Annotated in this window: 65 protein-coding genes (2 of these 65 only partly in view); 23 read left to right on the forward strand and 42 right to left on the reverse strand. The window is 46.3% G+C overall.

Going from position 1 to position 56,963, the window contains the following annotated elements; genetic code table 11:
- The 5 genes from fumC to L7D49_RS02795 form a co-directional block, all read right to left on the reverse strand.
- Window positions 1-1,083, reverse strand: partial view of a class II fumarate hydratase gene (gene fumC, locus L7D49_RS02775; protein WP_238079289.1) — the 5' portion only. 300 nt of this gene lie to the left of the window's left edge; the window shows 1,083 of its 1,383 coding nt (coding positions 1-1,083); its start codon is at window positions 1,081-1,083; its stop codon lies beyond the left edge, outside the window.
- A 103-nt stretch (window positions 1,084-1,186) separates the two neighbouring features.
- On the reverse strand, window positions 1,187-1,645 hold the full coding sequence (locus L7D49_RS02780; protein ID WP_238079290.1) for an NUDIX hydrolase: 459 nt from the start codon (window positions 1,643-1,645) through the stop codon (window positions 1,187-1,189).
- Window positions 1,615-2,571: an HD-GYP domain-containing protein gene (locus L7D49_RS02785; RefSeq protein WP_238079291.1), complete on the reverse strand. Its 957-nt coding sequence runs from the start codon at window positions 2,569-2,571 to the stop codon at window positions 1,615-1,617. The genes L7D49_RS02780 and L7D49_RS02785 overlap by 31 nt, the downstream gene beginning before the upstream one ends.
- Window positions 2,572-2,678: 107 nt before the next feature.
- Window positions 2,679-3,944 carry an ABC transporter permease gene (locus L7D49_RS02790; RefSeq protein ID WP_238079292.1) on the reverse strand — a complete coding sequence of 422 codons (1,266 nt, stop codon included), beginning with the start codon at window positions 3,942-3,944 and terminating at the stop codon, window positions 2,679-2,681.
- Complete coding sequence (locus L7D49_RS02795) at window positions 3,934-4,632, reverse strand: ABC transporter ATP-binding protein (protein ID WP_238079293.1); 699 nt, start codon at window positions 4,630-4,632, stop codon at window positions 3,934-3,936. Before L7D49_RS02795 ends, L7D49_RS02790 begins: the two co-directional genes overlap by 11 nt.
- 72 nt (window positions 4,633-4,704) lie before the next feature.
- Between L7D49_RS02795 and L7D49_RS02800 the strand changes: the two genes are divergently transcribed.
- From L7D49_RS02800 to L7D49_RS02810, 4 genes are all read left to right on the forward strand, one after another.
- The gene (locus tag L7D49_RS02800) at window positions 4,705-5,154 is read left to right on the forward strand and encodes a hypothetical protein (protein WP_238079294.1); all 450 of its coding nucleotides are present in this window, start codon (window positions 4,705-4,707) and stop codon (window positions 5,152-5,154) included.
- Window positions 5,155-5,347: 193 nt separating this feature from the next.
- A complete protein-coding gene (locus tag L7D49_RS20400) occupies window positions 5,348-5,623 on the forward strand; it encodes a class I SAM-dependent methyltransferase (protein WP_418895844.1) in 276 nt (91 codons plus the stop codon).
- 75 nt (window positions 5,624-5,698) lie between these two features.
- Window positions 5,699-6,133: a septal ring lytic transglycosylase RlpA family protein gene (locus L7D49_RS02805; protein ID WP_238079295.1), complete on the forward strand. Its 435-nt coding sequence runs from the start codon at window positions 5,699-5,701 to the stop codon at window positions 6,131-6,133.
- Window positions 6,134-6,206: 73 nt separating this feature from the next.
- A complete protein-coding gene (locus L7D49_RS02810; protein WP_238079296.1) occupies window positions 6,207-7,238 on the forward strand; it encodes a hypothetical protein in 1,032 nt (343 codons plus the stop codon).
- Between the two features lie 180 nt (window positions 7,239-7,418).
- Here the strand turns inward: L7D49_RS02810 and L7D49_RS02815 are convergent, their stop codons facing one another.
- Both L7D49_RS02815 and L7D49_RS02820 read right to left on the reverse strand, forming a co-directional pair.
- Window positions 7,419-8,972 (reverse strand): flotillin family protein, encoded by a 1,554-nt coding sequence (locus L7D49_RS02815; protein ID WP_269135829.1) that lies wholly within the window; start codon window positions 8,970-8,972, stop codon window positions 7,419-7,421.
- 36 nt (window positions 8,973-9,008) lie between these two features.
- Window positions 9,009-9,542 carry an NfeD family membrane protein gene (locus tag L7D49_RS02820; protein WP_472908861.1) on the reverse strand — a complete coding sequence of 178 codons (534 nt, stop codon included), beginning with the start codon at window positions 9,540-9,542 and terminating at the stop codon, window positions 9,009-9,011.
- A gap of 234 nt (window positions 9,543-9,776) precedes the next feature.
- On the opposite strand from L7D49_RS02820, the gene L7D49_RS02825 reads away from it, so the two are divergent.
- The 4 genes from L7D49_RS02825 to L7D49_RS02840 all read left to right on the forward strand — a co-directional run bounded on the left by L7D49_RS02825 (window position 9,777) and on the right by L7D49_RS02840 (window position 14,002).
- The gene (locus L7D49_RS02825) at window positions 9,777-10,397 is read left to right on the forward strand and encodes a DUF47 domain-containing protein (protein ID WP_238079297.1); all 621 of its coding nucleotides are present in this window, start codon (window positions 9,777-9,779) and stop codon (window positions 10,395-10,397) included.
- Between the two features lie 11 nt (window positions 10,398-10,408).
- Window positions 10,409-11,410, forward strand: a complete 1,002-nt coding sequence (locus L7D49_RS02830) for an inorganic phosphate transporter (RefSeq protein WP_238079298.1) — start codon at window positions 10,409-10,411, stop codon at window positions 11,408-11,410.
- Between the two features lie 141 nt (window positions 11,411-11,551).
- A complete protein-coding gene (locus L7D49_RS02835) occupies window positions 11,552-11,752 on the forward strand; it encodes a cold-shock protein (protein ID WP_009766462.1) in 201 nt (66 codons plus the stop codon).
- A gap of 117 nt (window positions 11,753-11,869) precedes the next feature.
- On the forward strand, window positions 11,870-14,002 hold the full coding sequence (locus tag L7D49_RS02840; protein WP_238079299.1) for an MMPL family transporter: 2,133 nt from the start codon (window positions 11,870-11,872) through the stop codon (window positions 14,000-14,002).
- 91 nt (window positions 14,003-14,093) lie between these two features.
- On the opposite strand, the gene L7D49_RS02845 is transcribed toward L7D49_RS02840, so the two are convergent.
- From L7D49_RS02845 to L7D49_RS02855, 3 genes are read right to left on the reverse strand one after another with little or no spacing between them, the layout of a single operon-like run.
- A complete protein-coding gene (locus tag L7D49_RS02845; protein WP_238079300.1) occupies window positions 14,094-14,252 on the reverse strand; it encodes a hypothetical protein in 159 nt (52 codons plus the stop codon).
- Window positions 14,249-14,725, reverse strand: a complete 477-nt coding sequence (locus L7D49_RS02850; protein ID WP_238079301.1) for a hypothetical protein — start codon at window positions 14,723-14,725, stop codon at window positions 14,249-14,251. The genes L7D49_RS02845 and L7D49_RS02850 overlap by 4 nt, the downstream gene beginning before the upstream one ends.
- Before the next feature lie 45 nt (window positions 14,726-14,770).
- A complete protein-coding gene (locus L7D49_RS02855; RefSeq protein ID WP_238079302.1) occupies window positions 14,771-15,418 on the reverse strand; it encodes a pentapeptide repeat-containing protein in 648 nt (215 codons plus the stop codon).
- Between the two features lie 257 nt (window positions 15,419-15,675).
- Between L7D49_RS02855 and L7D49_RS02860 the strand changes: the two genes are divergently transcribed.
- Both L7D49_RS02860 and L7D49_RS02865 read left to right on the forward strand, forming a co-directional pair.
- A complete protein-coding gene (locus L7D49_RS02860; protein ID WP_238079303.1) occupies window positions 15,676-16,806 on the forward strand; it encodes a CAP domain-containing protein in 1,131 nt (376 codons plus the stop codon).
- An 81-nt stretch (window positions 16,807-16,887) separates the two neighbouring features.
- Window positions 16,888-18,027, forward strand: a complete 1,140-nt coding sequence (locus tag L7D49_RS02865) for a zinc-dependent alcohol dehydrogenase (RefSeq protein WP_238079304.1) — start codon at window positions 16,888-16,890, stop codon at window positions 18,025-18,027.
- Between the two features lie 49 nt (window positions 18,028-18,076).
- On the opposite strand, the gene L7D49_RS02870 is transcribed toward L7D49_RS02865, so the two are convergent.
- Together L7D49_RS02870 and L7D49_RS02875 are read right to left on the reverse strand one after the other, a co-directional pair.
- Window positions 18,077-18,634, reverse strand: a complete 558-nt coding sequence (locus L7D49_RS02870; protein WP_336246363.1) for a superoxide dismutase family protein — start codon at window positions 18,632-18,634, stop codon at window positions 18,077-18,079.
- Window positions 18,635-18,756: 122 nt separating this feature from the next.
- Window positions 18,757-19,437 carry a phosphoribosylaminoimidazolesuccinocarboxamide synthase gene (locus L7D49_RS02875; RefSeq protein ID WP_238079305.1) on the reverse strand — a complete coding sequence of 227 codons (681 nt, stop codon included), beginning with the start codon at window positions 19,435-19,437 and terminating at the stop codon, window positions 18,757-18,759.
- Window positions 19,438-19,689: 252 nt separating this feature from the next.
- On the opposite strand from L7D49_RS02875, the gene L7D49_RS02880 reads away from it, so the two are divergent.
- A complete protein-coding gene (locus L7D49_RS02880; RefSeq protein ID WP_238079306.1) occupies window positions 19,690-20,409 on the forward strand; it encodes a YebC/PmpR family DNA-binding transcriptional regulator in 720 nt (239 codons plus the stop codon).
- A gap of 42 nt (window positions 20,410-20,451) precedes the next feature.
- Here the strand turns inward: L7D49_RS02880 and L7D49_RS02885 are convergent, their stop codons facing one another.
- From L7D49_RS02885 to L7D49_RS02910, 6 genes are all read right to left on the reverse strand, one after another.
- Window positions 20,452-20,829, reverse strand: coding sequence for a VOC family protein (locus L7D49_RS02885; protein ID WP_238079307.1), 378 nt, complete (start codon window positions 20,827-20,829; stop codon window positions 20,452-20,454).
- 78 nt (window positions 20,830-20,907) lie between these two features.
- Window positions 20,908-22,095 (reverse strand): NRAMP family divalent metal transporter, encoded by a 1,188-nt coding sequence (locus L7D49_RS02890; protein ID WP_238079371.1) that lies wholly within the window; start codon window positions 22,093-22,095, stop codon window positions 20,908-20,910.
- 38 nt (window positions 22,096-22,133) lie between these two features.
- Window positions 22,134-22,904: a LamB/YcsF family protein gene (locus L7D49_RS02895; protein WP_336246364.1), complete on the reverse strand. Its 771-nt coding sequence runs from the start codon at window positions 22,902-22,904 to the stop codon at window positions 22,134-22,136.
- Window positions 22,905-22,915: 11 nt separating this feature from the next.
- Window positions 22,916-23,911, reverse strand: a complete 996-nt coding sequence (locus L7D49_RS02900) for a 5-oxoprolinase subunit C family protein (RefSeq protein WP_238079308.1) — start codon at window positions 23,909-23,911, stop codon at window positions 22,916-22,918.
- On the reverse strand, window positions 23,908-24,606 hold the full coding sequence (pxpB, locus tag L7D49_RS02905) for a 5-oxoprolinase subunit PxpB (protein ID WP_238079309.1): 699 nt from the start codon (window positions 24,604-24,606) through the stop codon (window positions 23,908-23,910). Before pxpB ends, L7D49_RS02900 begins: the two co-directional genes overlap by 4 nt.
- Before the next feature lie 190 nt (window positions 24,607-24,796).
- Complete coding sequence (locus L7D49_RS02910; RefSeq protein ID WP_238079310.1) at window positions 24,797-26,452, reverse strand: DUF2207 domain-containing protein; 1,656 nt, start codon at window positions 26,450-26,452, stop codon at window positions 24,797-24,799.
- 221 nt (window positions 26,453-26,673) lie between these two features.
- On the opposite strand from L7D49_RS02910, the gene dacB reads away from it, so the two are divergent.
- The 3 genes from dacB (at window position 26,674) to L7D49_RS02925 (ending at window position 29,882) form a co-directional block, all read left to right on the forward strand.
- Complete coding sequence (dacB, locus tag L7D49_RS02915; RefSeq protein ID WP_269135839.1) at window positions 26,674-28,149, forward strand: D-alanyl-D-alanine carboxypeptidase/D-alanyl-D-alanine endopeptidase; 1,476 nt, start codon at window positions 26,674-26,676, stop codon at window positions 28,147-28,149.
- 113 nt (window positions 28,150-28,262) lie between these two features.
- Complete coding sequence (locus tag L7D49_RS02920) at window positions 28,263-29,162, forward strand: hypothetical protein (protein WP_238079312.1); 900 nt, start codon at window positions 28,263-28,265, stop codon at window positions 29,160-29,162.
- Between the two features lie 444 nt (window positions 29,163-29,606).
- Window positions 29,607-29,882, forward strand: a complete 276-nt coding sequence (locus L7D49_RS02925) for a hypothetical protein (RefSeq protein WP_238079313.1) — start codon at window positions 29,607-29,609, stop codon at window positions 29,880-29,882.
- A 90-nt stretch (window positions 29,883-29,972) separates the two neighbouring features.
- Here the strand turns inward: L7D49_RS02925 and L7D49_RS02930 are convergent, their stop codons facing one another.
- The 10 genes from L7D49_RS02930 to L7D49_RS02980 all read right to left on the reverse strand — a co-directional run bounded on the left by L7D49_RS02930 (window position 29,973) and on the right by L7D49_RS02980 (window position 36,785).
- The gene (locus L7D49_RS02930) at window positions 29,973-30,356 is read right to left on the reverse strand and encodes a hypothetical protein (protein ID WP_238079314.1); all 384 of its coding nucleotides are present in this window, start codon (window positions 30,354-30,356) and stop codon (window positions 29,973-29,975) included.
- A 103-nt stretch (window positions 30,357-30,459) separates the two neighbouring features.
- Entirely contained in the window at window positions 30,460-30,915 is a 456-nt protein-coding gene (locus L7D49_RS02935) for a GNAT family N-acetyltransferase (protein WP_238079373.1), read from the reverse strand.
- Window positions 30,905-31,426, reverse strand: coding sequence for an NUDIX hydrolase (locus L7D49_RS02940; protein ID WP_238079315.1), 522 nt, complete (start codon window positions 31,424-31,426; stop codon window positions 30,905-30,907). The genes L7D49_RS02935 and L7D49_RS02940 overlap by 11 nt, the downstream gene beginning before the upstream one ends.
- 39 nt (window positions 31,427-31,465) lie before the next feature.
- Entirely contained in the window at window positions 31,466-32,170 is a 705-nt protein-coding gene (locus L7D49_RS02945) for a nucleotidyltransferase domain-containing protein (protein WP_238079316.1), read from the reverse strand.
- On the reverse strand, window positions 32,158-33,105 hold the full coding sequence (locus L7D49_RS20300) for a GNAT family N-acetyltransferase (RefSeq protein WP_336246365.1): 948 nt from the start codon (window positions 33,103-33,105) through the stop codon (window positions 32,158-32,160). Before L7D49_RS20300 ends, L7D49_RS02945 begins: the two co-directional genes overlap by 13 nt.
- A 110-nt stretch (window positions 33,106-33,215) precedes the next feature.
- Window positions 33,216-33,740 carry a GrpB family protein gene (locus tag L7D49_RS02960; protein WP_238079317.1) on the reverse strand — a complete coding sequence of 175 codons (525 nt, stop codon included), beginning with the start codon at window positions 33,738-33,740 and terminating at the stop codon, window positions 33,216-33,218.
- Window positions 33,724-34,287, reverse strand: a complete 564-nt coding sequence (locus L7D49_RS02965; protein WP_238079318.1) for an AAA family ATPase — start codon at window positions 34,285-34,287, stop codon at window positions 33,724-33,726. Before L7D49_RS02965 ends, L7D49_RS02960 begins: the two co-directional genes overlap by 17 nt.
- A 3-nt stretch (window positions 34,288-34,290) precedes the next feature.
- Entirely contained in the window at window positions 34,291-35,106 is an 816-nt protein-coding gene (locus L7D49_RS02970) for a VanW family protein (protein WP_238079319.1), read from the reverse strand.
- Window positions 35,107-35,209: 103 nt separating this feature from the next.
- Window positions 35,210-36,277 (reverse strand): hypothetical protein, encoded by a 1,068-nt coding sequence (locus tag L7D49_RS02975; RefSeq protein WP_238079320.1) that lies wholly within the window; start codon window positions 36,275-36,277, stop codon window positions 35,210-35,212.
- Entirely contained in the window at window positions 36,270-36,785 is a 516-nt protein-coding gene (locus tag L7D49_RS02980) for an RNA polymerase sigma factor (RefSeq protein ID WP_238079321.1), read from the reverse strand. Before L7D49_RS02980 ends, L7D49_RS02975 begins: the two co-directional genes overlap by 8 nt.
- A 203-nt stretch (window positions 36,786-36,988) precedes the next feature.
- Between L7D49_RS02980 and L7D49_RS02985 the strand changes: the two genes are divergently transcribed.
- The 9 genes from L7D49_RS02985 (at window position 36,989) to L7D49_RS03025 (ending at window position 42,908) form a co-directional block, all read left to right on the forward strand.
- The gene (locus tag L7D49_RS02985; RefSeq protein ID WP_238079322.1) at window positions 36,989-37,708 is read left to right on the forward strand and encodes an ABC transporter ATP-binding protein; all 720 of its coding nucleotides are present in this window, start codon (window positions 36,989-36,991) and stop codon (window positions 37,706-37,708) included.
- Window positions 37,709-37,720: 12 nt separating this feature from the next.
- Window positions 37,721-38,470, forward strand: coding sequence for an ABC transporter permease (locus L7D49_RS02990; RefSeq protein WP_238079323.1), 750 nt, complete (start codon window positions 37,721-37,723; stop codon window positions 38,468-38,470).
- Between the two features lie 44 nt (window positions 38,471-38,514).
- Window positions 38,515-38,973 (forward strand): LytTR family DNA-binding domain-containing protein, encoded by a 459-nt coding sequence (locus L7D49_RS02995; RefSeq protein ID WP_238079324.1) that lies wholly within the window; start codon window positions 38,515-38,517, stop codon window positions 38,971-38,973.
- Window positions 38,970-39,380, forward strand: coding sequence for a DUF3021 domain-containing protein (locus L7D49_RS03000; protein WP_238079325.1), 411 nt, complete (start codon window positions 38,970-38,972; stop codon window positions 39,378-39,380). The genes L7D49_RS02995 and L7D49_RS03000 overlap by 4 nt, the downstream gene beginning before the upstream one ends.
- Before the next feature lie 125 nt (window positions 39,381-39,505).
- A complete protein-coding gene (locus L7D49_RS03005) occupies window positions 39,506-40,345 on the forward strand; it encodes a metallophosphoesterase family protein (RefSeq protein WP_238079326.1) in 840 nt (279 codons plus the stop codon).
- 134 nt (window positions 40,346-40,479) lie between these two features.
- Complete coding sequence (locus tag L7D49_RS03010) at window positions 40,480-40,992, forward strand: RNA polymerase sigma factor (protein ID WP_238079327.1); 513 nt, start codon at window positions 40,480-40,482, stop codon at window positions 40,990-40,992.
- Window positions 40,973-42,130, forward strand: coding sequence for a signal peptidase I (lepB, locus tag L7D49_RS03015; protein ID WP_238079328.1), 1,158 nt, complete (start codon window positions 40,973-40,975; stop codon window positions 42,128-42,130). The genes L7D49_RS03010 and lepB overlap by 20 nt, the downstream gene beginning before the upstream one ends.
- Before the next feature lie 77 nt (window positions 42,131-42,207).
- Complete coding sequence (locus L7D49_RS03020) at window positions 42,208-42,537, forward strand: DUF3139 domain-containing protein (protein ID WP_238079329.1); 330 nt, start codon at window positions 42,208-42,210, stop codon at window positions 42,535-42,537.
- A 38-nt stretch (window positions 42,538-42,575) separates the two neighbouring features.
- A complete protein-coding gene (locus L7D49_RS03025; RefSeq protein WP_238079330.1) occupies window positions 42,576-42,908 on the forward strand; it encodes a DUF4288 domain-containing protein in 333 nt (110 codons plus the stop codon).
- A 45-nt stretch (window positions 42,909-42,953) separates the two neighbouring features.
- Here L7D49_RS03025 and L7D49_RS03030 read toward each other — a convergent pair whose 3' ends face one another.
- From L7D49_RS03030 to L7D49_RS03095, 14 genes are all read right to left on the reverse strand, one after another.
- Complete coding sequence (locus L7D49_RS03030; protein WP_238079331.1) at window positions 42,954-45,569, reverse strand: YfhO family protein; 2,616 nt, start codon at window positions 45,567-45,569, stop codon at window positions 42,954-42,956.
- Entirely contained in the window at window positions 45,566-45,952 is a 387-nt protein-coding gene (locus L7D49_RS03035; RefSeq protein ID WP_238079332.1) for a GtrA family protein, read from the reverse strand. Before L7D49_RS03035 ends, L7D49_RS03030 begins: the two co-directional genes overlap by 4 nt.
- Window positions 45,924-46,895 (reverse strand): glycosyltransferase family 2 protein, encoded by a 972-nt coding sequence (locus L7D49_RS03040; RefSeq protein ID WP_238079333.1) that lies wholly within the window; start codon window positions 46,893-46,895, stop codon window positions 45,924-45,926. Before L7D49_RS03040 ends, L7D49_RS03035 begins: the two co-directional genes overlap by 29 nt.
- On the reverse strand, window positions 46,896-47,630 hold the full coding sequence (locus L7D49_RS03045; RefSeq protein WP_238079334.1) for a glycerophosphodiester phosphodiesterase: 735 nt from the start codon (window positions 47,628-47,630) through the stop codon (window positions 46,896-46,898).
- Between the two features lie 272 nt (window positions 47,631-47,902).
- On the reverse strand, window positions 47,903-48,727 hold the full coding sequence (locus tag L7D49_RS03050; protein WP_238079335.1) for a carbohydrate ABC transporter permease: 825 nt from the start codon (window positions 48,725-48,727) through the stop codon (window positions 47,903-47,905).
- Between the two features lie 15 nt (window positions 48,728-48,742).
- Window positions 48,743-49,612: a carbohydrate ABC transporter permease gene (locus tag L7D49_RS03055; protein ID WP_238079336.1), complete on the reverse strand. Its 870-nt coding sequence runs from the start codon at window positions 49,610-49,612 to the stop codon at window positions 48,743-48,745.
- Window position 49,613: 1 nt separating this feature from the next.
- Window positions 49,614-50,696 (reverse strand): ABC transporter ATP-binding protein, encoded by a 1,083-nt coding sequence (locus L7D49_RS03060; protein ID WP_238079337.1) that lies wholly within the window; start codon window positions 50,694-50,696, stop codon window positions 49,614-49,616.
- Between the two features lie 23 nt (window positions 50,697-50,719).
- The gene (locus L7D49_RS03065; protein WP_238079338.1) at window positions 50,720-51,541 is read right to left on the reverse strand and encodes an HAD family hydrolase; all 822 of its coding nucleotides are present in this window, start codon (window positions 51,539-51,541) and stop codon (window positions 50,720-50,722) included.
- A 51-nt stretch (window positions 51,542-51,592) separates the two neighbouring features.
- Window positions 51,593-52,888, reverse strand: coding sequence for an ABC transporter substrate-binding protein (locus L7D49_RS03070; RefSeq protein ID WP_238079339.1), 1,296 nt, complete (start codon window positions 52,886-52,888; stop codon window positions 51,593-51,595).
- Between the two features lie 280 nt (window positions 52,889-53,168).
- A complete protein-coding gene (locus tag L7D49_RS03075) occupies window positions 53,169-54,365 on the reverse strand; it encodes a class I SAM-dependent rRNA methyltransferase (protein ID WP_238079340.1) in 1,197 nt (398 codons plus the stop codon).
- Between the two features lie 97 nt (window positions 54,366-54,462).
- Window positions 54,463-55,056 (reverse strand): hypothetical protein, encoded by a 594-nt coding sequence (locus L7D49_RS03080; RefSeq protein ID WP_238079341.1) that lies wholly within the window; start codon window positions 55,054-55,056, stop codon window positions 54,463-54,465.
- Between the two features lie 227 nt (window positions 55,057-55,283).
- The gene (locus tag L7D49_RS03085; protein WP_238079342.1) at window positions 55,284-55,532 is read right to left on the reverse strand and encodes a hypothetical protein; all 249 of its coding nucleotides are present in this window, start codon (window positions 55,530-55,532) and stop codon (window positions 55,284-55,286) included.
- A gap of 117 nt (window positions 55,533-55,649) precedes the next feature.
- Window positions 55,650-56,375, reverse strand: a complete 726-nt coding sequence (locus L7D49_RS03090; protein ID WP_238079343.1) for a MerR family transcriptional regulator — start codon at window positions 56,373-56,375, stop codon at window positions 55,650-55,652.
- A gap of 64 nt (window positions 56,376-56,439) precedes the next feature.
- Window positions 56,440-56,963, reverse strand: the 3' portion of a protein-coding gene (locus tag L7D49_RS03095) for a GNAT family N-acetyltransferase (RefSeq protein WP_238079344.1). Its footprint extends 31 nt past the window's final position; only the last 524 of its 555 coding nucleotides appear in the window; its start codon lies beyond the right edge, outside the window; it ends in the stop codon at window positions 56,440-56,442.

Genomic DNA, 56,963 nt, shown 5'->3' on the forward strand with positions numbered 1-56,963 from the left:
CGGCTTGAATACATTCAATTCAAAATTCCCTTGGCTTGCCGCAAAGCCAATTGTCGCGTCATTCCCCATAACTTGTGCAACGACCATTGTCAGCGCTTCACTTTGTGTCGGGTTCACTTTCCCCGGCATGATGGAGCTGCCCGGTTCATTTTCAGGAATGGTGATTTCCCCGATGCCCGAACGCGGTCCGCTTGCCAGCCAGCGCACATCATTCGCGATTTTCATTAAATCTGCCGCGAGTGCTTTGAGCGCGCCATGTGTGTAGACGACTTCATCATAGCTGGTAAGGGCATGGAATTTATTCGACGCGGACGTGAACTCGATGCCGACCGATTTCGAGATTTCCTCGGCTACTTTGTCTCCGAAGCCTTTCGGTGCGTTCAATCCTGTACCGACCGCAGTGCCGCCAATGGCAAGCTCCTTCATCGATTGAACGCTATCCTTCAGCATGCGCTCGGTCTTTTCCAGCATCCGGTGCCACCCGCTTATTTCCTGTCCAAGCGTGAGAGGCGTCGCATCTTGCAAATGCGTACGGCCGATTTTAATAACATCCATGAATGCCTCGGATTTTTTTCCGAGTGTTTCTTTTAACACGGCAATCGCCGGTAATACGTCACGTTCTACTGCGATGACACCCGCCACATGCAGGGCTGTCGGGAATGTATCATTGGAACTTTGGGATTTATTCACATCATCATTCGGATGGAGGCGTTCTTCCTCTCCCCATTCCTCAAGCAGCTGGTTACCTCTGTTTGCTAACACTTCATTCATATTCATATTCGATTGCGTACCGCTACCGGTCTGCCAGACGACGAGCGGGAAATGGTCGTCCCATTTACCTTCCAGCACTTCTTCCGCTGCCGCGACAATCGCCTTCATTTTCGCTTCGGACAAATTTCCGAACGAATGGCTTGCGATGGCAGCCGATTTCTTCAGATGTGCAAACGCACGAATGACTCCGAGTGGAATCCGCTCGCCGCCGATTTTGAAGTTTTGTTTACTCCGCTGGGTTTGTGCACCCCATAGCTTATCTGCCGGAACTTTAATTTCTCCAAACGTGTCATGCTCGATACGATATTCCATACTTCCTCCGCCTTTCGAAAATAGAATGAAACTCCTTCTTCTATCATGCACTTTTTCGTCTGGGAAATAAAATGAAAAGACCCGGTCTCCCAGGTCTCAGTCGTCATTCTATGAAATTTTTCCCTGCCGCCCATTCTTCGATGAATTGGCGTTGGCGCGGGTTTAGATTCAAAGGCAGCTCCTCTTTTCCGAAGTAATGATGGGCTTTGCTTTCCACTCCGCTCTGCTGGAGGCTGCCGCTGAAATCTGATGTGATGAAGATCACCTGGACGCTATACGTTTCATCTCCATTCGGATAGGTGACAAAACAGGCATCGCCTGAATAGAGGCCGAACAATTGCAATTGATTCACATGAAGACCCGTCTCTTCCAATGTCTCCCGCCTAGCTGTTTCCTCAAACGTTTCCCCGATTTCCATCACACCACCCGGGATACACCAATTATCCTCATCTGCGCGGTGCTGAAGCAAAATACGATCATCTTTCGTCAAAATGACGCCACAACCCACCGTCAATAGAGGACGCTGGCCAATCAGCTTTCGCATTGCTCGAACATAGTCCATCCAATCTCGCCCTTCTTCTCTTCTATGACTTCCACAAAAGCGTCCACCACCGCCGGGTTGAATTGCTTCCCTTTTTCATTCAATAATTCTTCCAAAGCAGTATCTACGGGCATAGCTTTCTTGTAGACGCGATCCGTCGTCATCGCGTCAAAGGCATCCACAACAGAGACAATGGCCGCTTCCAAGGAGATTTCCTCTTCTTTTAAACCGAAAGGATACCCTTTGCCATCATACCGTTCATGATGCTGCTCTACGATATAGGCCGCCTCTCTCAGCCATTCCACCGGATGATTCCGAAGCATGTCCGCCCCTCTCTGCGAATGGGATTTCATAATGTCCCATTCCGCCGGGGTAAGTTTTCCTGGTTTATTCAATATGTCGGGCGGAATTGCCAATTTCCCGAGGTCATGGAAGTAAGCTCCCCACCTCATCAGCTTTAAGCTGGCGGCAGGCCGATCAAACTTCTTCCATACTTCAATGGCGTATTGCCTGATGCGATCACAGTGCTGATACGTATAGCCATCGACCTGGGCCACTGCATCCATTTCACGCTGAAGCAATTGCATCTCAGAGAAATTTTTCTCGTAAAATGGCGCATCCATATGGATCACCACTTCTGCGTCCGATAACGCGTAGAATGTAATTACTTTGGCATGTTGGGAGGCATCGACTGTCTCTCCAATTTTCATTCTCCGCCTGCTGCCTGCATGTTCATAATCCATCCTACCGCTAACTAACGTATACTGCTCCACCGTGGCATGATCTGGATTATATTGCGCGCAAAACGAGCCGCCCGGCGGCAAAGCAAAAACCGCTTCCGCGATATTTTGACGCCTCTCCATCAGCGTAACCGTTCCAGAAGACAGATATAGCACGGGGCGACCGCTCTTCTCCTTCTGCCAGACCTTCCTCATTTTCCCCTTCATCGGCACCCTCCGCCCGTCATAATTCGACTGTATATCCCATTTTTCTTCATTATACAGGAGGAGGGCAGAGCTGGCTATCATGTTTTTAGAATTAATAGATTATTTTATTATAATTCTTGACGTAAAGCTTGGATTACATCGATTTTAGTTGCCTTTCTCGCTGGACGCCATCCTGAAACCATCGCAACTGTAATACTGATGGCGGAGGCGATAAGTACGAGCTGCCATGGAATAATGGAAAATGTCACATTCATCCCACCGAGATCCTCTTCGCTTAGCGCAGCCGAAACAATCATCGGCAAGACCAAATTCGCTATATAACTGATGCCATACGATAGGATGACAGCAATCACCGTCCCTAAAATGCCGATCCATGCACTCTCCATTAAGAAAAGCCGCTGAATTAATTTAGGACTCGCGCCGATCGCTTTCATGACGCCGATTTCACGGGTCCGTTCTGTCACAGCCATCGTCATTGTGTTAAAAATACCAATTGAAGCAATCAAGATGGCGATGGTTCCGACAAACACCAGGCCTGCTTTGAACGCAAGGAAAAACACATCAATCTGTTCTAACTGGTCAGCAATGGAGTAAACAGAATATCCTTCTTCCTTCAATGCGTTGCTCACAGTCTTCACATTTTCCAACTTGTCTGCGTACATTTTTACGTTGCCATAAAACAATTGGCCATCCGGTTCTTCGACATTGGCCTGGTATATTTGATTCAAGGAAGGGATAATGCTTTCATCCGCATAGATATTAGCATCCTGAATCCAATCTTTCGCAGGTTCTTTTGCAATACCGACAATCGTAAATGCCGTCTCCTCCGGGAATAAATCTTGTTCTTCATATAACCCCATCTGATACGTAAACTGTGTTCCAATCAGCTCACCATCGTACGTCACAGGCAACTCCGGATCCTCACCCGGCTCTATCAGATTCTGGGCAAAATGACTGCCGACCACAACCTCATTTGCGGATTTCGGTAGACGCCCTTCCTTCAGGGCAAAGCCTACTTTCCCCTCCTCTTTAAAATCAGTGATGATGAGCTGCTGATTTCCTTCGAAGCCATCTAGGTTTGTCGAAGACTGCAGGTTCATGGATTGCCGATACACAACCGCTTTGACATGGTCACGTTTCTTCAGTTTCTCGACTGTCGACTCATCCATTTGTTCCGAATACACTTCAATTTCATTTACCACGCGATTATCCAAAATCTCTTTGCGCATCGTATCATGGATTCCGAAACCGACCGATGCCAGAACGATTAGAAAGGCCGTTCCCATAGTCGCAGCCAGAATGGTCATGAACACGCGCAACTTATTCTTCTTAATATGCTGCCGGACAAAATCCAGTTGATCCTTAAACTGCATGGGTTACGCCTCCTTCCTTCAATTCGCCATCGTGCATGCGATACATCCGGTCTGCCGTCTCCGCTACCGTGTCGTCATGCGTAATGATAATGAACGTAATCCCGCGGGTTTTATTCAACGACTGAATCAACAGCAGAATATCCTGCTCCGTCTCCGAATCCAAACTCCCCGTCGGCTCGTCCGCGAAAATAATCGGCGGATCTGTGATTAGCGCACGCGCGATACTCACCCTCTGCTGCTGCCCGCCGGACAACTCATTCGGATAATGATGCTGCACGTCCGTCAATCCTACCAGCTTCAGCAGTTCATTCACCTTCTCCTTCCGGATGGCCCGGTCCACCCCGCTCAACGTAAGCGGCAACTCCACATTCTCAAACGCCGTCAACCCCGGCATCAGCTGGAAGTTCTGAAAAATAAACCCATACGTCGAAAGCCGAAACGCCGCCCGCTCCGCCTCCGAGTAAGAGGTCGTCATCGTGCCACCCACCCGAATCGTCCCCCGATCCGGCGTCAAAAACCCCGCCAATATATGCAGCAACGTCGACTTCCCCGACCCGCTCCGTCCCACAATGGAAACAATCTCGCCCTTCTGAATCGAAAAATTCAACCCTTTCAGCACAGGGACTTCCTTCTCCTTGCCCTTCTTGCCAATCTTAAACGAATGATACAACTCCCGAACCTCAATCATCCTGCAACCTCCATTTGTTTCATTTGTAGTTCCAGTATAGGCGGCGAATCTTAAGAGGGAGTGAGGGGGAAAATGAAGAATTTCTTAAGAATGGGGTGGGGTTCTAGCGGGGAACAGTGGAAGCGGTGTGATTTCTGGCGTTCAACTGGAGATTCTGGCATTCGGACAGCGATTCTGGCGTTCAGCTCAACTTTCTGGCGCTCGGACGGCAGTTCTGGCGTTCAGCTCGAGATTCTGGCGTTCGGGCGGCAGTTCTGGCGTTCAACTCAGCTTTCTGGCGCTCGGACGGCAATTCTGGCGTTCAGCTCGAGATTCTGGCGTTCGGGCGGCAGTTCTGGCGTTCAACTCAACTTTCTGGCGTTCGGGCGGCAGTTCTGGCGTTCAACCCAGCTTTCTGGCGTTCGGACGTCGGGTCTGGCGTTCATTCATTTTTTCTGGCGTTCGGGCGGCAGTTCTGACGTTCAACTCAACTCTCTGGCGTTCAGCTGGTGGCAATCCTATGAAGGTTTCTCAAGGCGTTAGACAATCCCGGACGCTTCTTTACGCCGTCAAAGCGCCGGACCGCCTAATTAACTCTTCTATTGAACATTATGTTCGAATTACACATTAGATTTTATTCAACTATTTCAAAAAAGGCCTAATAATTGGGACTACCTACTCTGGGCCGCTTGCGCCTAGAGAAGAAGATTTGAATTAACTTGGTGGCGTGGCTGAGATGAAGGTGCTATATATCGGTTGTGGGAGTATTAATTATCAGAAATATATGAATAACCTAAGGATATCAGAGCTTTGGGGAATTGATCTTTCAAAGACACAGATTGATACGGCGAAGGAGTTTCTGAAGGAGAGCAAAGCGCCTGTCCATTTAGTTGAATCGCCGATGGAGGAAAATCCCGGGCTGCCTCATGCATACTTTGATATTGCTATTGAATCTTTGCGTTGGGTTAGACGACCGATTTGCATGATGAGCTTAAATTATTTTTTGTCATAAGAAATCATTTATAGCATAAAAGTAAAGGGTATAAAAGTTTTACAATCTAGCATTTAAACAGGAGGAGAAAATGGCTTGAAGAAAAGATTTTGTTTTATTTTCATCGTTTTGTTGTTACTAACGGTACTACCGACATTTGGAAACTCAATTGTTAAAGCTGAAGCAGTTGTAAAACACGGTAAAATCAGTTTTTATAACCCAGTTAATAAAGGGTCTGATGGGAAATTAATGACAGAAAATGATTGTGCAGTCGATCGTTCTCACAGTTATTTGCCCAAAGGGACTAAAATTTCAGCAACAAATCTGGATACTAATAAGTCAAAGTGGCTTGAAAAGTGGGATATAGGTGATTTCAGTAAATACGGGGTTGTTCTTGATGTTCTACCAGAGACATTTGTTTACCTTGGTGGAATTAAAAAAGATGGATATATCGAAAGAGCCCGAATCGAATGGTATGATTTACGCGGATCAGTCGAGAATCCCGAAGCAACCGATATGGATCCTCAGTAATTTCTAACAAAAATCTGGATAAAACACATTTATCCAGATTTTTTTATGATGTACAACCGGGAGGAAGATAGCTATGAAGAGAAAAATTACTTTTTTTATTATAATTGTTGTTATACTTTTTTTATTTAGAAATGAATTAATTAATGATAAGGAAGACCTTTCGGATAAGTCTGTAACTTTAACTAATTTATATATAAATCTATTTGACCCAAAGAGTCTTGTAAACATATTTTATCAATATAATCAAACGTCTCAAGAAAACAAGGTACTTTTAAAGAAGGATATAGTAGACTACACGGCCTTCGCTTTCTCTGAGCACTCTAATAGCCTGTATTTTGCTGATAAAGCAAAAGACAATACAATGCAATTATTTGTAAAGAACTTGAAAACTAATCAAACAAAACAATTAACAAGTGAAGTAAATAATGTGGATTTTATCCAAATCGACAAAACAGAGACAACAATCTTTATGAGAGTTTTGTTGAAGAATGAAAATCGTAATTTTCATATTGCTACCTACGATATAGAGACAAAGGAGTTGAAAATTTGGGACGAGACTAATACAGATAAAAGTATTTTAAACTTTGACTACAACAAAAATAACAATAAATTAGTTATAGCATCCTATTCACAAGCCGAGGACACAAAGAAACTTGAAGAAGCTAATGAAAATCAAACCATATTACTTCCTCCTAAATACAGTATTGACATTTATGATATCAGTGGAAATATGGAAAAACGTATTACTACTATGGAAGTATTTATTAGTGGGGTCTCATTTTCACCTGATCAAGAAGCATTGTTGTTAAGTTATGATGAAGACTTAATTAGCCCTTTATCTTATGTTGTAGAAATAGATGTCAACACAAAAAAAATAAAACCATTGTTTAATACCCAATCGAAGTATTCAAAAATTAGGGCTGTTAAATATGATGAAAAAAATGAAGGCTTTTTCTTTTTATCCAGCTTTAAAAAAAATAAAAATCATTACAATGCTTTGGAAATCCCCGAGAAAAGTGTGCTTTCTTACTATGACCTTAAAAAAAATAAAATTAAAGACATTTGGCAAACCAATAAAGGAGTAATTGTTAATTATTCATATTAGCCAAAACGGTCACAATCATTGCATTCCATGTATCTAGAAATACAATCTAATGATTTAACATTCTCGTGGTCTTCACTACAACTACGTACAAGTAAGGGGGTAGCAAACATTTCAGTCGACCCCCACCCCCTAAACCAAAAAACCCCCGATCCGCCAGGCGGGTCGGGGGCACTCTATCAATTATTCTTCTGTCGACGAATTTTCTTCTTTTGCAGCAACACCAGCACCCGATTTAGTAGCAGATAGTTCTTCGGTCAGTCGGTCGATGCTAGGGCGTAGCGTGTTTTTGCCTACGTAGCTTTCCATCATTTCTTTGACGTCGATGCCGGAAGAAGCCTTTAGGGATTCTTGCAGCGTGGACATGAGATTCGTTGCGTAGGAGGTTACTTTGTTGGCGCCGCCACCTTCGCCGCCGCCCGTGTCCACAACCGTGATCTTGTCGATGTTGGATAGTGGGCTTGCGACTTGTTTCGCATATTCAGGAATCATGCGGACAATCATATCAAGGACAGCTGCCTGGCCATACTGTTCGAAGGCTTCCGCAATTTTGCGCTTGGCTTCGGCTTCGGCGAGACCTTTAAGACGAATGACATCGGCTTCGGATTCCCCTTGTGCCCGTTGCGAGTCGGCTTTTGCCAAACCATCAAGCCGAATTTTTTCCGCTTCGGCAGCGGCTCTAGCCTCGATGCGGTATTTTTCAGCATCGGCTTCTGCCAACTGACGGGATTTTTCAGCCGCTGCGTTTTGCTCAATCGCATAACGGTCGGCGTCTGCCTTTTTCTTAACTTCGGAGTCGTACTGTCTTTCCCGACGCAAGATCTCTTTCTCTTCCAATTCGATTTGCTTTTGACGCTCAATGATGCGGACTTGCATCTCTTGCTCGGTTACTTCTTGTTTAGCCCGTGCGGATTCCAGTTCATATGCTTGGTCCGCCCGCGCTTTCGCCACGTCTTGCTCTCGGCGGTACTCGGCCACTTTCAACTGGTTTTCTTTTTCTGCTTCAGCAATTTCAGTAGCACGCTCAATTTCAGCCTTTTGTGCTTCCTTCGATGCTTCAGCATTTTTGATGCGCGTTTCTTTTTCCGCTTCTGCAGTTGCAATATCAGCGTCGCGTTTTACTTGTGCGATCCTCGGCTTCCCTAATGAATCAAGATATCCGTTCTTATCGCGCACATCTTTAATAGTAAAGGAGACAATGACAAGCCCCATTTTCGCAAGGTCTTGCGAAGCAACCCGCTGTACTTCTTGTGAGAACTTATCACGGTTCTTATAGATCTCCTCGACCGTCATCGAGCCTAAGATGGAGCGCAAATGGCCTTCTAGAACTTCTTTCGCTTCATTTTCACGGTCATCCTTTGATTTTCCTAAAAATTGTTCGGCCGCCGTTGCGATTTCCGAGATGGAACCGCCAATCTTGATGATGGCTGTGCCGTCGGCCATCACTGGAACACCTTGTTCCGTGTATACTTCTGGTGTTGTTACTTCCAATTTGCTTGAAAGTAAGCTGAGCGGTTCCGATTGCTGGAATACCGGGAAGACGAACGTACCGCCACCACGAATGATTTTGATCCGGTTTCCGGAATCATCCGTATGTACATTTTTGGAGCCGAGATAGCTTCCTGTCACGATTAGCGCTTCATCCGGTCCGACCGTCTTGTACTTCGAGACGTAGACAAGGATGATGGCTAGCAGAATAAATGCCACAATCCCAATGATAATAAAAATACTTGGCATCGCAATTCCCCCTTATAATAATTTATTAGTTTGATCTTACGAAAAACGGAACGGTTCATACTCCTTGACGATGAATGTGCCTTCCTTCACTTCAATAACAAGCACTTCCTTGCCGTACTCGATCGGTTCGTTCTCATAGCCCGCCGCTCGCTTGTTAATGATGCCGTTCACTGTTTCAATGATGATTTCGCCGAAGCCGTCCACCGGAATCGGCACAATGACTTTGCCGACCTGGCCGGTTAACGATTCATCGGTGTACGTCATCGAAACCTCCGCAGATTTCAATGGTAGGAGTACGAAAAAATAGAGGAGTACGTCCAGCAGGATAGCACCGACAAGCGACACAACCAAGATAAGGCTATGATTCCATCCTGTCACTAATTCCAGGATATACCCGATTGCCGCGGTGAATGTAATAAATGCCAAAATGACAGCTGGATCTAGAAATGGACTGCCTTCACCGATCCCCTCCGCGATATCACTGAAGAAGATGTATAATATTGTAGCTAGACCAGCAATAATAAGGACAGTCAGATAAACTTGCACAATCGGCATGCCAAACAGTTCCAAAGCCAACACCTCCGCTTCCTTCTTTCCTACTCGGTTATATATACGGCCCATCCTCCTATAAGTTTCAATTATCGAAAACTTTTTCAAAAAAACCGGCAGCCGAATATTTCATCATTCATTCACATTTAAAGTAAATTCTTTTAAAGTCCGCAAATAAAATTTGTATGGTTTTTTGTCGAAATTTGCTATGATAGGAATACTGAAATTGATTCCGGAAACGGATGGAGGCTTGACATGTTTAGTCCACGTAAAACCGATCCATTTTTCTCAGCATTGCTCACGATTGCAGAACATGTGAAAGAAGCGATGCACTATGCCAATGACTTTAAAGTGACATCAGTCGCTGACTTGAAAGAAGTAAGTGTTCAATTGAAGAAGTACGAGACCGAGGGTGATGATCTGATCCATGATTTGATCTCGAAATTGAATACATCTTTCATGACACCGATTGAACGGGAAGATATATTGCAGCTGGCTATCAAAATGGATGATATCCTTGATGGCATCGAGCATTTTGTAGCGAATTTGGAAATGTTCTCCCTTACAGAAATTGATGAATATATTCAAAAATTCATGGAGAACATCGTTAAAAGTTCAGACGAAATTGTGAAGGCCATGGAATTGCTAGCGCGCAAGAAACTTGTCGCGATGCGAGATCATGCTGTACAGATTAAAGAATATGAACGGATTTGCGACGAAGTGCTGCGCACCTCGATCAAACAGCTTTTCCTTCGGGAGAAAGATCCGATCCGCATCATCCAGTTCAAGGACATGTACGAGCTGTTGGAAGATATTGCTGACCACTGCCAAGACGTAGCGAACACAATCGAAACGATCATCATGCGTAATGCGTAAGGGGTAAGCAGATGGATACATTTGTAATACTCACCGTTCTCATTGTAATTTTTGCTTTGGCATTTGATTTTATCAATGGATTCCACGACACCGCGAATGCCATTGCTACTTCTGTATCAACTCGGGCTCTGAAACCGCGCACGGCCATTTATATGGCCGCTATCATGAATTTTATAGGCGCTTTGACTTTTACCGGTGTTGCTAAAACCATTTCGAAGGATATCGTAGACCCATTTGTGCTGGAAAACGGTTCTCTCGTCATTTTAGCTGCCCTCATTTCAGCGATTATCTGGAATTTGGTCACTTGGTATTTTGGAATTCCTTCAAGTTCGTCCCATGCATTGATCGGTTCCATTGCAGGGGCCGCCATCTCTGCTGCTGGTTTTGCCGTCTTGAACTATAGCGGCTTCATAAAAATCTTGGAAGCGCTGATCATTTCGCCATTTATTGCGATAGCGGTCGGTTTTCTCGTGATGTCGATCTTCAAAGTCGTCTTAAAGAACCGCAATTTGTTTAAGGAAAATAAACGAATCCGTTACTTGCAAATTGGAACAGCGGCCTTACAATCATTCACTCACGGGACAAATGATGCCCAGAAAGCAATGGGGATCATTACCATGGCGTTGATTGCAGCCAATATGCAAACCGGCGACGATATCCAATTATGGGTTCGAATTGCCGCTGCAACAGCAATGGGACTCGGAACATCTATTGGCGGCTATAAAATTATAAAAACAGTCGGCGGCAAAATCATGAAGATCCGTCCGGTGAACGGCGCTGCAGCCGATCTCAGTTCGGCGGCGATCATTTTCGGCGCCACGCTGATCCATTTGCCGGTCAGTACGACGCATGTCATCTCTTCTGCCATTATGGGCGTTGGCTCTGCACAACGTGTCAAGGGTGTTAAATGGGGAGTGGCCAAAAAGATCGTCATCACATGGGTAATTACCATGCCGATTTCTGCTACGATTGCCGCAATTCTTTATCAATTGCTAAACTTATTTTCTAAATAAATTCTTTTCACTTGCATTGTCAAAATAGCTCTGTTATGATAAAGGAGAATTATTTTTGTTCGGCGTGACGGTTTGACCGCTTCAAGACTTGAGCAAGGATAGTAACACAATGTGTGCATAGCACACGAGGAGGAAACAAACATGGAACAAGGTAAAGTAAAATGGTTTAACGCAGAAAAAGGTTATGGCTTCATCGAACGTGAAGATGGCGACGATGTATTCGTACACTTCTCCGCTATCCAAGGCGACGGCTTCAAAACTCTTGAAGAAGGCCAAGACGTTAGTTTCGAAATCGAACAAGGTCAACGTGGACTTCAAGCTACAAACGTTACAAAAAACTAATTTGACTTTCCAAAACCACTCTCTTCGGAGAGTGGTTTTTTTATTTCAAAAGAGACATTGGTGGCAGAATCCGGTAAGATAGGAACATCAACTATACATACAAAGGAGGACGGTAGTATGCGGCTGCTTTCCCGTTTAGTTACCTCCGCACATAAGTACATCGTGGCGCTTTGGATTCTTTTCGTCATCATCATGGCAATTTTCGCCATCCGGCTCCCCGGCTTACTTGCTGGTGATGGATTCCGGATGGACGCGGAACATGAGCAAGTGATGAAAATGGCTTCCGAAACATTCGAATTACCCGCCGAAACGATGTTTGTCGTATTCGATCACGTGCCGGACGATGCAATCGAATCGACTTTGTCCCGAATCAATAAATTGAATGTCGTTTCGGAAATAGATTCGCCACTAGATCATGAAAAGCAATATTCCAAGGAAGTATCCTATGCACTGCTTCATTTCAACGAACCTGAAAAGGACCGGGCGGACGTCGTTACGTTGATCCGGGAGGCGATTGGGGATAAAAAAGGCGTCACTTTAACTGGTCAATCTGCCATTACAAAAGACATCAATACAGCCAGCCAGCGAGATCTGATGAAAGCGGAGGCGATTGGCCTACCGATCGCAATTATCGTGCTGTTATTCGCTTTCGGTTCTGTCGCTGCCTCGCTTGTACCGCTATTTGTCGGCATTGCGACGGTCGTTTCAGCATTCGGTGTTCTGTCGCTACTCGGCGGTCAGATGGACTTATCCATTTTCGTCTTAAATATTGTTCCCATGCTAGGACTTGCGCTAAGCATCGATTTCTCCCTTCTTTTCATCAGCCGGTACCGGGAGGAGCGAAAAAAGAGTGAAATCATGGAAGCTGTGGCAACAACCATCCGCACTGCCGGACGCTCTGTCATCTTTTCGGCATTTTGCGTTTTCATCGGGCTAGGTGCATTGTTGCTCATTCGAGTTGAAATCTTCCAGAACATCGCGCTCGGCGGAATGATTATCGTCGGCATGGCTGTTCTCAGCTCGATCACGTTACTGCCCTCGATCCTCATCCTGCTTGGTGATCGGATTAATAAAGGGCAGATACTGAAAGTGAAAGAGAACGGGGCAAATCGTTGGCGGCAATTTGCCAAAGGGGTAATCAAGCGTCCGATCCTCATTACGATTATTGCGCTTGTGTTGCTCGGCACAGCCCTAATTCCGGCGAAGAATATGGAATTAACGATTCCGCAGATTGATTCTCTGCCAACCTCCTATGATACGAGATCTTCCTATGAACTGATGGATGAGACGTTCGGTTTAGGTGATCAATCTTCTGTTTATGTCATAGCGGAACGGAAAAACGGTTGGTCGGATATGAACGGACTTGAGTCGATGAAACAGTTGCAAGATGAATTAACGTCCGACCCTTTGGTTGATTCGGCAACGACGATCTATTCAGCGAGCGGCATTGCTTCACCTGCCGAATGGGAGCAGGCACTCCAAGTTCCTGAAATGAAAGCGCAGCTTGCCCCATTGCTTGACTCGTTTGTCCAAGGAAAGCAATTACTCATCCCAGTCACCTTGAGCGCTGGCGGTACTTCGGATGAGGCACAAGATTGGGTTCGGGATTGGTCGACTCGCAAAACTGAATGGAATTTGCTAATCGGTGGTCAACCGAAGTTCAATCAGGAAATCTTTGATGAGATCTTCGATAATCTTTTATCCGTCCTATTGCTGATCGTCATTTCTACCATGATTATCTTAATGATCGCGTTCCGCTCGATTTTAATACCGATCAAAGCTATTCTTATGAATATTATCGGCTTGTCCGCGACTTTCGGAATTTTGGTTTACATTTTCCAATACGGCCACTTTGGGTTACATCCCGGCACGATTGCCTTGATTATCCCGGTTATCATCTTCAGCCTTGTCTTCGGCTTAAGCATGGACTATGAAGTGTTCCTCATTTCACGGATGCAGGAAGAGTACGCCAATACATTGGACAATGATCACTCCACCGTAGAAGGGCTTGCGGCCACGAGCAAAATTATTACGTCCGCTGCCCTGATCATGATTGTCCTGACCGGCGCATTCGCTTTTACAGATGTCATGCCCGTCAAACAGATTGGCGTCGGCATTGCGATCGCCGTTGCCATCGATGCGACCATTATCCGCCTGTTGCTCGTTCCAAGTCTGATGAAACTGTTCGGCAAATGGAACTGGTGGCTGCCATTCCGAAAAGGTCCATACAAAGCCGGCAATTGGCATTGATTGATTCCATCTGCACGTACTGCGTGCAGATGGTTTTTTATTGAAAGCAAAAAGAAACACACCCGGATTTCCATCCAAGTGTGCGTTCCTCTCAATATATCCCGTTCTCCGTTATCATATGCAACTCAGAGTCGATTGGCTCCCATGCATTCTCATCTTTCTTGAACTGGGCCATCATAGCGAAATAGATAACAGCTACAACGATGATAACAAAAAGAATCAACCCGATAACGAGCGTCTTGCCTTTCATTTTCTATCTCCCCCGCTGCGTTTGAATCTCTCTTCTTTTAAGTAATCGACCGCTTCTCCGTAATCCCCGAAGCTTTCTTCCAAGTTATAGCCATGGTAGATATTGAAAAAGCCTTCCTCCTCGAGCAACGTCAGCTTCTGGCCTTGGTCATTCACCCAAGCTTCCTCGATCGATTCCTCTTCGTCCCATTGCTCTTCTGTCGATAAACCACGTATTGCATCTTCAATTGTCCGGCGCAATTCTTCTTCCGACGCCTCGCGGATATTGACGAGCCCCCGGTCATCCGGTGTGTAGCCCGAAATCCCCTCGACATACACATAGCCATTCCCGTTCGGATGCAAATGCTGCACGACAATTGTTTTCTCATACAAGCTGTCTTCATAATGATAATTCAGGCGTTTTAAGGAAACCTCTTTCCGCGTCAATTCAGGAAAGGATTCAATGATTTTTTGCTTCTGTTCAAATGTCAACATTGTTTTGCCACTCTTTCTATCCTCAGGTTGTGTTTCAGTATACCATTATTCCTCTTTTACTGTTAAGCCCAGCATGCGTGCAAACCCCATTGCCTGCTCTCGGGATACAATGCATCCCCCTACTTTGGTCAGCGTCACTTCAATCCGGTCATAGCTGCTTGTCGATAGATCGACTCCATCCAAATCGGTTTCCGCCAAATTGATGTTATCGATTTGGCATTTATCAAAACGAAAGCCTGTCCCAACGCTCTCATAAAGATCTGCATCGGGCAGATGACATTCCACGAAATCTACTTCCTTCAGCTCGGCAAAGCTGAAATTGACATACCGCCCATCGCAAGACTGGAATAATGTATGAGACAACTTTGAATTCGCAAAGTTCGCTCCAGTCAGCTTGGAGCCTTTTATTTCGCAGCGATGGAACACAGCATGCTCCAATTGGACGTTAGAGAAATCACATGTTTCAAAAATGACATCGACAAACTCCACATCGTGGAAAGTCGCATTGGCAAAGGATACATCCTTTAAGAGACAGCCGTCAAAAACAATGCGCGCTTCTTCCCCACCCAGTATTCCATCAACAATCCGGACGTTTTCAATAAAACCATCCCGGCGCCAGCAATCCTCCGCACGAATTTCCTCTAATTCAGAAGACACTTTCGGCTTCTGCCTTTTTGTTTTTCCGCCTGCCATCTCCTGTCACCTCGTTTTCCATTCGATAAAAATCACTAATAAGATGACGACCGCAAACGCCAGCATATAAAACCAACTCGGTATGGAACTCAACCCACTAAACATGACAACGCCTCCCCCACATTTCCGGGTCCTTCATTATTCTTTAAGTATACAAGGTTTCTGCGCTTTCACAAACGGAAATCAAATCTAAAGAGCTCTTGCTGTATTCCAGCTCGAAAAAACGGATACAATAAATAGGAAGGAGGCGATCTCTAGTGAAGCGGCTGTTACTCTTCATTATATTCATAGTTGCCTTGTACTTGGCGAAGCCATTATGGGAAGAGCCGGTGTCCAAGCATATCGACCTTTCATTTTTACAACCTGTCGATGAGAGGGTCGAGACATTTTTCAATAACGAAAGCGTGTCCTCCACCATAGATACAATCCGGGATAAATGGGATCATTTCCTCTACTTCATCTCTGCCAAAACAGCGGATTGGGATGCGGTTGTACCAAAAGAAGTGCCCAAACCCGCTTTGGAAAAACCCGTACTTTCACCGATTTCCATTCACAATATTGAAATCGGATCGTCCGAGGAAGACGTGAAGAGGGAGCTCGGCGAACCAAAGAGCCATTCGAGAAACGAATACGGCACCGATTGGCTTACCTACCATGAAGACTATCAAAACTTTGTTATGATCGCGTTTGGGAAAAATAAAAAAGTCGCGGCCATTTACACAAACGACGATCTTGTCTCGTCTACAAACGGCATTGCCTACGGCACCCCGAAAGCCGAGGTACGCAAAGCGCTCGGCGAACCGGTGACGGAAATTCGCAAAGGCTTAAACATTTACGTACTGCAAGAGGATGAAGGCATGGATGTTTTCAAGCAGGGAGATATCTACACATATGTCTTCTACGATCTCCATCAAGGCACAACCGTCACGGCGGTGCAGCTGGTTACAACGGAATTGGAGCGGAAGAAGCCCGATTTGTACGCTATGGCGGATCCGGCTCTACGGCTCGGTTTTGAACAACAACTGTACGATTTGACGAATGCAGCCCGAGTCCGTCACGGGCGGTCCATCCTTTCATGGGATGAGCGTGTTTCCGAAACAGCAAGGAATCACAGTTTAGATATGGCCGACAATGACTATTTCAGCCATGACAATTTACAAGGCAAATCACCATTCGACCGGATGAAGGACGATCACATCCAATTCATCAGAGCCGGAGAAAATTTGGCATACGGTCAATCGAGCAGTATTTTTGCCCACGAAGGCTTGATGAATTCCAAGGGGCATCGTGACAATATATTAATAAAAGACTATAGCCACCTTGGCATCGGCGTTGCTTTTAATGAAAACTCACAGCCATATTATACAGAAAACTTCATTTTAAAATAAAATTTTCAGGAATTCCCTATCTCACGGTTAGTCGACTTCTTTCAGGGGAACATAAGAAGATACGATACGAGGAGGGATTCAATGAAAGCGGTCACGTTTCAAGGAGTAAAGGACATTCAGGTCAAGAAAGTTGAGGCGCCGAAGATTGAGAACCCCGATGATATTATTGTGCGCATCACTTCGACCGCCATATGTGGTTCCGACTTGCATATTTATGCCGGAGCTTTGCCTGCACATAAGGATTACGTTATCGGCCATGAGCCCATGGGAATTGTGGAAGAAGTCGGCCCCGGCGTGACAAAGGTGAAAAAGGGTGATCGTGTTGTGATCCCTTTTAATATTTCCTGCGGTGAATGTTTTTATTGCCAGCATGAAATGGAAAGCCAATGTGACAACTCCAATCCGAACCCACATATGGACACTGGCGGTTATTTCGGATTTACCGAACGGTATGGCAACTACCCTGGAGGGCAAGCAGAATACTTACGCGTTCCATACGGCAATGCCACACCTTTTGTCATCCCGGAATCTTGTGAACTGCCAGATGAAGCACTTTTGTTCATGTCCGACGTCTTGCCTACCGCTTATTGGAGTGTAGAACATGCCGGTGTTTCTCCTGGGGATACGGTTGCCGTCCTAGGATGCGGTCCAGTCGGTCTTATGGCGCAAAAGTTCGCTTGGATGAAAGGGGCAAAACGCGTTATCGCAATCGATCATGTTCCTTACCGGTTGAACCATGCTGTGAAAATGAACAACGTGGAAGCTTTCAATTTCGAGGACTATGACAATATGGGAGCGCATATTAAAGAATTGACGAAAGGCGGCGTCGATATCGTCATCGACTGTGTCGGTATGGATGGAAAGAAGAATATGCTGGAGAAGATTGGCCAGAAGATGAAAGTTCAAGGCGGGACATTAAGCGCATTGGAAATCGGCCATCAAGCTGTCCGGAAATTCGGGACCATCCAATTGACCGGCGTCTATGGCATGTTCTATAACATGTTCCCGCTAGGTAATCTATTTGAACGAAACATTACGCTGAAAATGGGACAAGCCCCGGTCATCCATTACATGCCTATGCTGTTCGAGAAAATCAAAAATGGCGAGTTTAATCCGACGGAAATCATTACGCACGTCGTACCGCTGGAAGAAGCATCTGCCGCTTATCATCATTTCTTCGAACATGAAGATGATTGCATTAAAGTTATTTTGAAACCATAGAAAAACGGAAAACCGGTAGCAGGCCATTAGCGCTTGCTACCGGTTTTTGTCACTTCTTATTAATTTCCGCACATGCAATCCGTGCGCCCGAATTGCCTGCCGGATCGGTCTTATAATCATCTTGCCCTTCATGGATGACGAGGGCACTGCCATCTTTGTCGAGCAGTGACATTTCAGCTCCTGGCTTCAATGTGAGGTCCGCCGTCGTCACTTGCGCCTCCACTTTCCCGTCTTCTCCCACTTCAACATTCGGCAAATCGCCTAAATGGAAGCCTTTCGGGTTGTCGAAACCATGCTCTTTTTTCGTCGGATTGAAATGACCTCCCGCTGATTCGAATGTTGGAGGTGTGCAAACGCCCGTCTCATGGATGTGGACTCCATGCAGCCCTGGCGGCAATCCTTCAGCTGTAATGCTGATGGTGACGCCTTTCTCATCCTCACTCATTGTCACCTTCCCGATTTCCGTTCCATCCTTATTGATCAGTGGTGAAACAATCGCTTCCATCTTCTCCGCGCTTACCGGAAGCTTCGTATCCTTCTTTGAACAGCCTGCAATAAATAACATAGCTGCGAGCAAAAGCAATGGCCAGGTTTTCATTGTCTTCATTTCAACTACCTCCTAGTTGTCTTGTCCTGCCAAGACTTGCCCGATTTCTTAAAGTTTATGAGTGGTAAATAAAACCACAAAAAAAACGCCACCCTTCCGATTGGAAGAGCGACGATACCGTATTATGCCAGTACTAATTTTTCAAGTTCCAGAGGAGGAATATATGTACCTTCTTGATAAACCCGCATATTGCCGCCGGAAATTTCATCGATAAGCATGATGTTCCCTTGTGCATCTCGGCCAAATTCCAGTTTGATGTCATATAAGTCGAGCCCTTTGCCAGCGAGGATATCTTTCACTTCAGTCGCTATTTGTTTCGTCAATGGCTCCAAAATGTCATATTCCTCATTCGTCAAAATGCCGAGCTGGGCGAGCGCATCCTTGGTGATCGGAGGATCGTTGCGATCGTCATCTTTGATCGTCACTTCAACAAATGCATCTAGCGGCTGCCCTTCTTCACAATAGGCGCCGTACCTTCTCAAGAAGCTGCCGACTGCCCGAAAACGGCAAATGACTTCCAACCCTTTTCCGAACACAGTTGCCGGCTTCACTGTCATGTGAACTTCATCGATATCCGCATCAACATAATGGGTCGGTATCCCTTTCTCCGCCAATTTCTCAAAGAAAAACTTTGTCATGCGAAGACCGGATTGTCCTGCCCCTTCAATCGTCAATCCTACCGTGTTGGCGCCAGGGTCAAACACCCCATCCTCACCGGTCACGTCGTCTTTGAACTTCAATAGTACATTGCCGTCTTCCAACTGATACACATCTTTCGTCTTGCCTTGATATACAAGATTCATGCCCACGTTTCCTTTCTATTTCGAAAATGCAGTGCCACTCTTAGTATAATGCACTTTATTGCTGATAAAAAGGGAAACTTGCCATCTAGCAAGCACTCCCCCTCCTGCTTATCAAATCCCCTGCTAATAACCGAAGTATCCGAATGTTTCACTTGTCTTCATTCCCCCCAAAGGTGTATAATAACTCGATTACTTTAATCAACTCGGTGAGTTGAAAGAATTTTAAGCTCATATCGAAAGAGAGTGGTAACGATGGGCCGTAAATGGAATAATATTAAAGAGAAAAAAGCGTCCAAAGATGCAAATACAAGCCGTATTTACGCTAAGTTCGGACGTGAACTTTATGTAGCAGCAAAACAAGGCGAACCGGATCCGGAATTGAACCAAGTGCTCAAAATGGTCGTGGAACGCGCGAAAACATATAATGTCCCTAGAGCGATCATCGACCGTGCCATTGAGAAGGCGAAAGGCGGAGCGGAAGAGAACTATGATGAGCTTCGATACGAGGGCTTCGGGCCAAACGGCTCCATGGTAATCGTTGATGCGTTGACCAACAACGTTAACCGGACAGCTTCTGAAGTGCGTGCAGCCTTTGGGAAAAATGGCGGCAACATGGGCGTCAGCGGATCCGTTGCCTACATGTTCGATGCAACTGCGGTATTCGCCCTGGAAGGAAAAACAGCCGATGACGTTCTGGAGCTTCTAATGGAAGCGGACGTTGAAGTCCGTGACATTATGGAAGAAGAAGAGACGGTCATCGTCTATGCAGAGCCAGATCAATTCCATGCAGTGCAAGAAGCATTCAAGAATGCCGGCATTACAGAATTCTCTGTCGCTGAACTAACAATGCTCGCGCAAAACGACGTCACGTTAGATCCGGATGCACAAGCACAATTTGAGAAAATGATAGATGCCCTGGAAGACTTGGAAGACGTTCAGCAAGTCTATCATAACGTCGACTTAGGTGAATAAAACAAAAGTAAAACCGCCCTTCTTTTGAAAGGCGGTTTTTTCTCACTTCATTTCCATTACAGCAAAGTAATTCTCTTCTTCATCCGCAAAGTTGAATGTCCTGCCCGATGGCATCTCCATTATTTCTCCAACTGTCACTTGGTGTTCCAACAGCTGGCTGCGAAGCTGTTCAAAGCGGTCTGAATAGAATAAGAGGGAAGGCGTGCCTAGATGCAAGCCCGGCGACATGCGGGCAACGGCTTCCTTGTCGTGAAGAACCAGGCTCGTTTCGGAATCTTGCGCGGGAGCGATCTCAATCCATCTCATCGGTCCGGCCGTCTCATCAGCCAGTACATGAAACCCGACTTTTTCTGTCCAAAACTGCATTGCCTTCTCTTGATCATTCACGTACAACATGACTTGTCCTAGCTTGCGTATCATTCTTTTCCCCTCCAAGCAGTTTGTTTCCTGCATAAATTCGTCAGAGAAAAGAGAATACCCTTTTTTTGTACCTATCCTTTATTGAAATAGCTTCGGAATATCATTAATTAACGTATAAATCCCCATGTAGCCCATCGAAACGACGACAATCAACCCAAAAATAGTCATCCAAAGAGGATGCTTATAGTCACCGACAATTTTAACGCGATACGCTGCCACAAGCATAACGCCAAGTGCCAGAGGTAAAATAAGACCATTCAACGAGCCCACGAGAATCAATATCTTCACTGGTCTTCCGATGATAATAAAGACAAGCGTCGAGATAGCGATGAACGCCATAATGATCCACTTATAATGCTTCTCCAGCTTCGGATGGAATGTCCGGATGAACGACACGGATGTATACGCACAGCCGACAACGGACGTAATGGCAGCCGACCACATGACGACGCCGAAAATTTTATAACCGACATTGCCTGCCGCCAATTGGAATACGGATGCTGGCGGATTGGCCGGATCGAGCGCAAGCCCTTTACTGACAACACCTAATGTCGCAAGAAAGAGCAGAATGCGCATGAGCGATGCAATGAGAATCGCAAAAATTGAGCTTCTCGTCACTTCCGGCAGCGCTTCTTTTCCTTTAACGCCGGCGTCGATTAAACGATGCCCACCTGCAAATGTGATATAGCCGCCTACTGTTCCACCTACAAGCGTCACAATAGCAATCAAACTGATTTCAGTCGGTACAAACGTCCTTGTGACCGCTTCACCGACCGGCGGAACCGCATTGAACATGACAAAGAGTGTCAAACCGATCATGACAAACCCTAATATTTGCACGAAGCGGTCCATAATCTTCCCCGCTTCCCGGACGATGAAAATGCCGATGGCCAATAGTCCGCTTAGCAGGCCTCCAACTTCCGGTGACATTCCGAATAACACATTTGTGCCGAGCCCTGCGCCACCAATGTTACCGATGTTGAATGCAAGCCCCCCAGCCACGACCAGCGCTGCGAGCAGAAACCCAAGCCCCGGAAATACATCATTTGCAATATCTTGCGCCCGCTTCTCTGATACAGCGATAATCCGCCATATATTCATTTGGGCACCGATATCAATGATAATTGAAATTAAGATAACAAAACCGAAACTCGCGAGAAGCGTCTCTGTAAAATACGTAGTTTGTGTTAAAAAACCCGGACCGATCGCAGACGTCGCCATTAAGAAAGCTGCACCGAGTAAAACCCCTTTGTTTTGGTTCTTCATTATCGCTTTAGCGTTCACATGCCCCACCCCATTTTTCATTATAAGAAACTGCTGATTTTGTTTATTTCGATACCTTCTTCACGTAATGCACCCGGTATTTGCCGCGCGAACTCAAGCGCTGTTTTCCCGTCCCCATGGATGCAGATCGTATCGGCTTTAATGGCCACTTCTGTTCCGTCAGTCGCCTGCACTTTACCTTCCTTCACCATCTTGACGATCTGCTGGATGGCAATTGCATGGTCGGTAATGAGTGCATTTGATTCCCGCCGAGACGTCAGCGATCCGTCCGCTTGGTAAGTCCGGTCGGAAAACACTTCATTGGCGGTTTTCAAGCCGATTCGTTCCCCCGCCAAAACGAGTTCACTGCCCGCAAGCCCGAAGAGAATCAATTCCGGATCCACCTTATATACTGCTCGCGCGATTGCATCGGATAGTGCTTCATCCTTTGCCGCCATGTTATAAAGCGCCCCGTGCGGCTTCACATGCTGCAACCGACCGCCTTCCGCCCGGACAAAGCCGTAGAGTGCCCCAATCTGATAAACAACGAGATCGTATGCCTCATCCGGTGTGATCGCCATTTCCCGTCGGCCGAACCCTGTCAAATCCGGCAAGCCCGGATGGACGCCGATTCCAACATTCTTCTGCAGCGCCATCTGCACGGTCTTCCGCATCGTCGCCGGATCGCCCGCATGAAACCCGCAGGCAATGTTGGCGGAAGAAATTGTCTCCAAAATGTCTGCATCATTTCCCATCTGATAGGCGCCAAAGCTTTCCCCCATATCACAATTCAAATCTACTTTGTATTCCACGGTTCAACCTCCTATCGAAATTTCAATGCAATTCCTGTTTTCAGATCCTGAATGTTCTTTTCTCTGCGAAGATATAATTCCTGCGCCTTCTCGAGTGAAATTTCCCGGAAGGTCAAGTAATTCCCAGGTCTCGCTTGTGCGACCAGAGTCAAATCTATGGAAGCCACTTGTCCAATTTTCGGATATCCTCCGGTCGTCTGCCGATCCGCCATCAAAATGATCGGATTCCCATCTGCCGGCACTTGAATCGAGCCAAAGGATACAGCTTCAGAAATCAATTCCTGCTCCTCCTCCAAACGCAGTGAAGGCCCAGCCAACCGATATCCCATTCGATCGGATTGTGAACTGACGGCAAATAGCCCCGTCTCAAAGAGCCTCCTGCTTTCTTCAGAAAACAAACTGTATTGGCGACCTTTGATCGCCCTGATTTCATATTGATCTGCAAGGGCGGGAAGCACATTGTTCGCAATCGTCCAGTCGGTCGACTGTATACATTGTTCATCACAAACCAATCGAGAAAAGATTTGTTCTGCCTGTCCCTTCCTCGCCTTGAAACGGAGCCTGTCACCTTTCTTCAGAACGCGCCCCTCACAGCCGCCGATTCCAGCTTTTAAATAAGTGGCATGGCTGCCCATTACAATGGGCACTTCAAAGCCACCCGCCACCGCCAGGTACATCCGACAACCGGCTACAGCCGGACCCATTTTCAGTTCTGTCCCTTTTTGAATGAACACCGGCTTCCACATCGGGATTGGTTTGCCTTCTATGGAAGCAGACATATCCCCTCCGCAAAGCGCAATCACCGCATGTTCTTCAAAATATAAACACGGACCAACTAGCGTCATTTCAAGCGTACCTTCCGTTTCTTCATTTCCAACAAGCAAGTTGGCAACCCGATGAGCGAATGCATCCATTGCACCGCTCGTCACCACTCCATATTTCTGATAGCCGAACCGCCCGAGGTCTTGGATCGTGTCACTTAATCCAGCCTTTCTCACAGTAATCATGGTCGCCCACCCCGCAATTCTTCGTATTCCTTTTGCGAAATCGGGTAAAATTCGATTCGGTCCCCTGCCGCTAATAAGCTGGGAGGATCCTGTTCCGGCAGAAATAGTTCAAGCGGCGTCCGGCCAATTAACTGCCAGCCACCCGGCGTCTCGATCGGATACACGCCTGTCTGCTTCCCCGCAATGCCGACGGTGCGTGCAGGAATCCGCAAGCGCGGCGTCTTTCTTCGAGGTGCCGCAATCTTCTCAGACATTCCGCCAACGAAAGGAAAACCTGGAGCAAATCCGATCATATGTACAAGATATTCTCCGGAGGAATGTATAGAGATAACTTCCTCGGGTGTACATCCATTGTGCTGTGCAACAAATTCCAAGTCCGGCCCCCACTCTCCGCCATAGAGTACCGGTATCCGAACCGTTTTTGGACTCCCTGCGCGACTGGCCTCAACACCGGCCAAAATCTCATGAATCCGCTTACAAACCTCTGCATATGGATTTCCCTCTACGAAAACGCCAAGCCGGTAAAATACAGTCACTGACGTATAGGCAGGAACCACTTCTACCATCCACTCGGGCGCCTCTTCCTCCAAACGTGCCGACACAGCTAGCACTTTATCCTGTGCTTCTATGCTAATATCACAGTCCACCTCAATGACAACCGCCTGATCACCTAATGGAGATAGCGTATATTCCATCACCGCTCACTCCCTTCGACAGATTTCGACTACCTAATCTATTTCATTCTACCGGATAATTAACAGATATCAATAGTTGTTTGAAAATACTATCTTTTATCACGGGTATATAATGAGTTCCGGCATTTCTAATAGATGTTGAGTTTATTTCCATAGAAAAACTGCCTCAACTAAGTTGAGACAGCTATATTCAGAACGCGCCAGATCCTCCGCCGCTTCCGCTGCTGGAAGATGTCGAGGATGACGAGGAACTACTTAAATGGGCAGTAGCCGTTTCGTTGGCCTGGGAAAATGATGTCGCCATGAACATTGGATTATAGAGAACTGCCGAATCCGTACGTCGCTGATAAGCTGACTCGTCTGCATGTTCAAAGGGATTGGCTTTCGCAGTCAAAGTCGCATCTCCTATCCCCACGCCATATAAGTAGGAACGAATTTTGTCATCCTGCGGGAAACGCTGCCATTTCGAAAAGTCAAAATTAGCAAGGAACCGTTCCCACTGGATCGCCACTTCATGCCCTTCCACGCTCCGGGGCTTGTAGAATGCAGCAAGCAATGCAGAGGCGAATGTAAGAATTATCGTTCCGATCAATAATGGAAAGATGTCATACACAATGGCTAGGACTGTCAAAGCTACATACCCTAATGCGAGCAGCCATAAGCTGGACCGGTAGGCACGCCGATTGGCATAAAGCCCAGCTTGATCCACCTCATTTTTGATTTCTTGCACCCATACCGTTTTTTCTGCACTGTAAGCTTCTATATTCTTGGCCTGTTCCATATACTTCTTTAGCATATCTGCTGTAAACATGTTGCCGTCCCCGATTTGGTGGAACAACAGCTTGATAAGCCGCTGTTCATGCGGCAGCTCTGCATCAGGACGAATCAATTCAAATTGGTCCTCAGCTGCTTGCCGGACATTTCCTTTCCTGACGAGGTCGAGCAAAGCCGCTGACATGGCCTCTGGCTTCATGTTTCCATCCTGAGTGAAGAAGATAGCTGCCGGAATGCTGAGCTGGTCGTCCGGTATGCCAAAGCCTCTTCCCGCCAGCTGTTCCACGGCGTATCGATACTGGGCGCGTCTCTTCAGGTACGCCGAAAAGACGAGTAAGACCAACAGGCCTGTCATGGCAATCAATGCAGCTAGCAATATCGTTTTCATCTGCTCGCGCCGTTCTGCCTTCAAAATGAATTGTTGCCGATCCTCTTCGAGCTCACGGAGACCTGAGCCGGGCACTTCCTTTGCCTGCGGGAATAAAGAAGCCGGATAGATGGCCCGCACATCCGCCGATGTTTCAGATGGAACTTCCCCTAAGCTGAATAGGATACTTCCATCTTGTTGAACTGTACCAGTTTGGTATGCTATGTCGTAACCCAAATAATCAATCGGCTTCTCCATACTTGGCGGATGAACTCGAATGATCATCTCATCATATGAGGATTCATTATTTTTATCGAAAAATGCCCAGAAGAACTGTGCGCCGTCTTCATATTTCTCTACGCCATTGACGATTGTGTATTGCAACTCGACTAAGATATTTTCATCCTTGCCCTTCCGATAAATCTTATAGAGCTGGTTCTCCTTCTCAACCTTCAGCGCTTTTCCATTCTCGAATGCGCTGAATGAATTGATGGACGTTCCAGGTTTCGTGACGATTCCTCGCGTTACGCCATTAAATTTACCATCAAAGTCATACTCATACCGTTCGACAATTTCCACGTCGCCGGTTTCTTTTAAATAGGCATCAATGGTCGCGCCTTTTATTGAAAAATCGACCGCTTGGGCTTGTATAGGCAGCAACAGCAAGAAACATGCTACAAAAGGAATCCATTTCATCCACTTCATTGAAATCACCTCTTTCTACTTTACGGAATAGTCCTGGAGAAGTTTCAATTTACGAACAAAAGGACTAGCTGCCAGTGGTTCTTATTTATCAATTATTAATTTTCTGTAAGTAATCAACCTACCGCTTGATCGTCTGTAGTAAAATATATGAAAAATGAAAGGACGTGCAAAATGTGACAAAACAGAAACAATGGGGGAAACGAACTTTTCTCACCGCAGCGATGGCAGCCGTTCTCCTCTCGCCAGTCGCCTATGAAACCCAACAGACAGCAGTGGCATCCTCAACTTTGACATCCAGCTCAACTATAGAATCCACCTCCTTAGAAAAGAAACTTGATACCATCCTGCAAGATTCAAAACTGTCCGGCGGAATTACAGGCGTCACCGTCCGCAATCGCTCAACTGGCGACATCGTCTATTCCCAATTCGGGGACATCCGGCTTCGTCCCGCGTCCAATATGAAACTGTTGACCGGAGCCGCAGCGCTTGACGTTCTTGGCCCTGACTATCAGTTCTCGACAGAAGTGCTGACGGACGGCGAAGTAAAAGGCGGCCAGTTAAAAGGTACGCTTTACTTGAAAGGCAAAGGCGACCCAACATTATTGAAGGAAGATCTTGATGAATTCGCAAAGCAATTAAAAGCACAAGGCATAACGAAAATAAACGGCGATCTTGTCGCTGATGATAGCTGGTACGACAACGTCCGCTATTCCCAGGATTTGAACTGGTCTGACGAGCATAACTACGTCGGTGCACAAGTTTCGGCTTTGACCCTTTCTCCAAATGACGATTATGATGCGGGAACAGTTATCGTCGAAGTAAACGCGGCTGCAAAGGCGGGTGATCCATCTGTAGTAACAGTCACGCCTGCCACTGATTCTGTAGAAATCGTCAACAATGCCAAGACAGTTGGGAAAGATGAAAAGAAAACCATCTCCATCGAGCGGGAACACGGTACAAACCGAATTTTCATCGAAGGCAATATCCCTGTGGACGGAACGAGATCGCGTTCCTGGACGGCTGTTTGGGAACCGACCGAACTGACATTGGATGTGTTCCATAAATCATTGAAGGATCAAGGCATTCAATTAATTGGCAATGGGAAAGTAAAAACAGGTGTAGCCCCAGCCAACGCTACCGTTCTTGCGACAAAGAAGTCCATGCCACTGAAAGATCTATACATCCCTTTCATGAAGCTGAGCAATAACGGGCACGCTGAGACGCTCGTGAAAGAAATGGGAAGAGTGAAAGCAGGCGACGGAAGCTGGGATGCTGGATTAGGTGTGATGAAGAATACGCTGAAAGGTTTCGGCCTAAACACAGACTCCATCGTATTGCGGGACGGCTCCGGCATGTCGCATAAAAATCTCGTCTCCGCCGACGACTTATCGACATTGCTCTATCGCATTCAAGATAAAAGCTGGTTCCCAGCATTTGAAGCTGCCTTGCCTGTTGCCGGAAATGAAGACCGCATGATTGGCGGCACACTTCGCAACCGGATGGGTGGAAGTGCAGCAGCGGGTAATGTGAAAGCGAAAACCGGCTCCATCACAGGCGTCTCCACTTTGACTGGCTACGTGACAGCGAAAGACGGCACAGAATTAATTTTCTCTGTCATGATTAATAACTACGTCAACGGCCCAGTCACGCCGATCGAGGATTCCATTGCCAAAACTTTGGCTGAGCATGACTTTTAAGTAACACTGCGGGCATTCCATCCAACCGATGGAATGCTTTTTTCATGCCAGCAGGATATTTCATACATGAAGGAGAAGTAGTACAGCATCATGGGAATGGGGAAGTGGGAAGCATGGAAAATCAGCTGGCAATTGAAATAAAGACACGGGCAACTGCCTTTTTGAAAGAACAGGCAAGACCGTTGGAACGCGCATTGTATGAATATGAGTTTGAAAACGGCTCCGCGGAAAAGGTAATGGAAGAACTGAAGAAATATCAAAATAAGGATGGCGGGTTTGGCAATGGCTTGGAACCCGATTTCAGATGCTCGGCTTCCTCTGCACTAGCGACAACCATCGGGCTGCGGCATCTGGTTTCGATTGGAGCCGATGCGTCTAATGAGATGGTTCAACGTGCAGTTCGCTATGTACTCGAGACATTTGACGAAGAACGCATGGGCTGGGAAATCGTCCCGAAAGAAGTCGAAACAGCGCCTCGCGCGATTTGGTGGAATTACGGCGGCGACTGGCCTTGGGGCAATCCAAGCGCTGAAATGATTGGCCTGCTCCACCATTATAAAACACTAGTACCCGAGGAATTACTCGGCAAACTGACAGACTTCGCCGTGGAATACGTATGCCAATTAACAGCAAGCGACCATCATGAAATCCAATGCATCGTGAGACTGATGGATGCACTGCCGGAATCTGAAGCAAACAGGATCGCAGGCAAAGTAAATGAACTTCTTGTTGCCAACGTCACGACAAATCCGGACAAATGGAGCGGCTATTGCCTGCTTCCTTTGCAGATTGTAACATCACCGGACTCCCCTTTTGCCGACTTGTTCAAAGACAGTATCCCGGCAAACATCGAGCACCTCCTCTCCACGCAAGACGGGGACGGCAGCTGGAAACCGGCATGGGCGTGGGGACAGTTCGAGGAAGAGTTCCAACGAGCAAAAATGGAATGGAGCGGCGTCTTGACCCTTGATCATGTAAGAGTCTTGCACGCATTCGGCATCCTCGGTTCGTGACGACATGGCATACCTGCTTATCCTATTGTCTTTTATCGCACTCGCATTCGGCCTCTTAACACCTGTTAACTTACTCACATCCGGCATCCTATTCCTCGTGTTATTTAGCATAGGAACCGCGTTATTGGTGAGGAAAATGAGGAGATAAAAAAGAAGGCATCCCAGTTCGACGGGGTGCCTTTTCGTTTTAGCGTTGAAGTCTGTTTCTACAGGTTCGTTCTATAATAGGATGGCAGCTGATTTTTCCTATCGCCATGTGATTTGGCGCATCGTATAGGCATTTGGCGATAAACTCTACTATTTGGCGCACTGTAGATCAATTTTGGCGCGTCTTTTGTTTATTTGGCGCGCCAGCCAGCTTATTTGGCGCGTGCAGCTCACTATTTGGCGCTCAACCTCATTATTTGGCGGAGTGCTCGAGGTTTTGGCGGGTAACCAAGATTTTTGGCGGGCACCCGTGGGTTCTGGCGTTCGCTCCAGTTTTCTGGCGTTCAACCACGGATTCTGGCGTTCGTTCCCGTTTTCTGGCGTTCAGACGCGGATTCTGGCGTTCGCTCCGGTTTTCTGGCGTTCAGACGCGGGTTCTGGCGTTCGCTCCAGTTTTCTGGCGTTCAACCACGGATTCTGGCGTTCGCTCCGGTTTTCTGGCGTTCAGCCACGGATTCTGGCGTTCGTTCCCGTTTTCTGGCGTTCAACCACGGATTCTGGCGTTCGCTCTGATTTTCTAACGTCCAGCCTAGCTTATCCCCGTTCAAACTCGAATTTTAACAATCAAACCTCTCCGACATTACCCAATGCTATCTGCATTACTCACAAATCCACGTCGTCACTCATTTCAAACACATCAAATACATTTTTCTGTATGATGAGAGAAATGATTTTGCCCTCTTTTTCATAGTAATGGGTATTGCCGATCCGTTTGTCGGTCAGTTCCGTCCAACCCCATTTTTCGATTTCAGCCAAGTATTCGGCGGGCGGCGTTCCTTCGGCGTCACCGATATTTTTCAGTTTGTATTTGGCTGATTTCGCAATTTCCGTTGTGCAGTCTTCCGGTTTTACTTCATACGCATTTTTCGGGACCGGGAATCCTTCATTGATCACGGCCATCCGGTATCCGTCTTCATTTGCATACTCGTAGGAACATCCCGTCAATACGATCGCGGACAGAACGGCTGCTGCCAGTAGACGTTTCATGACGATCCACCTCTCACGCATTATGTTACTTTTAGCGTACGTGGTGATGCGGCTTTTGTCATCCGACATATTTGTGTCAGTTCCATCCGCTCGGCTTTTTCTCTTATGACAGTTCCATTCGCAGCCGGATCATATCCCGGCACACAATTCCGTTCTCTACAATCTCTTCCTTGTAATGAAACGTAAAAAAATCATGAATGATTTCGACGATCCGGAATCCACATTTTTGATACAGCGCCAGCTGGTTCACGCTTGAGTTACCGGTGCCGATTTCAACGTTACGATAGCCGATTTCATCAGCCAGCCGAATTGCTGCCTGCACCAGCTGTTTGCCAATCCCTTTCCCTTGCATAGCTTCACTAACAGCGACGTTTTTAATTTCAACAGTCTCGGGATTCAGCATGAGAAGGACGAAGACACCGATGATTTCCCCATCCATTTCATAGAGGAAGCACTCGCCTTCTTTCAAATATCTTTCGACGAGTACCAAAGAAGGGTCCGCAAGCAACAGCAAATCATAGGGTGGCGTCTCTGCGTTTCCCAGCCGTCTAATTTCCATATGTTTCGGTTGTACAGGTTCGATCTGCATGCCGTTTCGCCTCCTCCATAACTGCTTCATACACCTCATGCCAGTCTGTATAGTAGTCGGCTACTTCCTCAGGTCGGATCAGCAGCCGTTCGGTCGATTCATGTTCACCCGCAAAGGGGAGGAATTCTGTTATATTCATCCGGTACATTAACTGATAGCCTACCTTTGGATAGGGACTTGATTCATTCCACAATGGATTTGCATCATGATTCACTTCTATGGCGCCAAGGAGACGGGACGGTCCTCTCACATAAGCCTCCTCCAGCACTTCCCGTTCGAGGCATGCTTCGGCGGTTTCTCCCTTTTCTATGTGGCCGCCCGGAAAATCCCAACCCCGATCATTCAAATTCACCATTAGCAGCTGTTCCTCATGGAAGCAGAATGCGTGCACACTCGTAATCAATTCTCGTTCGGGCATCAGCTGCCGCATAAACGTCAGCTGGACGATATGCCCATACCAATCAACTGAAATCGAAGCCATCTCTGCACCTCCTATTTCTCGTTCCCTCTGACCGCTCCTTTACTTCCCTACTGAATACCCTTCAAATAACCGACCGCCAAAAGGTGTTAACACTTCCTCCACCAACTCGATGACTGCGTGCTTATTCCGCGTGCGATAAAATTCATCGAACACCGTTACAAACCTATCGGTAAATACCGGATCAAATTCACGCAACGCTCGAACGACCCACTTGGAGTCACCAATCCATCTTCCATTCGTGCGTAAGAAAAACTCATGCAAGCGATCAGCAAGTGTATTCGCGATGAAAATCGCTTCTGCTTCATCCGTCGAACCCTGAAAATCATCTAACGCATCTGTCAGCATATAACGCTTCGTTCTCAGCGTTTGTTCGGACCACGGTGCAGGACCTTTCTTTAGCAACTCATCGGCCTGCTGCTTGACGATTTGAACAATCTCCGCATCAATGAGTACAATGCCTTCAGAAATCATCCGCAGCAAGGATGGCCTCGCTCTCTCGATGTCGGATTCAAAAAACGATTGATAAGAGGTCTTATTATGGACAAACACTTCAACCGGCCAATCAAAAGCGATAACCGATTCCCGATACGGCCCCTTATCGTCATCGAACACGATGATGTCCAAATCGGATGTTTCTGTCGCTTCTCCCCGCACAACACTGCCTGCAAGCAGGGCGGCCGTGCAATCCGGATAGTATTTATGAATAAACATTTCAGCCGCTTTCAAAGCGTCTACTCGTTCCATGTCTTCCCCCTCTTCCCAGCTTGTATGGCCTTCACTATGCTATGCGGACGAATATCGAGAGAGTCCAGCCTTTCGATCGGCACCCACATCGGTTCATAGGTTCCCTGATTGCGTGCTGCTCCATATTCCTCGCCTGTGCCCGTTCCAAATGTTCCGGCTCGGATAGCTGCCCGGAAAAAGTGCTGTGTACCGTTGTATTCAATTAGGCCGAGGCGTTCTCCTATTTCCACTTCCACGCCCAGTTCCTCAAACGCTTCCCGCTTGGCCGCTTGTTCGGGGCTTTCTCCCGGCTCAATTCCCCCGCCAGGGAAGACGTAGTATTCCCGGCCACTTTTCTTCCTCCTGATGAGCGCCATCTGTCCCTCCAACTCCATGACGACAGCAGCCCGATCCCTAGACTTTGCCACATACTCAATTAGCCAGCAGTCGCGAAACTCGCCTTCATGCCACTCCCGCTTTGGCAGCAGTTTCACTTTCCGGAATCCGCATTTTTCATAACACCGCAGCGCACGTTCATTCCAAGTTTGCGGATCCATGACAACTCTGTTCACGTGTAGTTCATTGATCAGATAATCGACGACGGTTTGGACAAGCTGCGTACCGATACCACGATTCCAGAAATCAGGCTCGCCAATGAATTGGTCCATTCCGAAAATGACTTCATCCGCTTCATAGCCATATAGCTCTCTTTCTTCTTCCTCAATTGGGTAGAATTGAAGATACCCGATAGGCGCATGATCGTACATGATCAGGCATCTTGTTTCTTCATCGGGCTCGCCAAAGAAGTCCTCCTCCACCTGCTTCAAATCAGCAGGCCGGTCACGTCCTTCATAGAATTGCAGTACCGCCGGGTCCGATAGCCATTTGGTCATTATGTATTTGTCTTCTTCTATCAATTCCCGGATGGAAATCTTCTCTCTCTCGACGATCACCATATCAATTCCCCCTTTAGTCTATTTATTCCATAAAGCCTGATCGTTTCCCTGCCCTTTTCTGCAGTTCAATAAAAAAAGAGCAGCCTTTGAACTTTGGCTGCTCTACAAATTTATCGGCTTAGGGCAACAATCCGGTCGACAAACGATTTCTTTGCGTCCGAGTATTGCCTTTCATTATCCGGATATTTCCGGGCAAGCTCCCATTTCAACGTTTCGTACGCCTTAGCGACGTCCGGGTGATCATTTAAATAATCCCGGAAAGATGTATGGGCCTTCCACCACTCGCCTCCATATTCCACGACATGATAGACATGGGTTTTCGTCAGTTCATGAAGGTCCGAAAACTTTGCGAATACCACTTTCCCTTCCACTTCTGCCTTGAGTCGATAGATATCCGCATCTTTCAATGCGTGCAAGTCAAATCTGGCGACGTCGTCTAAACTTCGGACTCCAATGAGTACATCAAGCAGCGGTTTTGCCGCTATTCCCCGAATTGCCGTGCTTCCAATATGCTGAATATCAACAGCCAAATCACCGAGTAGTGTCTCCAGTAGCGCTTTTTCCTGAACAAATAGCGCTTGCCAGCCTTCCTCATGCTTCGTCAAGGCAACCACGTCTTTATTCAGTCCCAACATACATGCCGTCTCCTTTCGGAATGAACCCGATTTCTGCACAAATCAGATCCACAATCTGCTCGACATCTCGATGGTCCGTTTGAATAAATTGCTCAAAACACGAATCCTGATAGCCTTCCAGACATTTATCCGTCTGTGCAAAACACCAATTGCCCGGTTCTTCACCACGGGCCAGCAACCGATTAAAAATCGTCTGCTTCTCTGCCGTTAGACAGAAATGGAATGTTTCCTCATCCAGTTCAGAGAAGCCCTTATAAATCGTATTAAAATAATCTTTTTTATAAATTGTCATCGGCACGATCAAGTCCCGGCCATATGTCTGTTTCAACTGTTTGGCCACTTCAACGACGAGCGTTTTCCACATTAGGAAATCCTGAAAATCACCTGTCTGCTCAACAGGCAGCTTCACTTCATTCGGAATCATTTCCCGCAGCATGTAACCTACTATTTCAGGATCATAAAGCAACGCGTGATCCATCCGTTCCATCAGTTTTGTAGCCACCGTCGTCTTCCCCGCCCCAAATGCCCCATTAATCATCACTATCATGTTTCATTCCCCCTCATATGTCAAAAACGGTTCATACATTGTAATCGCATGATTCTCCGTGACGAATTCGTCTTCCAAGAGGTTCCCGTCCAGGTCGTACACATGCCGGAAAATGGTGTTATGCCGCACATAGCCGCCCCATGATTCAAAGGTGAATTGGTGATCCTTTTCGTACACTTTATATGTCCGTGTTGCAGGCGATGCGGCCCGCCACTCGCCAGTCAGATGCGTATCTGTCAAGTAGACGATCAGTTGGTATGGGGTTGTTGTTTCGTTTTTAATTTGCAAATCCAAATAATTAAAGGCGCATGTTGCTCCACTGCCGAACGGCTGGCTGCGGCTGGAATCCGGAAACACATCATAACTATGGCGATACCGTTCCGTTACGGTCAGTGGCGTATGCAGCGTAATCCAATAGATCAAATTGGACAGCTGGCAAAGCCCTCCGCCTACCCCGACGGTCACTTTGCCATAATGGAGAATCATCCCGTCCACATACCCTTTGCGCCTCGTCGTATTGCCGATCAGCCGCCAATAGGAGAACGTTTCTCCCGGTTGCAGGATGATGCCGTTCACTCGGCGCGCCGCTAATTTTAAATTTGTAATTTTATTATGTTGAAGCTGCATATCCACGTCTTTCAACTGGCGGAGCAACGGCGTACGATGCTTTTTAACCACATGTGGAAGCTTATCTTCAGCCTTCGTCATGGCATACTGCTTGCCGTCCCACCACCACTCGCCATATCGTTTCAAGCGAAATACTTTCTTTCCAAGATAAATACGCAGTTTACTTCTCTTTATTGGTTGTAATGAAACCACAAAGCCACCCCCCACCCCGTATCTATTCCTGACGGCACAAAAGAATTCCTGCTTCTATCAAAGAAAAAAAGAAGTGTCCGCGCGCAGACACTTCCTTCTTATCTCACTTGGCATAATGGAGACTGACAATTAAATCTCCATCCTCTGAATGTTCCGTGCTGACCATTTGAGAAGTTTCTTCCGAATACAGATCGACACCTTCATACCCTGCAAGCACACTGTTAAAGTATGATTCATCCACTTTCAGAAAGCGGATGGACTGCAGCTTGCCCAAAACAAATCGGAATTCCATCTCATCACCATATACGAATGCATAATCAGCATCCTCCACTTCGTATTGCGTAGTATAGTCGTCTCCAAAGTATTGAGTGACCTTGGCCTGCGGATCGCCTAACGTTAAGCCATGCAAATAAAATTTTTCATTTGCATCTGACAAAATAGGCTGGGTAGGATCCAATAAAATCCGCGCTGTATGTCCCGGCACCTCTGGCTGGTATTTAAAGCCGGGATGTGAAGCAAAATTAGGGTCAACGTTTTGCATGAGACGTACGAGCAACTTCCCATCTCCATCCAATTCCATTTTGATTAGGTACGAATTTTCCATTGAATACATGTACCGCATCAAATTTTCTGACACAAACTTGATTCCGCCATAATCCCTATAAAGCTGCTCACCGTACTGGGAATCTACATCAGTGAAAAGAAGGGTCTCCACCTGATCTTTATATAAAAACACTATGAGTTTGCCTTCATAATCAAGCCCCATGTCCGCGCCTGTACCATCCAAATCATCAATCAGTGTATAATCCTTACCCAGTCGTTCCACGACATCCTCCAGTGAATCGCCCATCGTCACTCCATTTAAATAAAACTTACCCAGCTCAACTGTGAAAGCCGGCTTTGACAAATCGGCGATGTCACTTGGTGACTCCTTTTCTTTAGGCACGTCCCCTATATCTACCGGGGTCTCCTTACCCATTTCAGCTTGTGGATCGTCGAGAACGACTCGGAAAACAAATAGCATGGAACAAGCTACAATAATTCCGGTCATCAGCAAATAAGGCCATTTCCTTTTTGATGTTTCTTGTGCCAATGAATTTGAAACGTTTCGCATGACCCGTTCCTTGCTTTCCGACAGATCTTTCAATTCCGAAGGCAAAAACTTATTCATTGAGCAGCACCTCCCATTCGATTCCTCTCAACTGATTTCGCAAAAGCTCTCTCCCCCGTGTCAGCCGTGTTTTCACTGTACTTTCCGGAATGGATACAGTGCTTGCAATCTCGGCAATGGTCATTTCATTGAAATAAAAGTGAACGAGCACTTCCCGCTGTTTCAGCGGCAATGCCAAAATAGCTTCTCCTATTAGTTGCTGCTCCTCTTTCTTAACCAATCCATCCAAATTCCTCTTTCCTGCCTGCGGAGAAAACTTATGCTGCAGCTGTACTTTTCGGTAATTCCAGCTCCTCAAATAATCTTTGCTTCGATTCACGGTCATTTTAGCCAAATAGGCTCTGACTTCTCCACGTTCTTCGTAATTATGTTGATTGCTATAAAATTTAATAAATACCTCTTGTACGATATCCTCTGCCGTGTGGAGATCCATCACATAGCAATACGCGATGCGGAGTAAATGTTCTGTATGCTGATCCATCAATTCGATCAGTTCATTTCGATTCAATTCGATTGCCACCCCTTTCCTACATTGTAAACGAAACGCAGCTCATGGAAGTTTGGATTTCGTGAAATTAATTCCTCCCGCAACAAACATGCCCTTTTCTGCATGTGACCGGCTAAAACATGCGGGTCACCGAAAATCAGCTGTATGACAGGATTTGATTGGATATAGTAGCAGTACAAAGACGAAATCGCGGAGGGATACCATTGGAAATTATTCGAGTCGAGGGGTTACGAAAAGCATATGGAGCGAAGGAAGTGCTGAAGGGAATCGACTTTTCTGCAGATGCAGGAGATATCATTGGAATCATCGGAAAGAATGGGGCAGGGAAATCAACCTTTCTAGAAATTTTGCTGACGCTTAGATCGTACGAACAAGGAACGGTTCGATTATTCGGCCAAGAGCTGAACAAGGCATCTGATAAACAGCGCGAGCAAATAAGGCAGCAGCTTTCAGCTGTGCTGCAGCCGACCCAGTTTTACAAGACTTTAAAGGTCATTGAATTGCTTAGGCTTTTTAAAGCGTATTATCAATCACCTCTCGATGTGGAAACGATTATTGCTGACTTCAAGCTGCAGGACCATCGGAAAACGTATTTTGACAAACTATCAGGCGGCTGGAAGCAAATCGTCAGCCTCGCGATCGCGTTTTTATCGGAACCCAAGATGCTGATCCTCGACGAGCCGACAACCGGCCTGGATCCCCATATGCGCAATATGCTCTGGTCGTATATTACCGAGTACAACAAACGGACGGGTGGCACGGTCCTTCTGACGACGCACAATATGGATGAAGTCGAGTTGTACTGCGACCGGGTCATGTTGCTGAACGAGGGTGTGGCGGAAGTATTTGATTCAACGGAAGGGATTCTCGCTTCCGGCTTTAAATCAATTCATGAATTTTATCTAACACAAGTTGCGGTATAAGGAGGAGTTTAAATGATTGCTACACAATTACGATATGACTTGTTGATGTTTTCCAGAGAACTGTTTTACGTCGTGTTTACTTTGATTGTTCCCCCAGCGACATACCTGTTCATGGGTTCCCTTTACGGAGGCTTCACCTATGCCGGCAATTTAAGCTATGCAGAAAGCTATACACCGTCCTTCATTTTGCTCATTTCCTTCGGCGTCGTCTTTTTCTCTTTCGGATTTGATCAGGTTTTGAACCGGGTAAGCGGCGTCGAGAAGAGAATTTCACTTGCTCCGGTTCCTAAACGGATACTTTTGCTGTCAGGCATTTTGAAATCAATCATCGTTACAAGCTTCGGTTATCTATTTGTTACTCTGCTCGGTGTATTTGTCTACAATTTATCGATTCAATGGGTCAACGTTCTTCTGTCATTTGGACTGTTCATGCTGTTGAACGCGATCCTGCTCGTCCTCTCTTCAGCCATCTTCTCCTTTTTCAAAACGGTGAATGGGGCGCTCGTGTTTTCCATCGTCACGTTTCAAATTGTTTTGATCACGGGAGGTTTCGCGATGCCCATCGACATGATGCCTAAATTTGTACAATACATGGCTGAGGTAAACCCGCTCTACCATATGAATCAACTCTTCATAGCCGTTTGGAATGGACAGTTTCAGTTCGATCGTGCGTCGCTCATTTCAATTGGCTATATCGGCATCTGCATTCTTCTCGCATTATTCGCCCTCCGTTTTGCAACAAGACATCAAAACCGCAAGTAAGTCATGGTACGATGAGAATAAAAGACTTTCTGGGGGTGGATTTCGTGAAAGTGATACTGGACATCGACAGTGATTACAAAGAGACAAAAGTGACGATCCATTGCAATGAAGTGGATGATTCTATAAAGGAGATCCTTGATTTCCTCAAAGGGAAAAAGACCGAATTTCTCGTCGGACGAGACGGAGATATGCAGCATATTCTAAAGCCGGACGACATCCATTATTTTCATACAGAAAAGGAAGGGGTCGTCGCTGTGACAAGCGAAGGATCATTCGCCTTACGGGAAAAGCTGTATGAGTTGGAGGAAATGCTGCCCACCACAAAATTTATCCGGCTCTCGAAATCCGTCATCGCCAACTTACATGAACTGAGCCGGTTTGAGGCTTCTTTTAACGGAACTCTATGCGTTTATTTCAAATCGGGCGCAAAGGAATATGTTTCGCGGACATACGTCAATGCAATAAAAGAAGCATTGAAAATGAACAGGAGGAAAAACGGATGAAAACATTCTTAATCAGAAGTGTGCTCGGGATCTTTTTCGGATCATTTCTGACAATCATGACGATCTTCGCTGTCATCTATTTTGGAAATCATGATAAACTGAACTCCGAAATTCTTGTAACCAATGCACTGGGTACGATGTTTTGTGGCTGGTTCTTCTCCGTGACCCCTCTACTGTTTGACAATGAAAAGCTGACATTGCCTGTACAGACAGTACTCCACTTTCTCAGCGTCAGTATTTTGTACTTCATCATTGCTTTCGTTGTAGGATGGGTGCCATTCTCTATGAAAGGGTTCTTGGGCATGCTGGGCATCTTTGTGCTGCTCTATGCCTGCATCTGGTCAGCATTTTATATATATTTTAAAAATCAAGCTAAGAAACTAAATGAAGAATTGAAAGATTTATAAGCCCGCTTGCCAAGTACTCCCTTGGCAAGTTTTTTATTATTTACAACCCATTAACACAAATCCAACACGCCCTTTATATTCCTCCCCTACAATGAACTTGATCACAATTTGAAAGGAGCCAAACCATGAAAATTGCATTGTTCAGCGATCTGCACTACCCTGCCGTCGACGAGAGGATTCCGGGATTACTTGTGGCCCGTGCTGCATTCTACGAGGAATTTATCGATCATTTTCTGCAAGTGGACGCCGACCTCCATGTATCATTGGGCGACTTGACGAACTACGGCATGCCCCACGAACTGAGGAATATCTTTTCCTTGATCGGCGATCGCCGTGAGTTCATTCACGTCCTTGGAAACCATGATAACTACACATTGCCAAAAGAGGAATTGCTCGCATTGACTGGCCAGAAACGCTATCATTCATTCGAAACAGAGGAAGCGGTTTTCGCTTTTCTTGATACAGCACGCGAACTCGACTTCGAAAGTTGGGGCGGCTGGATGGACGACGAGCAATTGGAATGGTTCGAGCACGTCATCCAACATTCTGAAGAAAAACCATTGCTCGTTTTTGCCCATCACCCGGTATACAACACAACAACAGGCTCCGAACGGGAAAACGGCTCCATTCATCCCGATATCGATATGCGCTCCCTACTGAACCAAAAGAAAGGCATTGGCATGTTCTTCAATGGCCATATGCATTGCGACTCCATCGTCAAAGAAGACAACTGGACATTCGTCCAAACCGCCGCATGCCTGGACCAACCGTCCTTCCGCCTCATCAACATCCTAGACGAGGCCATCATTGTCGCCGCCCTCGATATCGAAAGCGACGAGCTTAGAAAAAATGCAGCCATCATTTACGATAACATCAATCACTTCACACACCGGCCAGACGCATGCGGAACTGACATGCATCGCAACTGTGCCGTATCACTGATTCCGACAAGCCCGGTTTTATGAATCGAACTATTCTAGACTGCCCTTTTAGTGGGGCGGTTTTTTTGTGTTTCTGGCTACTTATTTCACAAATCATTACTAAACGTTACCAAATTACAAATCCTGCGTCTAAGTAGTAGATAAGAGAGGTGAACATGATGTCCAGTGAACAATGGTTCAATGATTTTTTCGATGCCGTCTATAGTTACATCTTCATGCTCGTGAAAGACGTTCATACTGCTGAAGATTTGACGCAGGAGACGTTTATGAAAGTCATGGTAAATGAACATCAATTTAAGGGAGACTCCTCCATCAAAACATGGATTTTTCGTATCGCGTATACGACGACGATGAGTTATTTCCGGAAGAAAAGGCCGCTCACATCTTTATTTGACCTTCCTATGCCGAGCTACAAACATGAACCGTCCACCGAGGAAATCGCCCTTCTCAACGCACAACACACTCAATTTTACGAGGCACTGCGCCAGCTGAAACCAAGCTACCAGCACGTGATTATTCTTCGCAAAATACAGGAGTTTTCCACAAAGGAAACATCCATTATCCTGAATTGTTCAGAAGGAAAAGTCAAAATGAGCTTATCGAGGGCACTTGCGGCATTTAAGAAAGAATTAGAGAAAGGCGGGTTTACGAATGAAACACTTATCCGATGAAGAGATTTTCCAAGAATTGAAGCAGCTCGAAAAGGCATTTGAGCCAAGTACTGAGCAACGAAAGAATGTGCAGCGTCTTTTGTTTCAATCATCACGTCCTCCAAAGACATTTCGCCAACGGACATTTCTTCCCACCATCATTTCGCTAATCGTCCTTTGTTCCGTATTTGTTGGAGTATATATTAATTTTTCAAGTTCATCTGCAAAACTTGGTGGAGATGTAACCTCCTCTTGGAATGGAGTTTATCTAGAGCAAACAAGTCGAACAAGTCCTACAAATTATGTGATTGGATTTAGTAAAGACAGCTTCACGATTAAAGATCAATCCATTATTCCATTTATCCAAATGTCAAAGGCGAATAAAGAGGAAGCACTTAAAGGATATAAAATAAAGGAGCCAACTTTAGTTCCCGGAGAGTATACGAATTATACCGTTACAAAAAGTGGTGACACATACACCATTTCTGCCTCAGGTTCTTTCAAGTATACATTGCAGAAATTCGGCCCACGCAGATATGTCGGAGAAGATGGCATTGAATATTCCACTCCAACATACATGGATCAGGAAGGATCGATTACAGACGAGGTTACACCGAGACGGCTTGAAACAGCTGAAAAAACGGAGCATACATTTTTGATTGAATGGGGCTCCGACGCGATGGATAGTGGCAACCATGACTTTGAAAGCCACGAACATGGGAAGCTTGTCGTTTCACCAAACACATATAGCTTAGAACGCGGGCAGGCTGTTTATTATCATATGCCACCTTCTGTGACTGCGAAGAATCCCGCCATTCCAAAGATGTACATTGGAAGAGTCGTCGGATTGCCCGGTGAGACGGTTGAAATAAAAAGCGGCCAAGTGTTTATTGATGGCAGGAAGCTGGATACGTTCTATGGAAAAGCAACAGTACGCGGAATGGGAGAAGAAGAATACTTCAACACTATGCCTCGACAAAACAAAGATTCTGAACAAGGATTCAGGGAGTATTTTAATATGGATATGGCCCCTGTAAAAGTTCAGGCCGATATGGTGTTCCTACTCGTCGATCATTGGTGGCGAGGAACGGACAGCAAGGATTTTGGACCACTGCCGATAAAGGAAATAGAAGGAGTTATTATTGGCTATGAAGAATAGGCTATGAAGCCATCTTGCCGAAATCCGAGCAGACTCCTACTGTCACGCTAAGCCCAAATTGAAAGGAGACTGCACAAATGACTAAAAAACGGCTAATACTCTCGACAACGATAATTTCAGCAATTTTAGTTTTTGGCTTTCTTCTTACTAGCTTTTTTAATGGCAGCAAGAAAGAATTGGCGAAAACACGTCAAGCAGTACTTGAATATGTAACTAACGAAAAGGGCTATCAATCATCTGATATACAAGAAATTCGTACAGCATTCAGCTGGAAGGATGAACGAAGGAATGCCTATATGGCCTTTGTCACATTTGTCGACCAACCAGATTTTGAATATGAGTTTCTTTACAATGCAAAAGAGGGTGTCAGAGAAAGAGGAAAACATCGAACCAAAAAAGATCATTAGGAAAATAACGTGGTGAATATTCAAAGGGGGACTCTTCAATGAAACTCTATTCAGTCAAACTTCTGCTTGAATCCATCGTCGTACCAATTGAAGACAACTCAAAGACGTTCGAGGAAACGATTGTATTGCTCCGGTCTACGAGCCGCGAGGACATAGAAGCCAAAATCAGCAATCATTTTGTTGATGACACATACGAAAATGCAGTTGGCGGACAGACGACCTGGCGTTTCGTCACCATTTTAGATGTATTTGAACTGGTGGACGTCTTTGAAGGAGATGTTGATTTCAAAGAAGTGTATTGCCGTTTCTTGCCTTTCGATGAAATGATGACCGCAGAAGAAGTCATCGCTTTGTATTCACTCGATAAATAAAAAACTTGTAAGGCACTCGGGACATAACCCAAGTGCCTTTTCAACTCATCTCTTCCTTTTCCGTCTCCCATACATAATCCCTGCCAACAAAATTGCTGTGGCACCCGCCACTGCCCATGATTCTCTAAAGAACGGCGGATAGTACGTCAGCTCAATCTCATTCATTCCATCCTCTATTTCAAGTCCCGTAAAGGCATAGTTTGCACGGAGAATTTCCTGTTTTGCTCCATTGACTTTCGCAGTCCATCCGCGCTCATATGGAATCGGCAGCACCACATGCGAATCTCCCTTGGTATTATCCACCTTCACACTCGCATGATGTCCAGTCCATGTGACAACGGCTTGCGGTTTGTCTACGCTCTCTTTTTTCGCTTCTTTTAAGATCTCGTAGTCTTCTGTATACAACGCAAAATCTCGCACATCATATTTTCCTTTCGGGAGGCGAATGTGGATCCTCTCCTCTGCCGGCACACGGATCGTCAGTTCATTCACATTCGTCCGGTAGATGGAATCATTTTTCTTCCGTTCCGTCTCAAAGTCATTGACCGTCATCATATAGTCTTTGTCATTCTTCTTCCTTTGAATGAAGAACGATAGAAATACATCTTCTTTCAGTAATTCTGGCTTATTAACTATAACGTCGAGTCCTCCGCTCTCTTCTGTTACGTCAAGTACGCCATCTTCATATGTTCCGCCCACCGGTTCCAACGCGGCACGATCCATCAAGTTCATCAGTTCCGGAATAGAAGACGCTTGGCTTGCGGCATCCTCCAGCACGATTCCTTGCAGCATTGCTCGTTCCTTCGCAAGCGCAGGCGCCCGTTCCAAGTCGCTTTCCTGGTATATAGCCGAAGTCGTGCGCACAAATGGCAAGCTGTACTCGTTCTGATACGCTACATACTCCCCTTCTCGGGCAATCTCTTTAAATCCAAACGGCACAAGCTTCTCTTCCCCAACTTTCCGAATTACATAGGACCCGTTCAATATGGCATACAGATTGGCACGATCGCCAAGAGAGGCATAGCGGCTTACACTTTCCCGTCTCATATCAATAGCAAGATCGTCTAAATAGAAATACAACAGGTGTTTATTCAAAATGCTAGAATAGACACTCATCCCCTTGAAGTCCTGAACGATCGGCGTATTATTACGGGTATCGACCATCCAATCAATACGCGCTTGCGGATCATCTTTCATCTCCTGCAATTTGCGGATCAATGTTCGCTGATCGACTCCGTAGTATTCTTCACTTTCCATGTACTCCCGCGTGATGCCATAATAGGGTCCCTTATTTTTCCCGTTATCTCGATATGTCAATTTCTCTTGTTGGAACATGTTTGCCGTAAGGAGCGTTGAGAAAATTAGAAAGCCGGCCGTCATCCAAAATGCCCAGCGCTTCCGCCTCAGGACATACAGCAGCAAAATCACCATTGTCACAGCAGCACAAATAATTAAATACGACTCATAAAACTTTATTTTCAGCTTTGGATCAGCAATAAAAAACAACCCATACAATGCAGTGCTAGCGACGCTGGCAATCAACAGATCCCGCCACCTGACTAGTTTCAAATGATGCAAAGCCGCTCCTGCCACGCCGCCTGCTGCAAGAGCGAGGAAGTGTTCCCAGCGATATTGCGGAGCGGACAGCCCGTTGAAAAGACTTCCGACCATCGGACTGTAATGCAATACGCATAACGTGATCGTTAAGACAGCAAAAAAGCGGAACGCCCGTTTTTTATATAGAGGAACGATGAATAAACAGAGCACCACAAATGCCGGCAAGATGATAAGCCGACCATGCAGCAGTAAATTATCTACCGGTCCAATCAATGGAATGGCATCTTCAAAAAGAGGCCTATAGTTGTTTAAATAACCGTATACCGACGGAATGAAAAACGGAGCGCTGAGCCCGGCACCTGTTAGCCCGCCGAACAGAAACAGCTTGATCTGCTTTCCTTTTTTCGTCTCCTCCAAAAAGAGTGGAAACAACCAGCGGAACACGATATATATGCCCGCAATTAAAAAATTCACGTACGCAAAATAGAAATTATCAATCATATTCAATGCCAACGCGGCAATGAACCAGCGCACTTTCCCCTCTCGCATTACGGATTCCACGCCAATAAGAAGGAGCGGCAGGAATAGCATCGCATCCGCGAAGAATTCCCAATACGTCACGTGCCGGAAATACATGACGCACGTTGCGTACAGAGTTGCCGCAATAAATGCGGGAAGCTTGGCGAAACGGATCTTTCTAAAATAATATGTAGTCAATGCCAGAATGCACGTCATCCGTAAAATACTGATGACGAGTATGATATTTGCCCAGTAAAAAAGATCCGGTGTAGAAATCCAGCCCATCTTTTCCAGAAGGAATGTAATTAGGACCGTCACATAGAAGACGAGGGATGTTGAGAAGTAATAACCTAACTGCGAGAAGACTCCTCCGCCAAGTCCGAAGCTCTCCGAATAGAAAAACTCTCCTTCCGTGAATAAGTTGTAGAGGAAATACTTGAATGGGATCATTTGCGAAAGACCGTCATTGAGCCCTGTCATGTACCTGTCTTGAAAAAACTCCGACAAGAAAAAGAGATGGCTTAGGATGGCCACTGCAAGACAAGCCATCCCGAGTATAAGTTTCGGATGCTTCCAACCATTCATGCTGCTTTCAACACCTTCCCTGTCACAACGAAAGTAATTGGCACCGTCACGAAAAGAGCCGCAATCGGAGCTGCACTGCTGTTCATGCCAAACCATTCCACCAGCAAAAATAGCAGGATGAATGTGACCAACACGTTAACAGCCTGCGTCAGTGGGAAGCGGACAAACCGTGCCCATGTCGGTTTCACTCCGTATGTCACATAGCAGTTCAAGAAGAAGGAACCGATCATGCTTATAACGACAGCCACCCAATGCGCCGTCACATACGGTACATGGACAAGATGAAGACCGGCCAAGTAAAGGGCATAGTACACACCTGTATTCACAATGCCGATGAGCGCGAATTTATTAAATTCATAAGTGATGAATCGACGCATGGACATCCCGTTTCCCTTTCACTTCGGTACTCGATTGGCCGACCAAATAATGCGGCCTCTTTTTCGTTTCATTGTAAATCCGCCCGACATACTCCCCGATAATACCTAACGATACGAGCTGCACGCCTCCGAGGAACAGGACAGATGAGATGGTTGTAAAATAACCCGGCACAGCAACACCATTTTTAAATATGCCAAGTAATGTAATGGCGATATATAGCAACGCTGCCCCAAGCGAAAGCAAGCCCATGTAGAAGCAGAGACGGAGCGGCTTCGTATTGAAGGAGACGATGCCGTCGATTGCATAATTGAGCAGCTTTCCAAATGACCATTTTGTCTCGCCATGCTGCCTCACAACATTTTCATACGTAATTGTCTTCTGTTCAAGGCCGATCCAAGCGTACAATCCTTTTGAAAAACGGTTGCTTTCACTCAATAAAAGCAGGGAATCGACCGCCTTTCTGCTAAGCAGCCGAAAATCTCCCTCCCCGTCGCTCAGGCGGACATCGATTGCTTGGTTGACGAGACGATAATAGGAGCTCGACAGAAAGGAACGGACTTTGGAATCCCCTTTCCGGTTCCGTTTTGCAACGACCTGATGATATCCTTCCTCAAACCCTTGCAGTAGTTCGGGAATCAAAGAAGGGGGATGCTGCAGATCAGCGTCCATAATAATGACGGCCTGCCCGTTCGCATGCTGCAAGCCAGCCAAGATGGCGGCCTCCTTCCCAAAGTTCCGTGTGAAAGATACATACTCTGCTTCAGGATACGTAAGAAGCACACTTCGAATTTCATCCATCGTCCCGTCCGTACTTCCATCATCAACGAACAACACTTCAAAATAGGCCTGCTGATGACGCATTTCTTTTGCAATGGCATCCATGACCGAGGCAATATTCCCTGCTTCATTGTAAGAAGGGATAACGAACGAAATCATCAGCTGATCCATTTAGACACCTACTTTCTCTTGTTGAGTTACAAGTCGCTCCGGAAAATTAGTTGTAATGACAAGTGAATCGGAATGCCGATTCAGCCTCTCTAGATCCTCCGCAGTATCGACTGTCCAGACGCCAAGCTCAATCCCAAGCGGCTGCACCGCCTCTACTAATTCCTTCGACAAGAACTCATGATGGATGCCGATATAACTCGCCTCCATCCGTCTGACTTGCTCGGCAATCAACGTTGGCAAGCCAAGAAAGATAGGACCAACCGCAATGGACGGATCGAGAGCTTTCACTTGCTGCAAGGATACATGATCGAATGAAATGACAAGCACTTCCTCTGTCATGCCATGGCGTTGAATGAGCTCTACCACTTTCTCTTCCAATCCGTTGTAATAACCGGCTTTCTGTTTTAATTCAACTAACAGGCGCTTCCTACCCTTTGCTAGCAACAGGACATCCTCCAAAGTCGGAATGCGCTCATACGCAAAACGCCCGTTAAACCAACAACCTGCGTCTAGCTGTTGTAACTCCTCCACAGTGTGATCCCCGACCAGCCCACTTCTATCCGTCGTGCGCTCCAGCGTAAAATCATGAATGACGACCGGCACGCCATCCTTCGACAAATGCACGTCCAACTCAATCGCTTCAACGGTATCGTTACCGAGCGCCATCATGAAAGCAGCCATCGTATTCTCAGGCGCCCTGCCCGACCACCCTCGATGTGCAACTAATCTTCGCATGCTATAACCCCTTTTCGGATGTAATAAATGAAGACTTGCTTACCTAACAGGATTGCGTTCTACATTGTTCCAACTACTCAACCAAACTTGATTGGTCAAGAGCATTTCGCGCGCCAGAGGATTGTTTTGATTAGGGAGACCCCCGCGAACCTCCTGGCACCCGCGCATAACACAATCACACACGCGCATAAGCCAGGCCCACCCGCGCATAACCCTACCGTAACCGAGCATAAGCACACTATGCCCCCACTTATAAACAGAAACCTTTCTCCTCACTTCACCCCGGTATACACAAAAGCACGGATAATTTGCCGTTGAGCGAAGAAGAAGACGAATAGAATCGGCACCACAAGAATGAGATTGCCGGCCATTAAAACATTCCATGCCACACCGCCATCCACTTCACGCAACTTAGAAATGCCGAGCGGCAATGTCCTCGAGGCATCGGTCGTCGTCATGACGAGAGGCCAAAAGTAGTCGTTCCAATGGGCGATGAAGCTGAACATCGCAAAGGTGATTAACACCGGCTTCGCCATTGGAATCATAATCCGCATAATAATTTGCCATTCGCTCGCCTGATCCAGTCGTGCGGCCTCCAATAACTCCTCCGGCACTTGCTTGAACGACTGGCGCAACAGGAAGATACCGAATGCACTCGACGCAAATGGCAAGATGAGCGCCCATAACGAGTCAAGCAAACCCCATGCACTCATTTGCAGGTAAACCGGCAAAAAGATGAGCTGTGTCGGAATCATCAATGTCACCATCGTCACTCCGAAAAAGAAATTGCTGCCTTTGAATTTATACCGGGCAAACGCGTAGGCAGCAGGTATGATGGTCGCAAATTGCAACACGAGAATACCGAGCGCCACAATGGTGCTATTAAAGAAGTATTTTAAGAATGGCCCTGAATTCCAGGCCTTCGAGAAATTTTCCCAAAGCAGGGTGTCTGGAATCCATTTTGGCGGAAACACCATCGTCTCCCCCAATGTCTTAAATGAGGTGGAAATCATCCAGACGAAAGGCAGTGCGAATATTGTGATTAAAATCAGTAACCCGATGCCATTGAGGACCTTCCATAGCGGATTCTTTTTCATCTGCTTCCTTCCCCCTTACTGGTAATGGACTTTCCGTGATAATAGCCGGAAATACAAGATTGTAAATACTCCAATGATGCCAAGCAGAAGGACCCCTGCAGTCGATGCATAACCGATCTTAAAGAAACGGAAGCCGTTTTCATAAATGTAATAAACGATCGTGTTTGTCGAATTAATCGGGCCGCCGCCTGTCATGATGGAAATCGTCTCAAACACTTGGAATGAGCCGATCAACCCGATAATTGTTAAGAAGAATAGAGTTGGCGACAGCATTGGCAGCGTTAATTTGAAAAACGTCCGCACCTTGCTTGTGTCATCCAGTGCTGCAGCCTCGTATATATCCTTCGGAATGCTTTGCAGGCCAGCAATGAAAATGAGCGTGTAATACCCGATCCCTTTCCATACCGCCACGATAATGAGCGACAATAACGACGTCTTCGGATTTGTCAGCCACGGCACATTCGAGATACCAAATAGGTTCAGGAACCAATTGAGCAGGCCGTAATCCGTGTCCATCAGCCACATCCACAGCATGGAGATGGAGACGAGGGAAATGATATGCGGGCTGAAAATTGCCCCTTGGACAAAACCATACATCGCGCCTTTGCGGTTCAGCCATAAAGCCAGCAGCAACGAAATGCTGATTGTGAGTGAAACGGTCAACGCAGAATAAATGAACGTGTTGCGAAGCACCTGCATAAACTTGGCATCTTGTAACAGCGCCGTGAAATTGTTAAAGCCGACGTAGTTTTTATCTGGACTGATGAAGTTCCAATCATGGAAGCTTAAATAAATCATGTAGCCGATTGGATAGATGAAAAATAGCGTGAACACCAAAATGGCAGGGAAAATCATCATGTACGGCCTTGCTTTTCCTAAGCTCATCTCAAGCCCCTCCGACCATTGCCGGCATTGGCGCTTCCATATGGACTTCCGTTGCGCGAATTCGTTGCTCGTTCTCGTCAAAGAAGTACAAATGATCAAACGGAATGGCGATATATACTTTCTGCGTATCCGTGATCGGTTCCGTAAAACTTTTGATGTTCATTGTGCCGGCTTGATTCACAACGGTATAGATTGTCTCCGCTCCAAGCGTTTCGGTTGTAATGATTTCACTTTTCATCACCAGATGATCAGGCATCTTCTCCATCTCCGCGCTAATATGCGCGTGTTCTGGCTTGAAACCAACGTGACGGACACGGTCCAATAGACTTGGCAGGAAAATTTCAAGGCGCTCCCTCTCCAAAATGTTCATTGCCGGAGTGCCGATAAATTCTGCTGTGAATACATTATTCGGATCATGATACATGTTCATCGGGGAATCCACCTGCTGCACGACGCCTTTATTCAACAGAATGATCTGGTCGCCCATCGACATGGCTTCCACCTGATCGTGCGTCACGTATATGAATGTCGTACCAAGCCGCTTATGCAGCTGGATCAATTCACGTCTCATCTGCCCCCTCAATTTCGCGTCAAGGTTGGACAGCGGCTCATCCAAAATAAATACTTTTGGCTTCTTGACCATCGCTCGGGCCAGTGCCACCCGCTGCCGTTGTCCGCCCGATAGCTGCTGCGGCTTTTTGTCCAAGTGTTCCGTAAGACCAACAATGTCGCTGATCTCCTGAATCAATGCTTCTCGCTCTGCCTTCGGAACCTTTTTATTTACCAAGCCGAATTCAATATTCTTTCGCACAGTCATTGTCGGGTACAAAGCGTAGTTTTGGAACACCATCGCGATGTTGCGCTTCCCCGGCTCCACATTCGTAACGCATTGGTCGCCGATCCAAATGTCGCCGCTCGTCGGTGACTCCAGGCCGGCAATCATTCGAAGCGTAGTCGATTTCCCGCATCCGGAAGGGCCGACGATCACTGTAAATGACCCATCTGAAATGGTCAGATTCAAGTTCTTCACCACTTCATCCTCATTAAATCGTTTCACGACATTCTCGAGCCTGATTTCCGCCACTGTCGTTCATCTCCTTTTTCCGATCATAGTTTCACTGCAGAGGGTTGGCGCAAAAAGGCAGCGAGCTCCTCCACGGTCTGTACCACTCCATCCCACGCATGACCTCCGAAATGGCTATACGGTGAAATAAGGCACGTCCGTCCGCCTAAGCGTTTCACTGGCGCCAAATCATTGAATGGATTATCTCCGACTGAAAGGATCTCATGAGGAGCGTACCCTTCCTCGATCAGTTTCTTGACCATAGTTTCCATGCCGACCGGTTTTCTCGCGTCAAATACGAAATCATCAAACAGCGTACCGATATTTAAATAATGAACGAAAGCAGGGCCGGTCTCCCCTGGTGTATTCGTCATGAAAATTTTCCGCTCTACGTTCATTGCCCGGATGCTTTCGAATAAAGGGGAATGCAGACGTATTCCATGCGGCTGGCGAATCATCTCATAACGGACTTTTTCAAAGGCACTCGCCCGCTTCTCTGCAGGCACCTTGTATTTTTCTGCATAGACGTGTGCAACACACCACACATCTCCAATGAACAGCAACGAGGCAGGGTCAATTTCCTTCTCCTCTTGCTTTAGGCCCTCCCATGTAAAACTGGCTGTCGGTTCGAAATTCTCATGTTCGTACACAACATGTTGCTGACGGTCAAAAAAGCATCCAAACGGAACAGAGTGACTTCCATCCAGTATGTCGTATGCTTCCATGACGACTTCTGCAGCTTCTGTTTCATCCAAAGTCCCTTCCAGCATATAGGCAAGATAGCGGCCCAAAAAAGCATCATCCTGATATAACGTTCCATCCAGATCGAATATGACCACTTTCAATTCATCCAGCCAGTTCAACATGATCATCTCCTTTTTAAATAGGCAAGGGGAGGGCAGCCTCCCCGAGCGCCTTTATTTCAATAGTGGGTTGGCGAGTGACGCCGCTTGGTCCAATGCCTCTTTTGGCGATGTGCCTTCCAATAGGCATCTGGCGATTTCATCTCGTAAAATCGTTGCGATTTCCGGGTAGCTGTCTGCCATTGGACGCGCTTTTCCAAACTCAAGCTGATCGACGGCCACTTTATATTGAGGCGTTTCCTTATAGAGATTTTGCATTTCCTCTGAATTCACAGCGGATAATCTGCTCGGCAAGTAGCCTGTGTATGTGCTCGCATAGATTGTCTGCTCTTTCGCTGTCATCCATTTAATGAATTCCCAAGCCGCCTCCTGCTTTTCTGGAGACAGTCCTGCCGTCATGACAAGGTTCGCACCGCCAGTCGGCACACCATTTACTTTGTTTGCTGGCATAAATGCTGTATTTAACTCAAAACCATTTTCCTTTGCTATGGACAAGTTGTTCGTCAGGCCAGCTGTCGATCCAAAAATCATCGCGGATCTCCCGTTAGCAAAGTCTTGGACCGCCTGCGCGGACGCCTCATCACCAGCCGGAATCTTCAAAACACCTTCATTGGACAGACGTTTCCAGAACTCCAATGCCTCTACGCCTGCTTCGCCGTTAAACGTCACTTGTTTTTCATCCTCAGATAACATGTCGCCGCCACCAGCTCCGACAAATGCCTCGAAGAACCAAATATCGACTGGCATGCTCATCCCGACAGACTTTCCTTCAACCGTCAAAGCGCGCAAATACTCTTCGAATTCCTTCCAATTCTTCGGTCCAGCCGGATCAAGTCCCGCCTCCTTCAGCATATCGACATTCATGTAAAGGATCGGTGTACTGCGCAAATACGGCAGTCCATGGATTTTCCCATCTACGTACGAGTTGCCCATCAACCCTGGATTAAAGTCATTCAACATAATATCCGAATCCCGCTCGATGAAAGGCGTCAAATCTTCCGTCATGCCGGAGCGCGCAAACACACCGATGGAAGCAATTTCGTTCAACGTCACTTCAGGCGCATTTTTCGCAGCAAATGCCGCTTGTGTCTTCGAATGCAGATCGGCATAATTTCCTTGGAACTCTGCCTTCACCAGCACTTTATCTTGCGAATCATTAAACATCTTGACGAGGTTTTCATTGTTTTCACCGATTTTATCCCCGAATGCATACCAATATGTGATCTCTGTCCTGCCACTATCCGCCGACACTTTGTGTTCCGAACTTGCCTTGTCTTCCTTTTTGTCTCCACAAGCGCCAAGCACCATCATCAGCGCCAGCAATCCAAGCATTCTACAAATGGTTTTCAATTTGTTCCCTCCAGTTGATTGATTGGTAGTTTTTAAATGAACAAGCTGCAAACGGGTTTCATCTTTACAGTCAACCCCACCTCCATGGCTTGCCTCCCTACAGCCCATATTCTACGGTCCAATTGTTAAGCCCATATCCTCCCTATGTTAAGGTTTCGTAAGTTTCGTAAATTAATAGATCGTTCACATACCCGTTTCCACTTACATCCCCCGTATTTTCCTGCCCCCTCGCTCCGAGCACACAAAAAAACCACCCCCTCTCGGAGATGGTTTTCATACCTTATTTCAACTTCTGCAAAATAACGACTTTTAAGTAATTGAATTCAGGGAAGTCCCGGTTCGTGCGGAAATCTTTCGGCAGCGAGGACTCTTCCAAGATCTTATACGTAGATCCTGATTCGCTGAATGCTTTCTCAATAAATGTTTTAAACTTCTTCATGCCAAAGCTTGCGTTGTTTGTTGAAGCGACAATAATACCCTTTTTTGCAGTAATTGCGATAGCATCCTGCAATAAGGCCGGGTAATCTTTCGCTGTGCTGAATGTGTGTTTCTTCGAACGGGCAAAGCTCGGCGGATCTAGTACGACGAGATCGAATTTCAACTCATGGCGCTTTGCATAACGGAAATAGTCGAACACATCCATTACTTTAATGTCCTGTTGTTCGTAATCAATTCCATTCACGCTAAATTGCTCGATTGTTTTCGGCAAGCTCCGCTTCGCTAAGTCAACGCTCGTTGTCTTGACTGCACCGCCAAGTGCCGCGGCAACGGAAAATGCTCCTGTGTAAGAGAATGTATTCAAGACGTTTTTACCTTCTGCATAGTTATCCCGAATGGATTTTCGGACATCACGCTGATCCAAGAAAATTCCGGTCATTGCCCCGTCATTCAAGTCCACAGCAAAGTTCATGCCGTTTTCTTTGACGATGATCGGAAAGTCACCTGGGGTCCCTTTTACGAAGTCGTCCTGTTCGACGTATTGGCCTTTCCCATCAAAGCGTTTCTTTTCGTAAATCGCCTTATATTCCACAAGCTTATCCAGCACGCCATACACATGGTGTTTCATCGAGTAGATGCCCTCGCTGTACCAGCTGACTACGTAGTAACCGTCGAAGTAATCAATTGTCAGGCCGCCGATTCCGTCCCCTTCTCCATTAAAAAGGCGAAACGCATTTGTCTCGGGGTCTTCCATCAACAGTTCACGTCTTGCAAAAGCGGACTTCATGCGTGATTCGAAAAACGCAAAGTCGATCGGCTCCTCGTCCTTCCGGGTCAACACCCAGCCGACACCTTTATTTTGGTTGCCATAATAGCCTTTTGCGATAAACTTCCCGTACTTGTCCACTAAACGGATAATCGTTCCTTCTTCTTTTAAGACCTCTGGCTGGACTACGGCATCCTTCAAGATCAGTGGATAGCCTTTTTTAAAAGCCGCCGTACTTTGTGCGTTTACTTGTACATCTATTGTTTTTGTCATCGTGTCATCCTTTAATCTTCATTTCTTCCCATTATCGCACGGATTCGCACAAAATGCGAAAACGAAAAAAGCCTCCCCTTGGCAAGAAGAAGCTTCTTTATGCAAGTAGCCGGAACGCCAGGCTTTTCAATAGGCCAATCCGGATCGGAGTCTCCACCGGACCCCTAGTGGTATTCAAATAATGTTGCAGCTCGCCTTCATACACCAATTCCAAATGGGGCATATCCACCAGGTGATGTGGCATTGTCAAAGATGGTGTCGTACCAAGACGGTGATTTTCGCTCTCCTGCATGACAGTTGCGACAAATTGCGAGCAGAAGAAAGCGCGTTTCCGCCTAATTTCCTTGTTCAAGGCTACACCAAATAATCCAATAAAATTATATTTATACATTTTTTGATTTAACTCAAACATCCGGACTTTCTGCCTGATCCGCATGTATGCCTCCGTCGAGACCTCACAACGATAGATGGCGCAATCAGCGTCCCGGAATATGCCGTCTGTTACGTTCTCTCTTACAAACCCGCCGATAAACGGATTGTACTGCTGCTTCCGGCCAAAGCTGTATATCTCAGTCAAATGTTCATCAAATGCGATCGAGGCGTGGTTCAAGTCCTTCCTCGTATACATGCCGATCGCTTTGGAGAGCAACGTTCCTGTATCCGTCAATACGATATATATGGATTTCCCCATAATCCCAACCCCTAACTCGTCTATCTCTCTACCAGTATGCACCAACTATTTGGGAAGCTAAACCGTCTATCGGCGGAAATTCTCTACAACTCCGGACGTAGTTGCATGCCGTTTGTTTATCTATTCTATTATACGTTTTGCAGGTGGAAGAAGTTTCATCTATCGGAAGAGTTTCGCTTAACGAACTAATCTTGGAGGGGTTAAAAAAACGCAGAACTTGGCTGCGTTTAAAATTCATACCGATCAATATTCATAATAGGGGAGCGGCAACGATAAGCATGGATAATTACATCTTTGTGCATCTTTACATATTTGGCTGCATCAGTAGGCGAATAAATGAGGAGATCTCCCTCATCTATCGGCGGTCCGCTATGCGCTTCATCGACAACGATAATAGCGTGATTCCCTTCAGCCTGAAGCCGCTTAATAATTTTTTCATTTCCAATCGTTCTTCCCAAGATCAAATGGATTGACACCTTTTCCCCCGCCCCTTTCCTATGACACTATCCATATCGTAGTACATCCGCTATTATTTGTCGATTTAAAATGCTTCTATTGAAAAAAGCACTGCCTAAGCGGCAATGCCCGTTCTGTTAGGACTGGCGGTCCGCATACACTTTCATCGCATCGCGCATGAAAATAGCCAAACCCGTACCAAATCTATCAATGTTTTTTGTAAACCGTTCATCTGCTACATACATTTCACCCAATCCAGCAAATGCCTCCGGCGAATAATGTCCCATCCGGTTCAGGAAGTGAAACCATTCCCCGATCGCCTCTTGCGCTTCTTGAGATGCCGGATCGACAGTTCGCAATTCGGCAAGCTTGGTGTAAATCCGATTCATCCCATCCTGCAATTCATCTTCCACACCGGCAATCCGTTCATTTGCCTGATTTACCGCTTCATCTCCCCATCGGTCGCGCGCTTCCTGTTCATAAGGATTCGTTTTGAAATCAAATCCTCGGAACTTCTCTTCATTCGTCATTTTGATTTCTCCTTTCTCTGCCCGCAGCGTCTTGTCAATCGTCGCAATCATGGCATCCAGCTGACCACGCTTCGCCACTAGCATCTCACGCTGCAGCTCAAATGCTTCCAGCCGGTCAAATGACGGACGTTCGAGCAATTCCTTTATCTTTTTTAAAGGGAAACCTAGCTCACGGAAAAAAAGAATTTGCTGGAGCGTCGCCACATTATCATCCGAATACAGTCGATACCCGGCATCCGTCACATCCTCGGGAACGAGCAGGCCGATATCGTCGTAATGATGCAGCGTACGCACACTGACCCCCGAGAGTTCTGCTACTTCTTTCACTTTCAATTTCCGTCGCCTCCCTTCCTTGTTTACAATAAAGTATGACGTTACGTAAGAGTCAATAGAGAAATCACTCTTTATTGTGATACCACTTCAAAAATGTCTCTTTTTCAATGACATTCAGAATACAAGCTTCTCCTACTTGCGCTTCCAAGTTCATATGTTCTTCAGGATATTCCTTTTCCATATGACACTTGATATAAGGGAGCTTCTCTTGTGCCCTTTGTGAGCGCCCATTTTTCTTTTTCGCCCCTGCAAAAACAATATTTAAGTCAAGGTCCGTGAAGGCCGTATATAATAACTTCCGCTTAGCTGCTTCGTTATATCCTTTTCCCCAATAGGGATATCCGATCCACGTTCCGATATGGCCTGTTTTCTTTACCGGATTTAATTCTTTTAGCGTGATTACGCCTATGACGTTTTCCTGATCGTCCAGTATGACTCTCGAATATTGCTTCCCCTCGTTTTCCTGCTCCTGAATAAACGTAATAAAACCTTCCGTCCCTTCTCTGGATGTCTGCTCCGCACTGAGCCCTAACGCATCCCGTATTTCTGGAGCAGACGACAACGTTGAGATGGCTTCAGCATACTTCA

Origin of the sequence: Sporosarcina cyprini, assembly GCF_022048975.1 — a bacterium.
In the GTDB taxonomy this organism is placed as follows: Bacteria; Bacillota; Bacilli; order Bacillales_A; family Planococcaceae; genus Sporosarcina; species Sporosarcina cyprini.

Coding starts and splice junctions, on each gene's coding strand:
- L7D49_RS02780 (WP_238079290.1), bottom strand. CDS start 1,645: ATGGACTATGTTCGAGCAATGCGAAAGCTGATTGGCCAGCGTCCTCTA.
- L7D49_RS02785 (WP_238079291.1), bottom strand. CDS start 2,571: ATGAAGGGGAAAATGAGGAAGGTCTGGCAGAAGGAGAAGAGCGGTCGC.
- L7D49_RS02790 (WP_238079292.1), bottom strand. CDS start 3,944: ATGCAGTTTAAGGATCAACTGGATTTTGTCCGGCAGCATATTAAGAAG.
- L7D49_RS02795 (WP_238079293.1), bottom strand. CDS start 4,632: ATGATTGAGGTTCGGGAGTTGTATCATTCGTTTAAGATTGGCAAGAAG.
- L7D49_RS02800 (WP_238079294.1), top strand. CDS start 4,705: ATGAAGAATTTCTTAAGAATGGGGTGGGGTTCTAGCGGGGAACAGTGG.
- L7D49_RS20400 (WP_418895844.1), top strand. CDS start 5,348: ATGAAGGTGCTATATATCGGTTGTGGGAGTATTAATTATCAGAAATAT.
- L7D49_RS02810 (WP_238079296.1), top strand. CDS start 6,207: ATGAAGAGAAAAATTACTTTTTTTATTATAATTGTTGTTATACTTTTT.
- L7D49_RS02815 (WP_269135829.1), bottom strand. CDS start 8,972: ATGCCAAGTATTTTTATTATCATTGGGATTGTGGCATTTATTCTGCTA.
- L7D49_RS02825 (WP_238079297.1), top strand. CDS start 9,777: ATGTTTAGTCCACGTAAAACCGATCCATTTTTCTCAGCATTGCTCACG.
- L7D49_RS02830 (WP_238079298.1), top strand. CDS start 10,409: ATGGATACATTTGTAATACTCACCGTTCTCATTGTAATTTTTGCTTTG.
- L7D49_RS02835 (WP_009766462.1), top strand. CDS start 11,552: ATGGAACAAGGTAAAGTAAAATGGTTTAACGCAGAAAAAGGTTATGGC.
- L7D49_RS02840 (WP_238079299.1), top strand. CDS start 11,870: ATGCGGCTGCTTTCCCGTTTAGTTACCTCCGCACATAAGTACATCGTG.
- L7D49_RS02845 (WP_238079300.1), bottom strand. CDS start 14,252: ATGAAAGGCAAGACGCTCGTTATCGGGTTGATTCTTTTTGTTATCATC.
- L7D49_RS02850 (WP_238079301.1), bottom strand. CDS start 14,725: ATGTTGACATTTGAACAGAAGCAAAAAATCATTGAATCCTTTCCTGAA.
- L7D49_RS02855 (WP_238079302.1), bottom strand. CDS start 15,418: ATGGCAGGCGGAAAAACAAAAAGGCAGAAGCCGAAAGTGTCTTCTGAA.
- L7D49_RS02865 (WP_238079304.1), top strand. CDS start 16,888: ATGAAAGCGGTCACGTTTCAAGGAGTAAAGGACATTCAGGTCAAGAAA.
- L7D49_RS02870 (WP_336246363.1), bottom strand. CDS start 18,634: ATGAAGACAATGAAAACCTGGCCATTGCTTTTGCTCGCAGCTATGTTA.
- L7D49_RS02875 (WP_238079305.1), bottom strand. CDS start 19,437: ATGAATCTTGTATATCAAGGCAAGACGAAAGATGTGTATCAGTTGGAA.
- L7D49_RS02880 (WP_238079306.1), top strand. CDS start 19,690: ATGGGCCGTAAATGGAATAATATTAAAGAGAAAAAAGCGTCCAAAGAT.
- L7D49_RS02885 (WP_238079307.1), bottom strand. CDS start 20,829: ATGATACGCAAGCTAGGACAAGTCATGTTGTACGTGAATGATCAAGAG.
- L7D49_RS02890 (WP_238079371.1), bottom strand. CDS start 22,095: ATGAAGAACCAAAACAAAGGGGTTTTACTCGGTGCAGCTTTCTTAATG.
- L7D49_RS02900 (WP_238079308.1), bottom strand. CDS start 23,911: ATGATTACTGTGAGAAAGGCTGGATTAAGTGACACGATCCAAGACCTC.
- pxpB (WP_238079309.1), bottom strand. CDS start 24,606: ATGGAATATACGCTATCTCCATTAGGTGATCAGGCGGTTGTCATTGAG.
- L7D49_RS02910 (WP_238079310.1), bottom strand. CDS start 26,452: ATGAAGTGGATGAAATGGATTCCTTTTGTAGCATGTTTCTTGCTGTTG.
- dacB (WP_269135839.1), top strand. CDS start 26,674: ATGGCAGCCGTTCTCCTCTCGCCAGTCGCCTATGAAACCCAACAGACA.
- L7D49_RS02920 (WP_238079312.1), top strand. CDS start 28,263: ATGGAAAATCAGCTGGCAATTGAAATAAAGACACGGGCAACTGCCTTT.
- L7D49_RS02930 (WP_238079314.1), bottom strand. CDS start 30,356: ATGAAACGTCTACTGGCAGCAGCCGTTCTGTCCGCGATCGTATTGACG.
- L7D49_RS02935 (WP_238079373.1), bottom strand. CDS start 30,915: ATGGAAATTAGACGGCTGGGAAACGCAGAGACGCCACCCTATGATTTG.
- L7D49_RS02940 (WP_238079315.1), bottom strand. CDS start 31,426: ATGGCTTCGATTTCAGTTGATTGGTATGGGCATATCGTCCAGCTGACG.
- L7D49_RS02945 (WP_238079316.1), bottom strand. CDS start 32,170: ATGGAACGAGTAGACGCTTTGAAAGCGGCTGAAATGTTTATTCATAAA.
- L7D49_RS20300 (WP_336246365.1), bottom strand. CDS start 33,105: ATGGTGATCGTCGAGAGAGAGAAGATTTCCATCCGGGAATTGATAGAA.
- L7D49_RS02960 (WP_238079317.1), bottom strand. CDS start 33,740: ATGTTGGGACTGAATAAAGACGTGGTTGCCTTGACGAAGCATGAGGAA.
- L7D49_RS02965 (WP_238079318.1), bottom strand. CDS start 34,287: ATGATAGTGATGATTAATGGGGCATTTGGGGCGGGGAAGACGACGGTG.
- L7D49_RS02975 (WP_238079320.1), bottom strand. CDS start 36,277: ATGAATAAGTTTTTGCCTTCGGAATTGAAAGATCTGTCGGAAAGCAAG.
- L7D49_RS02990 (WP_238079323.1), top strand. CDS start 37,721: ATGATTGCTACACAATTACGATATGACTTGTTGATGTTTTCCAGAGAA.
- L7D49_RS03000 (WP_238079325.1), top strand. CDS start 38,970: ATGAAAACATTCTTAATCAGAAGTGTGCTCGGGATCTTTTTCGGATCA.
- L7D49_RS03005 (WP_238079326.1), top strand. CDS start 39,506: ATGAAAATTGCATTGTTCAGCGATCTGCACTACCCTGCCGTCGACGAG.
- L7D49_RS03010 (WP_238079327.1), top strand. CDS start 40,480: ATGTCCAGTGAACAATGGTTCAATGATTTTTTCGATGCCGTCTATAGT.
- lepB (WP_238079328.1), top strand. CDS start 40,973: ATGAAACACTTATCCGATGAAGAGATTTTCCAAGAATTGAAGCAGCTC.
- L7D49_RS03020 (WP_238079329.1), top strand. CDS start 42,208: ATGACTAAAAAACGGCTAATACTCTCGACAACGATAATTTCAGCAATT.
- L7D49_RS03025 (WP_238079330.1), top strand. CDS start 42,576: ATGAAACTCTATTCAGTCAAACTTCTGCTTGAATCCATCGTCGTACCA.
- L7D49_RS03030 (WP_238079331.1), bottom strand. CDS start 45,569: ATGAATGGTTGGAAGCATCCGAAACTTATACTCGGGATGGCTTGTCTT.
- L7D49_RS03035 (WP_238079332.1), bottom strand. CDS start 45,952: ATGTCCATGCGTCGATTCATCACTTATGAATTTAATAAATTCGCGCTC.
- L7D49_RS03040 (WP_238079333.1), bottom strand. CDS start 46,895: ATGGATCAGCTGATGATTTCGTTCGTTATCCCTTCTTACAATGAAGCA.
- L7D49_RS03045 (WP_238079334.1), bottom strand. CDS start 47,630: ATGCGAAGATTAGTTGCACATCGAGGGTGGTCGGGCAGGGCGCCTGAG.
- L7D49_RS03050 (WP_238079335.1), bottom strand. CDS start 48,727: ATGAAAAAGAATCCGCTATGGAAGGTCCTCAATGGCATCGGGTTACTG.
- L7D49_RS03055 (WP_238079336.1), bottom strand. CDS start 49,612: ATGAGCTTAGGAAAAGCAAGGCCGTACATGATGATTTTCCCTGCCATT.
- L7D49_RS03065 (WP_238079338.1), bottom strand. CDS start 51,541: ATGTTGAACTGGCTGGATGAATTGAAAGTGGTCATATTCGATCTGGAT.
- L7D49_RS03075 (WP_238079340.1), bottom strand. CDS start 54,365: ATGACAAAAACAATAGATGTACAAGTAAACGCACAAAGTACGGCGGCT.
- L7D49_RS03080 (WP_238079341.1), bottom strand. CDS start 55,056: ATGGGGAAATCCATATATATCGTATTGACGGATACAGGAACGTTGCTC.